The sequence below is a fragment of the Bacillus cereus group sp. N31 genome, assembly GCF_016483245.1.
GTDB lineage: Bacteria > Bacillota > Bacilli > Bacillales > Bacillaceae_G > Bacillus_A > Bacillus_A toyonensis.
In genome coordinates, this window is sequence record NZ_JAEHCH010000034.1 from 1 (window position 1) to 48,681 (window position 48,681).

Below are 48,681 nucleotides of genomic sequence, written 5' to 3' on the forward strand. Positions count from 1 at the left end.
CCCTCCAAGTAATAGTGTAACATCCATGTGTATACATGGTCTTTTTCACACTGTCTACCTAAAGGGGATAATATCACATTTTTGATGGGCTTTTTCGTCTATCTATAAAGTGTAAATTGAAATGGTAACTTTTTATTGCTGTGATGTAACACTTTCATCTTTCTTCATTTCAAAGATTTTCTTTCCATCTTCATCTACAATTTTAATAGTGTTTCTAAGTTTTGGTACACCAATATATAAAACGGGATTTTCATCTTGCCCTTTATCTTTTTCAATATGTAATACGATAACAGATGTGTCTTTTTCGTCTTGTACTTCTTTTACTGTAATTTTATCGTTTTTATACTTTTTTCCAAATGCTACATACACCATTCTTTTTCCTTCACTAATACTACCATTTGAGTAATGAATCATAGTTGGATCTTTTTGTGCTTTTTCATATAAATTTAATGGGCCATATCCGCCTTCATTATATCTGGATTTTTCTAATACCCAATACCCCTCATAATCATTGTTAATAGAAACACATGCATGTAAAGAAATGAGCCCAAATAGTAGAAAAGGAAATAGAATTTTTTTCATTTGTTCACCTTCTTTTATTAATTCAAATGAATATACCATAATTTAACTATTTTTTACGTAATAATACTACCATTTTTTTGTAGTATTGAATACAATCAAGTTAAAAATTAAGAAAAATATGATAATATATTTATATAAAAGTTTAAATTTTAATATACGTGGTTAGTGGGGGAACCGTTATGAAAATGAATGAAATAGTTGAGAGTACACAATTTCCGAATACAATTCAAACAATTACAAACGATTTAAAAGCACTAGGAGTCGAAAAAGGAATGACAATTATTGTTCATTCATCATTAAGTTCTATCGGCTGGATAGCTGGCGGAGTGGTTGCAGTAGTAGAAGCTTTAATGAAAGTCGTTACCGAAGAAGGAACAATTATAATGCCAACACAATCTTCGGATTTATCTGATCCGAAACATTGGTCAAGACCGCCTGTACCTGAAGAGTGGTGGCAAATTATACGTGATAGCGTCCCAGCATTTGATCCACGTATAACACCAACAAGAGGAATGGGGAAAATAGTTGAATGTTTTCGTACATACCCGAATGTAGTACGAAGTAATCATCCATTAGGAAGTTTTGCTGCATGGGGGAAACATGCAGAGGAAATAACAATGAATCATTCGCTATCGATGAGTTTGGGAGAGGAATCACCATTAAAAAAAATATACGATTTTGATGGGTACATATTATTAATTGGTGTTGGCTATGACTCGAATACGTCTGTTCATTTATCTGAAGTACGTTCTGGTGCATGTGAATTAATAAAAGTAGGAGCACCAATTATAGAAAACGGTGAAAGAGTATGGAAAGAATTTGTTGAAATGGATTACGAATCAGATACGTTTGTGGAAATTGGTGTAGAGTTTGAGCGAAAAGGAACTGTAACAATGGGGAAAATAGGTAATGCAACGAGCCGTCTTATGAAGCAACGTGATATAGTTGACTTTGGAACAGAATGGTTTCTTAAGAAAAATCAGTAAGGGATGGTTACAATGAAGGGGAAAAAGGTATTAATTACAAGCGGTGGTTGTTTAGAAAAATGGGATCAAGTACGCGGACATACGAATATGGCTAAAGGTACGATTGGAAGAATAATCGCAGAAGAACTTATAGCTAAAGGGGCACACGTTATATATTTACACGGTTATTTCGCTGAGAAACCGAACGATGTAAATAGAGGATTAGAATTACATCCATTTGAGGGAATTGTTGATTTGCAAGATAAAATGAAAAGTATCATTACGCATGAAAAAGTCGATGCGGTTATTATGGCAGCGGCTGGATCAGATTGGGTTGTGGAAAAGATTTGTGATCAAGATGGCAATGTTCTTAATATGAATGGGAAAATTTCAAGTGATATAGCACCAATTATACATTTTCAAAAAGCTCCAAAAGTTTTGAAGCAAATAAAACAATGGGATCCGGAAACAGTACTCGTTGGTTTTAAGCTTGAAAGTGATTTAAGTGAAGAAGAACTGTTTGAGAGAGCGAAAAATAGAATGAAAGAAGCAAAGGCGAATGTAATGATAGCAAATTCACCACATTCTTTATATTCGCGCGGGGCTGTACACTATGTAATTGGACAAGATGGTAAAGGAAAGTTATGTAAAGGGAAAGATGAAACAGCGAAAGAAATTGTCAAAAGCTTAGAGATATTATGTAATCGTATTACTGCTTTGTAAAATTAAGTTTTTAGATAAGAATGAATCCGCATAGTATATGGGTAAGCGAAACTTTAATTAGTGGGAATTTTACTTTTACACGAATGTGAAGCATAAACCAATCAAGAGCTATACGCAGAATAATTGGTGAGGAGTGGATTCTATGGAACATTTATTAAAGCAAGCTATTAAACTTAGAAATGAAAAGAAATATGCGCAGTCTAGAGAAATACTTATAGGATTAACAAACTTTACAAAAGATGCAGAAGTACTGTACCAATGTGCATGGATACACGATGTCATGGGATTAGAAACAGAAGCAGTTCCGTATTATGAGCAGGCGATCGCAAATGGACTTGATGGTGAATCCCTTTGCGGTGCCTATATCGGTTTAGGGAGTACATATCGTTGCATTGGAGAGTATGAAAAGGCAATTGTGGTACTAGAAGCTGGAGTAAAGAAATTCCCTGAGAACGATCCGATGAGAGTATTTTTATCATTAGCAAAGTATAATGTAAACGAACATGAATCCGCAATGAAATTATTACTTGAAACAGTCGTGAAAGTAGATGAAGTAAAAGAATTTGAACGTGCTATTTCATTTTATAAAGACCACTTAAACGAGGTGTTTAAATAAAGGAGTGAACGTATGAGTGTCACACTATCGCGAAGGCGAAAAGGCATTTGGATTGGACTCGTATCTTGCATTATGTTATCCAACTATTTATTGTATGCCCTTCCCATTGTACCAGCTGCTCCAAAAGAAGTAGTGCTTGGGTCATTATTAGATTGTATGTTTGTAATTCCAGTCATTACGTATTTCTTTATTATTCGAAAAAGATACTCGTTAACGTATATCTTTCCTGTCGTAATAGCTGGATATATATTTGCGAGATTTATAATTCCAAGCGACTATTTACAAGCTTTTTCATTCGTTTCTTATATAGTAGTGACGGGGGAAATTGCATTTGTAGCTTTACAATTGTTCCTTCTATATAAAATCGTGACAATGCTTCCTAAAATAATTAATAAATATAAAGCATATAAAAAAGAGTATTCTTCATTCTCTTATTCAATTGATGCAGCATTTGATGACACTATGAAAAGAAGTAAGGTTATAAATATCATGCTTACTGAGTGTAAGCTAATCTATTATGCGTTATTATCTTGGCGTGCAAAAGTACCAGATGACGAATTTACCTATTCTTACCATAAAAACACCGGTGCTATAGGTGTTTATATCATGATAATTCACGCAACAGCAATTGAAAGTATCGGTTTTCATTATTTACTTCATCAATGGAATCCAGTAATAGCTTGGATTTTACTTATTTTAAACGTATATGCGATGATTTATTTTATAGCTGAAATACAAGCGATACGTAAAAATCCAATTATCATAACAGAAAAACAAGTAATGATTCAAATCGGATTAGGAAAGAAAATCGTTTTGCCATTTACACAAATTGATAATATTACGTTCTACAAGGGGGAATCACTAACAGCAAAAGAAGAGAAAGAGGTATTGGATGCAACTGTTATGGAGTTCATAAAAGAACCTGCTACTTTTGAAATAACGTTAAAAGAGCCAGTAAAAGCGCAGGTGTTATATGGTTTTTCTAAAACAGTAAATCGTGTGCACTTAAATGTTGATGAGGAACGGAAATTTTATAATGCGATTTCTGAAAGGTTAAAACTTATAAGTCATGAATAGTGAAAAACTCCTTCTAAAATAAGAGGGAGTTTTATTGTGTAATTGTAGACAACAATATAAACAACTATATACTTCTTAATTGCTATATAAATGGATATAATTAAGGATAGAAATAGCATAAGGGGAACAAAATAATGAATCAATTACGTACATCAAAAATTGAAATTACAGAAAGAAAAATTCGGTATGATTCGACAATAGTGGATTACGATTGCTTATTGCTGAAAAAACAATCGGAAAGTATCGTGTTATTTCACGAGGTCCAGTATTCATTTACAATGACGGCACACGATACAAAGTTAACTATTCAAAAAGGAAGTTACACAATTGCATACTACTGGGAAGATCGTCCTTACAATTTATACGTATGGAGAGATAAGGAAGGGAATTATGTAGGTGCCTATTTTAATATCGTAAAAAATACACAAATAACAGAAGAAGTAGTTTCCTTCGAAGATTTAATTATCGATATTATGGTACTTCCAAATGGAGAATATTTCATATTAGATGAGGATGAATTACCGGAGCCGATAGAAAACTTTGAAGATGGATTTGTAAAAGAAGCTCTTCATACATTGACGGATACCATTCAAGAGTTGCTTCCTAAAATTATAATAGAAACTGCTACTATCTTTAAAAATAAATAATGTTCATTAAAACCTAGTTGACTTATCGGAAATATTTGTATAATATGTAGTTAATTCTATAACAAGTGGCTGATTGGAGAAACCAAAGGCATTTTATCTATTGATAAAATGCCTTTGGTTTTTTTATTAGTTACATAACAGCATAATCAATTAATCCAAATGATTCATAGTAGGGAGGGTGAACGTGTGACAGTTTCAATTAAAGGGGTATCTAAGAAATTTGCGAAAGCGGTAGGTAGTGTTCAAGTATTAGAGAATATTAATTTTCAATTAGAGAAAGGGGATTTTGTTACAATAATTGGTCCGAGTGGGTGCGGAAAAAGTACATTATTAAAAAGTGTTGCAGGTTTAGATAATGATTTTGAAGGGGAAGTTGCTATTGATGGCGAGCGCATCGTAAAACCAAGTAAGAAACAAGGTTTTATTTTTCAAGAACATAGGCTTTTTCCATGGTTAACAGTTGAAGAAAATATAGCGGCAGATTTGTCGTTAAAAGATAAGTATGTGAAAGATAAAGTGAGAGAATGGGTTGAAATCGTTCGGTTAGATGGCTTTGAAAAATCGTATCCGAAAGAAATTTCAGGTGGGATGTCACAACGTGTTGCGATAGCAAGAGCTTTGTTAAGAGATCCGAATGTATTATTACTTGATGAACCTTTTGGAGCGCTGGATGCGTTTACTCGAAGTCATTTACAAGAAGTATTGCTAAATATTTGGGAGCAGAAGAAAACAACAATGATATTCGTTACACATGATATAGATGAAGCGATATATCTTTCAAACCGAATCATCATTATGAGTGCAAAACCAGGGGAAATACATAAAGTGATTGAAAATAAGTTGCCTTATCCGCGAAATAAAACTTCACAATCGTTCCAACAACTTCGAACGAAAGTATTACAGCAGTTTGAATATGGGGGATTGATTCAAACAAGTATATAGGAAAAGGGTGATTTTATATGTATAAAAAATTTATAGTTCTTTCTTTTGCTTTAGCTATATCAGTATTTTTATTAGGATGCGAAAAAAGTACAGCAAGTAGTAAGAAAGAAGATGTAACAATACAAATTGGTATACAGCAAGGATTAAGTCCACTATTACTAGCAAAGAAAAAGGGGTGGTTTGAAGAGGAGTTTAAAAAAGAAGGAGTTAAAGTGAAATGGACAGAGTTCCAAAGTGGACCTCCTTATTTTGAAGCAATCGCATCAAACCGATTAGATTTTGGTGAAGTAGGGAATTCTCCAGTCATTTCAGCGCAAGCAGCAGGTATTGGATTTACCGAAATCGCCAATACAAGTTATGCGAGAAAAGGAACTGGAATTCTCGTTCAAAAAGATAGCAAGATTGCGAGTATAAAAGATTTAAAAGGTAAAAAAATTGCAGTAGCAAAAGGAAGTAGTGCCTTTAATTTATTATATCGAGCACTTGATAAAGAAGGTATTGATGCAAAAGATGTAAATGTCATTCAATTACAACCAGATGAAGCGCAGCCTGCATTCGAATCAGGATCAGTAGATGCATGGGCGATTTGGGATCCATTTATTTCGTTACATACGGTAAATAAGGGCGCGAAAGTGATTGCAGATGGTGAAACATTAGATGTCTCTTCACCAGAATTTTTAATTACGAGAACAAAATTTGCGAAAGAACATCCAGAATTAGTTGAGAAATTTCTCAAAGTTTATGAGAAAGCACGTGTATGGCAAGATGCTAACTTAGATGAAGCAATAAAAGTATACACTTCTGTAAAAAAGATAGATGCGGAAATCGTAAAAGAAGTTTTTAATCACGACAAACCAATTTTAGTTCCGGTAACGAAGGAAATAATAGCAGAGCAACAAAAGACAGCGAAATTTCAATATAAGCTCGGTTCTATAAAGAAAGAAATTAAGACGGAAAAAGTTGTAGATAATTCTTTCGTAGAAAAAGCGTTGAAAGCGAAGTGAAAAGAGGTTTTGTAAAGTGGAAAATACGAAAGCTGTTATGAAATCAGCGAGTATAATGATTGAGAAAAACAGCGTAAAGAAGGTGCGGAAGTTAAATATAAAAGTTTTAGTAAGGGCGATTACTATACCGGTTATTATATTAATAATTTGGCAGTTGGCTGGCGTATTCGGTCTTGTCACTAAAACAGTTTTACCAACACCATTAGATATTTTTCTAGCTTTCCAAGAGCTTATTAAAACAGGAGAGTTATTCGGCCATTTAAGTATTAGTGTATTCAGGGCCGCAGCTGGTTTCTTTATTGGCGGGGGCTTAGGGGTTATTTTAGGAACGATTGTTGGATTTTCAACGAGAAGTGAGCAATATTTAGATCCATCTGTGCAAATGTTAAGAACTGTACCTCATTTAGCTGTTGCGCCGCTTTTCGTATTATGGTTTGGTTTTGGCGAAACATCGAAAGTATTATTAATTGCGGACGGTGCATTTTTTCCTTTATACGTAAATGCGTTTTTAGGGATACGAGGTGTAGACTCAAAGTTATTTGATGTTGCGAGAGTATTAGAGTTTAATAAACGAAAATTAATTACGAAACTAATTTTACCAGCTGCATTGCCTAACCTTTTACTAGGAGCAAGGTTATCGTTAGGTGTTGCATGGGTGAGTTTAGTAGTAGCAGAACTTATGGGATCTACAGAAGGTATCGGTTATATGATTATGGATGCAAGGCAATTTTCAAATACAGATATCGTATTTGTCGGTATTATAATCTTTGCATTCGTCGGGAAGTTTTCTGATTCACTCGTCCGTTTACTAGAAGTGAAGTTTTTAAGGTGGCGAGATAGTTTTAAAGGTGAGACAGGGAATTAATATGTAAATTATTAGGGGTAATTTATATACAGATTTTTAGTTTGCGTTTCAAAATAAATAAGGGGTGTGCAAGAGTATGGAAATATTATGGTTTATTCCGGCTTATGGAGATGGTCGATATTTAGGAACGACAAAACGAGGAAGAGCAGCTGAGTATGGTTATTATAAACAAGTTGCTGAGGCGGCTGATTATTTAGGATATACGGGTGTTTTACTTCCAACTGGTCAAGGATGTGAAGACCCTTGGGTGTTAGCTTCAGCTCTTGCTGCTGAAACAGAAAAACTAAAATTTTTAGTAGCAGTGAGACCAGGATTAATGTCACCTACAGTTGCAGCGAGGATGGCATCTACATTTGATAGAATTTCAGATGGTCGATTACTTATTAATGTAGTAGCTGGAGGAGATCCCGTTGAACTACAAGGAGATGGATTGTATCTTGAACATGACGAAAGGTATGAAGCAGCGGATGAATTTTTAAAAGTTTGGAAATCGACCTTGCAAGGTGAAACGATCTCATTAGAAGGAAAACATATTAAAGTTACAGAAAGTAAAGTCGTGTTCCCGCCAGTCCAAACACCGTATCCTCCTATATATTTCGGAGGGTCATCAGCTGCTGGAAAAGAAGTTGCAGCTGAACATAGTGATGTATATTTAACGTGGGGAGAGCCACCTCAGCAAGTAAAAGAGAAAATAGAGGAAGTAAGAAAACTTGCAGAAGAGAAGGGGCGTACGGTACGATTCGGTATCAGGTTGCACGTAATTGTAAGAGAAACAGAAGAAGAAGCATGGGAAGAGGCAGAACGTTTAATTCAATATGTAGATAATCAAACGATTGAGCTTGCTCAAAAGACATTTGCAAGATATGATTCAGTTGGCCAAAAACGGATGACATATTTAAATAAAGGAACAAGGGAGTCGTTAGAGATAAGCCCAAACTTATGGGCTGGAATCGGACTTGTAAGAGGTGGTGCAGGCACTGCACTTGTAGGAGATCCGCAAACGGTAGCGGAAAGAATAAAAGAATATGAAGCGTTAGGAATTGATACATTTGTTTTATCGGGATATCCTCATTTAGAAGAGGCATATGAAGTGGCAGAACTGTTATTCCCTTTATTGAAAGATGAGAAGAAACAAGAAAATAAAATTGTTGGTGAAATGATAGCTGATGCATTTGCATTAAAAAAATAATGAGAAAAAACCCGCAAGCGATTCGCATGCGGGTTTTCATCGTAAACTATCAGAAAATATGGTAAAATTAAATAGTAACTTAAGGTACGGTTGGTTGTTCAATTATCACTTCTCCGAATAGGAGGGGGGTGATAATACATGAGTGAAATAGCGTTGCTACTGCAGGGTGGACTGTTTCTCGTTGCATTGTTAACGTTCGTCGTTGTTTTAATAGACAAGCTCAAAAAATAACAACCCACCTAAGCCAATAGAATGTGGGTTGTTTTGTTTGTAAGAAACAAATAGGATAAGTGAACAATCCAATCTGCTAAGTTACGTGGACTAGTGTGTAGCCGCACACTAGTCTTTTTTATTTATATACAATTTATAATTAGTTTATGTGATTGTATTGTTCTTTTCATACTCATTATAACACAGTGTCTTTTCATGAAGAAAGGAGACCGTATGTTCTGATTTTGATTAAATAGTAGATGATGTTTCTTTAAATAACCCATCCATATACTGTTTTAAAGTTTGGACATAAAATTCTTGCTTATTCACATTATTTACGCCGACAATTGGCGATGCAAGTTCATATCGCTTTTCTGATAAATGAACGACAACATCAAAGATGTCAAACAAACGAATGAAGCAGAATAGGCCGTCTTTATCGCTAAGTAAAATAAAGTAATGGTTTTCACTATTTGTATTTAATGTATTCCATAATGAACTTTTGCTTAAGTCACGAACAATACTCTTTTCTTTTAATTCCATGAAATCGGCATTTGATAGAATATTAGAAATATCAATTGCATCTGGATCTTCAAAGTAGCCATCAATTGTTTGTACAGCGAAAGCGTAAGCCATTTTTAATACGCTCATTTTGTATTTACGGTTATCTAAAAGTAATTCACGTTGAATAGAGCTAGCTACTTTCGTTACACGTTCTTCTTTCCAAATTTCATTATGTAGAGAAATATCGTGCTTTTTACATAGTTTCATAATTAATGCATTGGAATAAAGTATTTCATCACTTACTTCAACAACATCTGTTTCAGCCGCCGCAAGTTCCTCACCATGCTCATTTGTATAGAGAGGGGAGTCGATTTGTTTTTTCATTTGCTCAATCTTAAATTGACTTAATTTATGCCTAATTAAAGGGCGATCAATATTTGTTGTCATTTGTTCATGACAAGTATCACAAATTGAGTTTGTGAAATAATAGCCACATAATATTTCTGGGATGACATATTGTTCACTCAGTTCTTTCGTATCTTTTCTGCAAATGATGCATTGTGTCATTTTTATCACCTTTACCTGCAAATTTGTATGTATTCTCATTGTAGTGTATTTATTGGTATTTTGGAATATTGTAAAGGAAAATATTATGTGAAATTAAAGTTTAATTTGGTACAATAAAGAGAAGTGCTAGTTTAAAGGAGGACGTTTGTTTGAAATCGAAAGTGCACTTTTGGACATTAGAAGTGCTAATGGTTGTAGGAATCATATTTATTTGCACAAAAATATCGTTTCTATTTCAACCGATTGGTATCTTCATATCAACATTGTTTTTCCCAATCTTAATCGCGCTTTTTTTATACTTCATATTTAATCCTGTATTAGTCTTTTTGGAGAATAAAAAAGTACCTAGAAATTTAGCGATTCTACTGTTATATCTTTTTATCATCACATTAACTGCGGTTGGCGTTGGAGTAGTTGTTCCGACGATTTCACAACAGTTAATGGATTTAGTGAAAAATATGCCAGGGTATATAAAAGAGGGAAAAGTATACATACAAGATTTATCACATCACAGATTGTTTGAATGGTTATCTACACAAAATTACGTTTCCATTGAAACAATTGAAAAAAATGCAATTGAATACTTAAAGGATATACCAAATACAATTACGTCGAGTGCAACGGCTTTATTTGGTATCATCACGAACGTTGCGTTAGTTATCTTTACAGTACCGTTCATTTTATTTTACATGTTTAAAGATGGGCATGCCTTTCCAGGAAAAGCGGTTAGCTTATTACCAGAGTCTTACCGTGAAGAAGGACTTCGTATCATAAAGGAAACGAATGAAACGTTATCTGCATATATTCAAGGGCAAGCGCTCGTTTGTATATTTGTTGGTGCTTTTACTTTCATCGGTTATTTAATTATCGATTTACCGTACGCTTTTGTTTTAGGAATTATTGCAGCATTTACAAATATCATTCCTAACTTAGGTCCATTTATCGGTGCGGCACCAGCTGTTATTGTAGGTTTGTTCGTATCTCCGATGCAAGCATTGTACGTAATTATTATTGTTACAATAGTACAACAGTTTGAAAGTAATATTATTTCACCACGTATTATGAGTTCGAAATTAAATATTCACCCGTTAACAATTATTATCTTAATTTTAGGGGTAGGTAATTTCGCGGGAATTATCGGAATGATTTTAGCAGTACCAGTTTATGCAGTAACAAAAACAGTTGTTTCAAACTTAGTAAGATTGTTTAAAACGAAACGAAATAATCGAAAATAGTATATGTTGAGGAAGATACACCGCTTTTTAAGTGGTGTATCTTTCGTTTGTTAATCAATATAAAAAAATTAATGCGATTTTATTATATGTTTTTTATATATCAAATTTAACGGTAAACTTGTGGGATTTAAGGTCTATAAAACTATGTGGAATCCCTCTGAACTATCCAAATCATTTCTTTACACCGTACTATCAACATCATAATCGACTCCTTTCAAGTTAATTCATATAAACTATAGGTGAGTGTAATATTTACTTTTACAATCACGAATTTCATCAATAATTTGTTTATACTGTTGCTCTTGTTTTAATTCATTTTGAGAAATCGTTTCTTTTTGAATCGTAATAGTTAAAAAGAAAAGGTGAAACTTCATATGTGAATTCCTCCTTTCAAATGGGAATTACAAATGACTACAGTAATGACTCTGTCTTTCTTTTACATAATCCATAGCTTGATTAATTTGACGTTCGTGAAGCATTTCAGTTTCAGAAAAATTATGTTTTTGAATGGTAATGGTTAAATAGAATACTTTAAATTTCATTAGATTTTTACCCCTTTATAAGTTATTTAGAACAGACGATTGTAAAAAGAAGATTGAAGCTCTTTTACTTCGTCCATAGTAGTTTGAACGTGTTGATCGTGTAAAATCTCATTTTGTGAAAGCTTACGTTTTTGAATGGTAATGGTTAAAAAGAATGCTTTAAATTTCATGAAGATATTGCTCCTTTAAAATATATTTTTAATACATTTGTGTATAGTATGAAATTTTAATGTCAGTTATTTTATCAGTTGTTTGTTTTACTTGTTGTTTACGAATGATTTCATCTTCAGATAAAGTGTTTTTCTGAAGTGCAGTCGTAAAAAAGAAAACATGAAAAGTCATAAATGAATTCCTCCTTTCGAAAAGGAATTACAGGTGATCACAATAAAGCACTTGGCGCTCCTTAACATCATCCATAGCTTTTTCAATTCGCTCATTATGAAGCAGTTCCGTATTGGAACGTCTATTTCTTTGAATCGTAATACTTAAAAACAATACGCTAATAGTCATTGAATGTTGCTCCTTTCTTTAAAAAATAATGTAAGAGACTAAAAAACCGCACAAAAAAACCACAGGAAGATACAGTTCTCCTACGGCTGGGCGTGAAAAAGCCACAGGAAAGTATACGACCTCCTGTGGCGAATTTATGAATTAAAAGAAATAATATACGATCTTCAATTCTCCATTAGGGTGGTCGAATTCATATTCAATTGTCCGAAAAACAAAGGTGCAGCTAACGCAAAAGTTAATGCATGTAATTGTAATTTCATCATTTTCTTCGACCTCCTTTTAGAATTTTTTTCTTACGTTAGTAATTATATACAATTAATGGATAATTGTAAACCTAAAAATTGAAAATTTTTAATTTTGATTAAAATGCTTATATTTAAAAGGGATTTGAAAAGCAGTATAGTAAGTAACGAAATATCGATAAAAATGGGGGATGCTAAATGAAATATATGCATCGTAATGTGCTCGTTATGCTAACAATTTTTTTATTTATGACGGCTTGTTCTAACGGAGAAAGAATAAAAGATATATCTGATGTTAGGTCAGATGATTTTAAGAAATATACTGGAACGTACGTTGGTAATAATTCAGATGTGGTTGCAATTGTTAATAATTTACCCGGTGGTGGAACAGTTCAAAGTATAAGTTTAGAAAATGAAAGTATAAAAGTGAACTATGGCGTAAAAGAGAGTGGGACTCTTACAGAAGAAATGATTGAGACGTATTGGTTTGATGGGAAGGATACGATGAAGAAGAATTTTCTCTTTAATGCTATATATCTAGTGATTTTAGTACCAAATGCAAAAGCGTATGAGTTTCAAATAGAAAATAAAAACGTTAAGATAACGAGGGAAGAAATGTTATCAATTTTGCATAGGAAATTCGATGATTTTCCAAAAGAAAAAGATATATGGGATAAAAATAAAGTTATAAAGTTTTTTAAGGGCAATGAAGAAAAAATTAAAATGCTTGTGAATGATAAAGATTTTAGGCAATCTTTATTTGCTAAATATCCAGTGAAGCAGTTGGAATAATTGTTGAAACTACGAGTTTTTTTAGGGAATCATTCTTAAACGAATGATTCCTTTTTATGTATAAGAAATTTATGGAAAAAACATTTGTAACGTGCTATGGTTAATTATATAAGTAATGAACCTATGAACCTAAGGTGGTGAAATTGTGAAACCTACTCTAGAACAAAATAAGTTAATATACTTACAAATTGCGGAAACTATTGAATCTGATATTTTAAAAGATATATTGCTTGAAGAAGAACAAGTTCCATCGACAAATCAATTTGCAAAGATGTTACAAATAAATCCAGCTACTGCAGCTAAAGGGGTAAATGTATTAGTAGATGAGGGGATTCTATATAAAAAGAGAGGGATCGGGATGTTTGTTGCAAAGGGAGCAAAAGAAGTCGTACTAAAAAAAAGACAAAATATTTTTATGACAGAGTATTTACCTAAAGTGTGGGAAGAAGCAAAAGTACTAGAAATATCAAAAGGCGAATTGATGGATATGATACAAAAAATTACGAAGGAGGGGAAAGAGTAATGTTTGCACTTGAAACGAAAGATTTAACGAAAAAATATAATAAGAAAATAGCTGTAAATGAAGTAACTATTTCATTGGAAGAGCATAAAATATATGGTTTGCTTGGAAGGAACGGAGCAGGGAAAACGACACTATTAAATTTACTCGCAGGACAAATTATTTCAAGTAGTGGAAGTGTTTCAATATTAGGTGAAAATGTATTTGAAAATAGTAAAGCGATGCAAAATATTTGTTTCGTTAGAGTGAAAGAAGAAGCTCATTTAAGTTATAAAGTAAGAGAAATTTTTAAGATGTGTAGCATGTTTTATAAAAATTGGGATGGAAAGTACGCTGAAAAGCTTGCTGATAAATTTCAGCTTAATATGACAGAGAAATACCATAAACTATCACATGGCATGCAAACAGTCGTTGGAATAATACAAGGACTAGCAAGTAGAGCACCAATTACTATTTTTGATGAACCAACTACAGGTTTAGACGCAGCGCATCGTGAGTTGTTTTATAGTTTACTATTAGAAGATTATGGTGAGCATCCTCGAACAATTATATTATCAACACATTTAGTAGAAGAAGTAACTCATGTAATTGAAGAGGTAATCATCATAAAAGAAGGAAGATTAGTTGTTCAATCATCAGTGGAAGATTTATTACAACATGGACATATTATTTCGGGGAAAAAAGATAAAGTGGATGAGTTCTCAATTAATAAAAAAGTTTTAAATCGAGAAGTTTATGGGAACAAAGGCATTACTGTTATATGGGAAGAGCTTTCTAATGAAGATTATTATTCTGTTGAAAAAGAAGAATTAGTAGTTGATAGAATTACATTACAAAAACTATTTATTCATATAACTGGTGGTGAAGTGAAATGACGATGATAATGAAGCAGTTAAAGTTACATATAAAATTTCATTATAAAGCAATTTTAATATTTTGGATTACAGCTTTACTTATAAAAGGAATCACAAGTGTAATGGAGTTAAAAGAAATAAGAGAAGGATTTTTACAACATATATTAAATAATCTTTCGATTGTAATTACATTGTTTATAGTAGTAAGTACTTTTATTATACAGGATGATGTGTTTCGTTTAGCAGTTTCATTTGGAGTAACGAGATTACAGTTTTTCATTGGATCAGTTTGCTATATAATATTACAAGCTGCGGTTTTCTCATTCCTTCAAGTGATTATTTTACAAAATACATTGTATAGAACAGTAAATATTAGTTTAGGGGAACACTCAGTTAAACAGTTTATTGTACAACTATTATTGTATGTTACAATAGCAACTTTTTTTCAAGTAGCAGTAGTGATTAAGAAACGTTTTAAGTGGATTGGTCTTATGGTAGGTGGAACATTTTTTATATCATTGAATAGTGTACTTTATGCAGAAGTAGGAATACAGGATTTAAATTCTACAACTAATCTATATTTAATAGATATCCCATACTTTATTGTCATTTCAATTGTAATAACTATCGTCTATATCGTGACTAGCGGTATATTTATTCGAAAAGTATCATTTGAGCAAACAATTTAAAGTGTAATTAAGTATATATTTTGGGAGAGTAGGAAAAACAAATGGGAGACACTTCTTCACTAATAACCGTCTTTTTATGCATTGCACTACTAATATTTTGGCGTCGTTATCGTTCTATGCATAAGCCAATAAAAGGAACAGGAAAACGTATTTTATGGCCATTACTATTTTTAACACCAGGTATTTTGTGGTTTTTTGGTCCAGTACATCCAGCTATATTACAAATGGCTATAGCAGCGTCCATTGGGGTGATTTTCGCAATCCCACTTATATTTTTAACAAACTATGAGCGAAGAGAAGATGGAAACATTTATACGAAAAAAAGTGCTGCCTTTTTAATTACTTTTATCGGAATTGTTATTTTAAGATATAGTTCAAGACAATATATTGTTGGCTTAGATCCGCAAACAATAGGTTTATTATTTTACGTAGTTGCAGTATCTTATATCATTCCATGGAGAATTGCTTGTTATATAAAATTTAGGAAAGTTTGGCGAGAAAATAATAATCCTGCTATATGAAAACTTCTCATTTGAGAAGTTTTTTATTTTTAGATGTAAGCAAAATAATTTGTTGAAGTACAAGCTGCCATACAATATGATAAATATAAAAAATTGAGGGGAAGTAGGGGATATAAAAATGCGTACCATTTTACTTTTTCTAAACAACATGTCCATCCATGAAATAGAGGACATTAGACTAGAGCATGATCCTTTATTCGGATTAATCCCACCGCATGTTACAATTGTATTTCCGTTTGAAAGTCCTATTTCAAATGATGAGTTGAAATTACATATTTTGAATGTATCAAAAAAGATACATAATATAGAAATTGAATTTGCGAATCAAATAACGAGTGAAGGAGCATATTTGTTTTTACGAGTTGAAAAAGGGAAAGAACAAATAGAAGATCTACGTAATATCCTGTATACAGGACCTTTATTACAGTTTTTGAAAGAAGACATTCCGTACATCCCGCATGTAACAGTCGGGAGAAAAGAAAGTGTTGAGCTAGCTGCTGAAGTAGTTAAAAGTATTCCTAGTTTTCATGAGAAATTAAATTGTGTGATTAATAGAATTAGTGTGGAGCGAATTGGAGAGAACGAAGAGTCAATTATTGAATTTGAAGTACCATTGCAAAAAAGCTGACAAAAGTCAGCCTCTTTATTTTGTAGCATGAAGTAAAGCGCCAATCGCACCACTATAACCATCATCTTGTATAAAGATTGGTGTTTTATTTTGATATTTTGTGTAGCTACTAATAATATTTTGAAGGTGTACATTATTACATAGAGTCGAACCAATATAAATAATATGGTCAATGTTTTTTGCTTCGGCGAATTGAAGGCTTAATGCAGTAACGACTTCACCGACAAGTCCTTGTACAGTAGCAATTATATCTGAGCTACTATAATTTGAGTCTGTAATAGCGGCTTTACCAAAATTGCTTGCAGTTAAACTATTATCAATAGGAGAGAGAATACCACCATAAATATCTCCCACCGTAATATCTAGTTCTTTTCTAGAACCTATGTTTGTAAGAGGGATTACATCTTCAAAATGATCAATATTTGTTAATAATTTTGAAAGTCCCATAATAGTACCTCCGCCAACTCCAGTTCCTCCAGCTCGAATATAATGGTCATTATAAACGTAATGGATAGAAGTACCTGTACCGATATTTGTTAAAATAAAGTTGTTTATAGAATGTTTTTCTTCTTTTAATATGTATCGTACACCTGCAAGAGTAGCTTCAAATTCGTTTAGCTCTACTAGTGTATATGCATCTGAAAGTAGTTGTTGTAATAGTTTCGCTTTACCACCTGTAATACATATTTGTTTCATTCTATTATTGCTCTGAAGCCAATCTATAATTTTATCTTGTTCATGTGAATAAAACTTTTCAAAAGCTAATTCCTTTTTTTCATTAATATAAGCAATTTTCGTTAATGTTCCTCCAGCATCGATACCGATAGTTCTTTCCATTTTCCTACTCCTAACTACGTAATATATTTATCTTATAAGCCCAATTGGCGTGGGATAGATATCCCGGGCGGATCAAATAGTGATTAATCTGCTTGATATATTAATAGTTTTTTTATAGTTACAATAGGGTGGCTGTTAACTGTTGCCGTACCTGTACCGAGAACAAACCCTCGACGGTTACGTGTTAGCTCATAATGTAAATCAAGTTTATCACCAGGGTATGCTTTCTCATGGAACTCAACTCCATCTAATGAGGAGAGAAAGCCTAATCCTTCAGAGTCACTTGTATTTACAAATGCACTAAGCTGAGCAAGTGCTTCTACAATTAACATATGAGGCATATGTTTTTGCGTATCATTTATAAACCATTCGTTATTTGTAATGAGTTTGTATCCTGTCACGGATTCACCTTGTTTTATACTTGTTACTTTATCAATCATTAAAAATGGATAACGATGGGGTAGTGTATCTTTAATGTGCATATGAAAGTACCTCCAATAAATAATACCCCTGCTAAAGTTAAGCAGGGGAGTAGTAACTAATTTTTAACTAATTCCTCTATTTTTTCAAGAGAAAAAATGCCGCTATTTCTAATGTTTTCAACAACTTGTTGTAATACCGCTTTATCTTGAACAAGAGCAATACGTACAAAGCCTTCTCCGTGAGGTCCGAATGCATGACCTGGTGTTACAACGACATTTGCACGATCCATTAATGCATAAGCGAATTCTAGAGAAGTCCATCCTTTCGGTATTTCAGCCCATACGAACATACTGCCAGCTGGCTTATCGACATTCCAGCCAAACGTTCGGAACCCATTGACTAAAGTATCTCTACGTTCTTGATAAATGGTGCGGTTTTTCTCGCAAAACTCCGCACCATTTCTTAGTGCTGTAGATGCTGCTTTTTGAATAGGCAAAAATACACCGTAATCTGTATTAGACTTAAATTGCGTAAGCGCTCCGACAATTTCCTCATTTCCAATCATATAACCAATGCGGCTACCTGCTAAACTATAACTTTTTGATAAAGAGTTTATTTCTACGCCAACTTCTTTTGCACCAGGTACAGAGAGGAAGCTAATTGGTTTATTGCCATCGAAATAAAATTCAGCATAAGCAAAATCATGGACAACAATAATATTATGTTTTTTCGCGAATGCGATTACTTCTTTAAAGAAATCTTCATGTGCCATTGCTGGAACTGGATTCCCTGGGAAGTTCAAAATCATCATCTTTGCTTTATCGGCGATCTCTTCAGGGATAACTTGTAAGTTAGGTAAGAAATCATTCTCTTTCTTTAATGGCATGTAGTACGATGTTGCACCAGCCATTTGAATACCTGTTTCATAAGCTGTATATCCTGGATCAGGAACTAATATAATATCTCCTGGATTTGCATAAACCATCGGTAAATGAACGAGTCCATCCTGTGAACCCATTAATAATAAAATCTCTTTTTCAGCATTTAATATAACGTTATGAGTGTTATTGTAATATTCAGTTACAGCTTCGTGAAATTCTTGAATACCTGTTAATGTGTATCCATAGCTTTCTTTTTCACTTGCTGTATGTACCATTGCTTCTCTTACGAAATCAGCAGGAGGCATATCAGGATTTCCGATACTTAAATCAATCATTTTATGACCTGCTGCAATTTTCTCTTTTTTATAGGCCCCTAATTCACTAAATATAGAAGATTGGAATGCTTTCATTCTAGTTGCTAACGTGTAAGTCATCAAAACCCCTCCTAAAAACAGTGCTTTCTTTCTACGTATTTAATTATTCTGAAAACACATGTTTACATTTTATCACTTTTTTATGAAAATTAAAACGATTGACAAATTTAGAGGAAGGGTTAGTCTATTTTGAAAGAGGAAGCTGTATATAGGCTAGAATGGTTAATTGAAATGTCTATTATACCTTTCTACACGGATTAGGATGACGGGACAAATTGTTGATATAAGTAAGGAACTTAAACTTCTCATAATAAGCACCTCACAGTGAAATTATTTAGATTATTAAGCAATTATACATTCAAATTAAAAGATTAAAAAGAGGGAAATGTTTTTGAGAAAGCTTTCTAAAGTGAAATAACGCAGAAAATATTTCCTGCGTCTCATCTGAAATGTAATCATTTCTTTTTATATGTACATAATTTTTCAGCTGTCAAAAAATATACATTTAATGTATCATCGACAACCTTTAAAGTTTGATCTGATGTAAATGAGTTGCCATAATCAATGTGATATACATTAGAATTTTTGACAAATGAACCTTTATATAAATCTTCTTTTTTATTTGTAGTTTGCATTTCTACTAAATTTTGAACAATTTCCTCTTTATTTTCTTTTTTGACAACTGTTTCAAATTTATAATATACAGGACATTCACCGTTTTTATTGTTAACGACTTCCCAAGAACCGTATATATCATTCTTGTTGCAGCCACTAAGTAAAACGATCAGTATAGGAAATATAAGTAGATATTTTTTCATTTTGTGCTCCTTTCTTATTATGGCTAATAAACGTGCGAATACGATAGAAATATTGTAATAAATAAAGTTTAAATTTTTTTAAAGAATTACTTAATTTCACATAAAAATTGGGAAAAGCATAGCAAAAATAAAAGACATGAATTTAGCGTATTACTAGTTATTCATGCCTATCAGTATAATTTTGGCTATGCCTTTTTGAGGATAAATGAGGAGGAAAGTAGGATGACTATTCCATTTAAAATATATACACTTGCAATAATAAAGGCTAACGTACCTACGCTAAATCCACCTTTATCGAATATAGAAGCGAATGCTGTAGTAGTCAAAAAGACAATGGGAGTTAACAATAAGAAAACAAAACCTGCCACAATTCGCCTTTTAAAGCTATGTTGAGAAAGGGAAATGGTTAAAAAGTTTAGGATGCTAAATATAACTATTACAAAAATAAAGATAATAAATAACTGCATCATACATTTTCGCAACTCCTTTATTTATTATTTATATACTATATTCGAAAGCGAAAGGGGGACTCCTTTAAATCGTTTCACTTAACATATTAAATGGTTTTTTATAAAACAAAAAGGCATGGCCCAGTATAAAACTGAATCCATGCCCAATAATGTTTACGTTATAAATTCGCAGATTGCGAAGGTTGTTTTTCATAATGTTTCTGCTTAGAAAGGGAAATAGAAATAATCAACAACGAAACAACTCCGAAGATGAGAACCATATATTGCAACCCAATCGTATCTAAGAAGAAGCCAGTTCCAAGTAAGACAATTTGGAACATAACTCTCTCAAACATATTACGGAATGAGAAGAGGCGGCCGTGATAGCTTTTTTCTACTTTCGTTTGGAAAATTGTCGACATAATAGGGAAGAAACAGCCGACACTAAAGCCAAACAAACCAAATGATGTAAGAGCCATCCATTTTATATCGCTAAAGAACAATGAAAGGTGTGCAAAAGCGGTACAAACTGCGAAGAAATATAGTAATTTTTCAGGTTTAAAATGATCAGATAAACGTTTAATAACGAAGGCACCTAACATAAATGCAACACCTTCAATTGTATATATGAATCCTTTAATCGTTGGATCATGTTGCATTTCACTAATGTTAATAACCATTAAATTAAAACCAGCAATAAATAATAGTGGGATGATACTTAATATAAGTGCTGTGAAAGCAATAGGAATTCCTTTTAAAATACGAAATACTTCCATAAAACTATTATCTTTTGCAGCCTGTTTACTTGGCACTGTTGATTTTTTATCTTCAAATTGTAGAAAGAAAGTTGAAAGGAACAATAGAGCATATGCAGTCATTGAGAAGGCATACATATATTGTAAACTCATTACAACTAAAAGAATTCCACCTAGTGAAGTACCTGCAATACGAGCGATTGTACCAACATTCATATGTACACCGTTCATTTGTAATAACTCATGTTCACGTACGATGAGTGGAATTACAGATTGTAATGCAGGGAAATAAAATGCGGCTGAAATTTGAAGTGCAACCATAAAGGCGATCATAAAGGCTATACTTTCAAATTGAATAGCGAAAAACATGAAAATAACACTTAAAACCCGACCAAACCCAGCATAAAGAAGAACTTTTTTCTTATCATACTGATCGATGACCCGACCAGCCATTGGACCAACAAGAACACCTGCTAATAGTCCGATAAATAATATAACTGATTTCATAAAATCAGAAGGGACATATTTTTGCATAAATTCTAGGTTGCCAAGAATACCAAGCCATAAACCTAGACCAGCAATAAACTCCCCAATTAAAACGATCCAAACATTTTTATTACGCCACATAATGTAAAACCTCTCCGTCTTTTAAAGTGAAAAACTCGTATATAAAACCTCCTTATTTATGTAGTATTTTTTTACGAACTTTTTAGAGTCAGAGTCTATATTACGTGTTTCATTAGTGGATTTCAATCTTTTTGATTTGGCGAAAATTGGATTTTATCATTGAGGAAATAATTAAATTAAAATGTAAAAAACTTATGATTAAATACTAATTGAAAGTAAGGATAAATATAGAAGAAATAAAAAAGCGAGAACGTATATACTACGTCTCGCTTTTCTCATGCATACAATTAAACATTAGATTCATTTAGCAACATTTACGCTCTTGTCCAATAGCTAAAGCGCTAAAAGATAGAGGGCCAACAACTTCTGCGCTTGCACCGCTAGTAAGGTTTTCTACAGTTAATGAATATTCGTGTGTTCCACTGCTAACATCTTGATCTATAGCTTGAAATGTTTGAGTGTAGAATTGTTCAGAATCTGTAGATTCAATACCTACTTGTGCATTAAAAATTTCAAAGTTATCACGGAAAATTCGGAATAAAACTTGTGAAGTACCAGTTATACCTTCTACACCAATTGTAGCAATTAATTCTACTCGATTATTACGTGAATCTCTACTTGAAATTCTCAATTTCAAATTTGCTAGAATTGCTTTATTTGGAGAAGCTGGGATTGCAAAAGTTGTTTCACCAGTTTTACTTATAGGTTGAGTAGCTTGGTAATCAATGATATGAGTCAAATTTGTCACCTCCTCATGTACTAAAATATGAAGGAAGCGATGAATTAGATTGGACAAATACTAGTATATTTTAAGAGAATTGAACATTGGTGTAGAAAAGAGGATATCATATAAAAGCATCAAGAATATATCATGTAATTGTGATGTATTCTTGATGCTTTTTGTACATTAAGCAGAATATTCTTCTTTACGAACTTCGAAAAATTCATTACGTCGTAAGTAATTATAAATTTTTTCTGAAACCTCTTCTTCTTCAGACACTAAGTAACGATGATCAAACGCATAGAATGATTTTCCTTTAATTAATTTTACGTAATAGATTTTGCACGCCTCCTCTATCGAATGTATTACTTGCTTTATATTATGGTGGCCTATATACCTGTTAATCATACTTTGAGTTTCAAAAGGTAGAAGTAAAAATGTTAGCATGTTGAAATAGCTTACAAATCTGTAATGTTTTTGTCACCTTTTCCGATAGTTAAAAATAACCAATCTCTTCTATACTACAAATAAGTTACATAAAATAAGGAGGGAAAAAGATGGATGAAGTAATTGGAGAAGTTGTAGCAGGTATTTGTGAATTTGTGGTAGAAGTAACGGCAGATGCTATAGGAAATTTAGTTTCTGGAAATGATGAGGAAAAGGAAACATTGTAATAGGTTGTAAAAGTATAAAGGTAACTAAAATATAAAGGCTGATTCCTAAAGGGAAGTCAGCTTTTTTATTTTTTACATTTTATTAACTTTATTTAAATATTCATTTGTTATGATATTAGTGAAGCTAATTAAGGGGGTGAAAAAATGAATATGCCGAATTTGGGGACTGATGTATCTGATTTTCGTTTGATTGTGGCGAATGTAGATGAAAGGGAATATCATTTTATTGTTCGGGAACATCCGATTTTAGGGAAAATTATATCACTATTTGAAAATGGAAAAGAATATGGCTTAATAGACAAACAAATCGCTATTAAAGATACATTTATTAAATCGGAGCTTACTAAGTTAGATGGTTTTAATATCGATATACTTCATCATACACCTGGATGGATATGGATTGGCATGAATCAATTTGGTTTACATGCTCGAGAGGCTACTTATAATGAAATAGAAGTTATTATGAAGTTGAAAGAGGATTTATATTACATAGATATATATGAGGAAATAAAAATGTAATAGATATTTAGTTGGGTTAGGGGATTAGTTCCCATAACCTTTTTTGTTTTAAAGTAATATTCATATCATTTTGACGATGGTCTGTCTGTATTACAAGAGATGAGCTGAAAAGAGGATTTGAAAATACATAAAGAGAACTTTAATTATTATATGAATCATATATGTTAATAACAATAGAAGGAAGATGATAAAATGAGTAAGGAAGAGCTTATGAAACAACAGTTTGGTAATAATGCAGAAAAGTATGTAAAAAGTAAAATTCATGCTAAAGGACTGGATTTACAATATGTAGTTCAACAAGTTGAACCTCGTCATAATAATCGTCTTCTTGATATTGCTACTGGTGGTGGACATGTTGCAAATTTATTAGCACCATTGTTTAAAGAAGTAGTTGCATTAGATTTAACTGAAAAAATGTTAGAGAATGCTAAAAAATTCATTTTAGGTAATGGGCATGACAATGTATCTTTTATCGTTGGACATGCTGAGAAATTGCCATTTGCTGATAAAGCATTTGATACAATTACATGCAGGATTGCAGCACATCATTTTACAAATCCGACGCGATTTATTTATGAAGTAAATCGAACGTTAGAAGATGATGGATTATTTATTTTAATAGATAATGTTTCGCCAGAAAATAATGAATATGATACATTTTATAATTTTATAGAAAAAAAGCGTGATCCGAGTCATGAAAGAGCTTTGAAAAAGACAGAATGGATTACTTTATTAGAAAAAAATGGTTTGCAAATGCAGTCATGCTTCACTTTCGATAAAAAGTTTGATTTCGACTGGTGGTGTGACATGCTGGAAGTACCTATGCAAAAGCGTGAAAAATTAACAGAGTGTATGATGAAAACACCAAACGAAATGAAGGAATACTTTCATATTCTATTTGAAAATAATAAAGTAAAGTCATTCTATACTGAAATGGCTATGTTTATTTGTAAAAAAAGTACAACATTAAAAAGATAAATTTCTTGAAGTCTTTTCAAAGTGCGTTATACTTAGTACTGAGAAAATGAGAATTGAGGAATTGCAATAATGATTCGCGTACGTATTGAAGGAACTGAAGAAGAAATGCTTGAATTTATGGAGAAAATGCCGGACATTCCTGGATTTGAAAAAACGCATATGAGAGAACCGAGAAAAGGAAACAATCCAAAATACGATTCGAGTAAGAATGTATTAGCATATTTGTCTTATAAAAAGATTGAAGTCGCCAATAAATAGGCGGCTTTTTTAGTTTGCAGCGTTTCACCGCCTTGTCTTTTTCACATAATAATAATAGTAGATTATGCTGAAGAGAGGTGAGGATTGTTAATAAGAAAATTATCTTTTTTGGAGACTTTGGTATTGACGATGCAGTTGCGTTAATTTATGCAAATAAAACTTGTAAATTAGATATTATAGGAATTGTCGCAGAATATGGGAATGTATCGCGAGAAATCGTTACAGAGAATGTATATTTTTTAGAAAAATACTATGCTACAGAAGTGAAAATCATCGAAGGTGCAGCTAGACCAATGACAGCTGAAGAGCCTTTATTCTTCCCGGAAATTCATGGGGATCACGGTTTAGGGCCAATTATTCCACCTGAAATGAGGATTTGTAAATGGGAAAATTTTTGTGAATTAATTAAATTAATTGAGCCTTGTCCAGAAGATATAGTTATTGTGGCGACAGGAAGATTAACAACACTTGCAACGTTATTTTTATTATATCCAAATGTAATGAATCGTATTTGTTCTTATTATATTATGGGAGGCGCTTTCTTATTTCCAGGTAATGTTACACCCGTGTCTGAAGCGAATTTTTATGGCGATCCAATTGCGGCGAATATTGTTATGAAGTATGCGCAGAACGCTACTATATATCCGTTAAATGTAACACAGGCTGCGCTTATTACTCCTGAAATGCTTGATATTATTAATAAAGAAGGAACGGGACAGGCGAAACTCATTAAACCAATGATCGATTTTTATTATGAGAACTTTTATAAAAAGGAATACCCGGGTATTACTGGGAGTCCTATTCATGATTTACTGCCGTTTATTTCGTTTATAAATGATGATATTTTCGAATATAAAAAATCAGCAGTTTGGATTAGTACGACGAATGATGTAACGAGAGGACAAAGTGTTGCGGATTTTAGAAAAATAGCTGAGCCAACGACGTTTGATAATAGGCCTGTACAAAAAATTGCGGTTGGTTTTAATTATCCAGTTTTTAAAGAAGAATTTATGAGGACGATATTAAAGCCTGATTGTCCCTAATATGTAAAATGTGAAGTTGTAAAATCATTTGTCCAGTGAGCTTCGTTCTCAAATAATCTAATAGTTGAGCTGTATGAATAACTTATGAAAAATGAAACATAACTAATGGTAAGCAATTGTTTCTGATTATAGTTTGATTGGTGAATTATAAAGGAGGTTATCATATGATTTGGTCTTTAATTGTCGGTGGTATATTAGGTTGGTTTGCAAGCTTAATTACTGGAAGGGATGTACCTGGCGGTGTAATTGGTAATATTATTGCTGGTATTGTCGGTTCTTGGCTTGGTACAGCGTTACTTGGTAAATTTGGACCTATTATAGGTGGATATGCGATTGTTCCAGCCTTAATAGGTGCGATTATTTTGATTTTCATCGTAAGCTTTATATTCCGGGCAATGCGAAAATGAATACAGGGGGCTGTTTACATTTGTAAGCAGTCCCTTTGAATTATATGGCCTAATCTGTTATGCTACTGTTATACAATCAGGAGGTGTCAGCATTGAAATCATATACAGTAAATTTCCATCAAGAAGATAATGCAAAAGCGACAACAGTACATAAATTAAGTGAAGAGGACTTCAATAAGGCAACAGAAAAAGGTACTCGTCATCTATTTGATTTAGATACAAACGTTGGTTTCTTCGTATTCTTTGACGCAGAAGATGCAGAAGGAAATGATCAATACTTAATGTTACAATATGAAGGAGATCACGAAGAGCCAAGTGCTTGCTACGGATTTGATTTGAAATTATACTATCAATTTTTAGCATTATACTTAAATGATCTTGAATTCCAAGGTGAAACAAATGAAGAAGAGGAAGAATATGGTCCAATTCATCATTTAGCGCACTTACTTTATCATATTGTAGAAGATGGTAAGTCAATCGAAGTGTAATATACATATTTGAAGCTGTCCAATATTGGACAGCTTTTTAATTATATAATAAAGGTACATGTATGTTGTATGCTAAAAAGTTGAGGGGAAATGGAATTTTCCGAAGGGTTGTTTATTTCTTCCATGTTTCAATCGGAATACATCTGTTATAATGAGCATAATTAAATTCATGGGGGCTAATTTAATGCTTGTAGATGTAAAACATTTTATTAAAGCGGCAAGTTTAACATGTATAACGGCACTGAGTGGAGATAATACATTTGCTCATAATTTTGAAACTGTAAAAAGTACGATTTCTACATACGTAAAGAAAGTAAGACTTACCTCTTAGTTTTGCTTTTAAAGCTTATCTACATATGTTATTTTGGAAAGAATCTGTATTATTTCAGGTTCTTTTTAATTTATACTAAAGTATAGATAAGTTCATCTAATATTTGAAAATCTTTTTATATAAATGCATTATTATAAAGGTCATAAATTTTAGAAAAGAGGTGAATTTCGTGAAAAGTTTTGGCATGCTAGCAAGCTCTGCTTTGTTTTCTCTGTTTCTGTTATTATTTAATGTTCAATCGTTTTATAATAAATACACAGAAGAAAATACATATTATTGGATAAATGGTGTATTAGCAGTGATATTCCTTATATCGTTTATCATACATATAAAAGATATTATAAAGAAAAATTATACAACTTCATTAAAACAAGAGTAGAGAGAATCATATGTTTACTAATAAGAAATGATGTAATTAAATTTCAAACCTTAAAAATATGAGACCAGCAGGGAAATGTTACGTAGCTTCTGTTGGTTTTTTGCGTTTTTGTGACGTACTTTATTCAAGGTGACAGAAGAAGGATAAAGCATGTAAGAAGAGAAGGTGTATAGTAAGGAAAAACAACACATCTCAACCTGTTTGAAATCAATGTAAGATAAAAATCATGTTATAGAGTGTTTACGAATGGGAGGTAGTAAAATATGAAAGCGCATTTGAGAATATTGTTCACTTTAACATGTGTATTAACATTGATGGCTTGTACGAATAATGAGGAAAAGAAACAGACGAACCCAACATCTGAAAAAAATACGGAACAAAAGAATGAAGGAACTGCACCTCAAAAAGAGAACGAGTCAGCGAATAACCCCAAAAATCAAGATTCAACAAAACCTTCAACAGGGCCAGATTCAAAAAGTCCAGCTCTTAACCAAAAATCAATTAACTATGTTAAAGAATTATTTGAACTAGCGAAAGAAGGGAAAGTACCTAATGTTCCATTTGCTGCTCATACAGGAGATATCGAAGAAATAGAAAAAGCATGGGGGAAAGCAGATAAAACAGAACAAGCAGGGAGCGGAATGTACGCAACCTTTACAAATAAAAATGTTGTCTTCGGTTTTAATAAAGGATCACAAGTTTTTGATGTACGTTCGTATCAAACAGAACTAAAGTCAATTACATTAAAAGAAATTGAAAAGGCGTTAGGAAAACCAACTTCAGTTAAAGTAAATGGTGAAGATCAAATATATGTATATAAAGTAAACAATCAGTTCGAGTTAAAATTCATCATTCCAAAATCGATCGGTAAGGTATATCATATTTCGGTATTTTCGCCAGAGGATAGTATTAATAAAATGGCAGGATAAAAAATCAAATAATCTCCAGAACACCTCACTTATTTTAAAAGTGAGGTGTATTCAATTGTAAACAAGGTATGTTTCCGACCTTATGATATATACTTTCATATGGCGAAATAATTCAATTATATTTTTGAAAAAATACAAAGCAAGTAAAAAAACGCTATCTGCCTATAGATTTATAGGGAAGGATAACGTTTTTTATAATTCATCCAATAAGAGATATCGATCTATTAAAAAAGTAGCATCCTATAAAACTTGAGGGGTATGTTGCGAATTATCTTTTTGGACATTTCCCTTTATTTTTTTACGTTCTAAATTTTGAACAAAAAGTGCCTGAACAATACCTCCAACTATTAAGAAACATGCACAAATATAAAATAGCATATTACCGTTTAGTTTACTTAATAATACTGCACCAATAACAGGACCGCACGTTCGAGATATATCCCAGTGTATGCCATAAATCGAAAAATACAATCCACGTTTATCTGTAGGAGCGATCTCTGAAACGAATCGCAATAAATGGTTTAAAGCAATACTTTCTCCAATGACTAAAAAGAGTAATGTGAAAAATAGTGACGAGATTGTTGCTGAAAGCCCGTAGCCAATTGCGGCTATCGTATAGCAGGCGTAAGAAATAAGGATGATTTTCGTCATGGAAAATCGTTCAGACCATTTTACGAGGAAAATTTGTAGAATGATTTCCAAAATGGCTTTACAAGTTGAAATAAATGCGAGTATGAATACGAAATTCGGAAATACATGTTCTGCGAAAATACGATAATTTGTTTCCGTTTGTGCATAGAAAAAGCTAATAGGAAGTGTAGAAGCCATAAGTCCAAATATAGCGTAATGTTTGTGTACAAATTGTTTTGGAGATGATGCTACTTCAAGTGTTTGTTTTGGCGTTGTAATTGCTGGAGCAGTTTCTGGGAGCTGCGTCCAAACAACTATTGCATATATCATAAGTGTAATACTTTGCATCATAAATAAATATTCAGGGTGAGTAGTATAAAAGATAGCACCAATTAAAGGACCGATTACGGATCCAATTGCTCCCATCGTTTGCAGGAGAGCAAAAATTTCTGCTTGCTGCTTTTGTTTTGTTAAATCTGCAATTTGCGCACGTTGAGCTGGAATGTATAAAGAACGACCAATACCATTGATGACGTATAACAGTGCAAATATAAAAACGGATTGAGCAAAAATGAAACTACCGATTGCAATACCTTGCAGCAATAGGCCGAGTAACATAATTTTTTTTCTCCCATATTTATCAGTAACGCCTCCAGCAATAAGTGTAAAGACAATGTCTGAAAGTGGTTGTAGTCCGAAAATAAGCATAGTCATCATTATATTGCCGTTTAACATCTTATTAACGTATATAATCATAATGAGAGCTAACATTGATTCCGTTGTTCGGGTTAATAATTCACCACACAGTCTAATGATAATAGGTTTATTATAACGTAGTAAGAGATGGTTCAATTTGATTTCCTCCTTTCTATATTGAAATGATAAGATGAAAGGAGAAATGGAAAAAGGGTAGAAATAAAAGGGAGTATTTTTCACCTTTTAGGGGGATTATGATGTTTATTTTAGATCAATACATTGAATTATGGTTTGCCTATGGGAAAGGGAAACGAGAAGGAGAACAATTAGAGATAACAGTGCAAAATATATCTGAAACTTTATTTTGTACAGAGCGTAATAGTAAATTAATTATAAAAAAATTAGAAGAGTTACATTGGATCGCTTGGTTTCCAGGTCGCGGGAGAGGAAATCGTTCTAAATTAATATTTAAAAAGAATCCGGCACCATTGATTTTAGATAGAGGAAAAGAAATAACGAAAAAAGGGGATGTGAAAAGCGGGATCTCATTTGTGGAACGCTATAGCGCACATTTTCCATCAGTAAAGGGAGAATACCAGTCTTGGGTTGATTCTATATTTGGTCATAAAATTGAAATGACTTCTGAAGGGAGAAAAGATGTACTCCGTTTACAAGTACAAATGAATCTGGACATCGCTTTAGATCCAGTTTACGCTACAATGCGCTCGGAATGTCATATGGTTAAACATATTTTTGATACACTCGTATATATCAATGAAGAAAGAACTGCTATTGAGCCGAGACTTGCTTTTCACTGGGAATATAATGATGAAGAAAAAATATGGACATTTTATTTACGAAAAGGAGTTCACTTTCATAATGGAAAACGCCTTACTGCACATGATGTTATATATTCATTGAATCGATTCATGACAGCTGTAGACAACCCGCACGCATGGATGTTACAGCATGTGGCAAGTTTTCATGCAGTAGGTGAATATGTTTTAGAAATTAAATTACATACGGAAAATATGATATTTTTACATATGCTAAGTTTAGAACAGTGTTCTATCGTAAGTGAAGATGAAGCAGGAAAATTAATGGGGACAGGACCTTTTCAGTTATACAAAAGTAATGAAGATCTGTTTATACTGGAAGCGCATCATTTATATTTTCGTGAGAGACCTTTTCTAGATCGCGTTGAGTTATGGAATGTAGAACAAAGTGTAGATACATATGATGTTTTAGTAAAGGCGCAGTATAAAGATAAAGAGAAACATAATAAAGAACTGTCTCGACTTGAGTCGAACGTGACTTATGTAACATGCAATCTTACGAAAGAAGGACCAATGCAAGATAAGTTATTTCGGAAAGCGTTATATAAAATCATTCATGGCGATATAATCGTTCAAGAACTCGGTGGAGAACGTGGAGAAGTGGCAAAGGAACTAATATCAGTAAAGGCCAGCATAGTAGAGATAGAGGAAGATATAGAAAGTTTAATGAAAAGAAGTATTTATCATAATGAAGTGCTACAACTGTATACATTTAAAGGACGAGATCACGTTGAAGATGCACAATGGATACAAAAAGAGTGTGCGAAATATGGAATTTGTGTAGAGATTAATTTTCTTGAAATAGAAGAACTATTGCAAATAAGTACGATACAAAAAGCTGATATTATGCATGATAGCGCAACAATTAGTGAACGAATAGAAGATAGTTTGCTATATATGTTTCTGACAAAAAACAGTTTTATTCATGGGCATAGCAGCATGAACTTTCATGAAATGTTGTCCCCTTATTTTAAACAAGAACAAGTAGAGAAAAGAGTTACACTGTTACGCAATCTTGAGGACACATTGTTACGTCAAATTCATATTATTCCTTTATATCGTAACAAACAAGAGGTAAGTACACATGAAAAAGTACAAAATATAATGATTAATTCGCAAGGTTGGATTGATTTTTATGAAATATGGTTTAAGTCTTGATATATATAGGTTCTTACGCATTTTTCAGAAGATGTGTCAGAGCCTTTTTTCTATGTGAAAGAAGTTTGTTTTACACATTGTTACGCTACTTGTAGTATAATTCTATTTACAGCGTAACAGTGTTATGTTACATTGTTGTTAGGAAGGAGTGTTATACAGTTGAGTACAAATTTAATTTCAAAAAAAGATTTATTAGAGCTTACAGGTATTTCATACGGACAGTTATATAGGTGGAAGAGAAAAAATTTAATTCCGGAAGATTGGTTTGTACGAAAGTCAACATTCACTGGTCAAGAGACATTTTTTCCGAAAGAAAAGATTTTAGAGCGTATTGATAAAATCCAAACGATGAAAGAAGATTTATCACTAGATGAATTAGCAAATATGTTTTCACCGAGTGTGACAGAAATCCTTTTAACGAAAGAAGATCTCATCCGTAAAGGGATTACATCAGAACCTGTTTTACAATTTTTTATTGAGCAAACGAACAAAACGGTAGACTTTCGATTTGTAGATATTCTATATGTGTATATGTTAGAAGAGTTACTACAATCAGGAGAAGTTAGTTTAGAAGAAGGTAAAATGGTTCTGCAAGTTTTACGAGAAAATTATGAAGCAATCAAACATAAAAATTGTGATTTAGTTATGATTCGAAAAATAGGGATTTCTACATGTTTCTTAGTATCAAATATTGAGGATTTAATTTTTGAAAAGGGAACGAAGATTATTTTACGAGAAGCGATTATGAAGTATACCGAAGCATTAAAAACTAAACTGTTGTAGTGGAGGAGAAATAATGCGTACAGAAAATTTAATTATAAATGGTTACGGTTCATCCAATGGCGGTGAATTTCATAAAGTACAACTAAATGGAAAAGGCACTGTAAACGGAAATGTTGAATGTGATGAATTTCAATGTAATGGTTATGGTGCAGTAACTGGTGATTTGAACAGTAGCAACGCAAGAATTAGTGGATCAGGTAAAGTCGATGGTACAGTTAATACAGAAACGATGCGAATTGATGGGAAAGCAACAATTACACAAGATGTAAAGGCGAATAGTTTAAAAATTGCAGGAAAAGGTACGATAGGTGGAAACGTTAAGGGTGAAGAATTTAAAATCAACGGTCAAGCGACGATTGATGGGAATTGTGAAGTTGATATTTTTTCTTCAGAAGGACAATTTACAATCGGTGGTTTATTAAGCGCAGATGAGATTAATATAAATATTCACGGTACATGTAGAGCGAAAGAAATTGGCGGCCAAACGATTGAAGTAAGACATAGATTGAGTACATTTAGTAGACTATTTAAATCAGTATTTGGCTTGCAGTTAGAAGCTGAATTGTTAGAAGGTGACAATATCGATATTGATTATGCTCACATAAAAACAGTAAGAGGAAACAATGTAACAGTAGGACCGAACTGTGAGATTGAACTGATTGAATATAGCGGTGTTATTACTGTTGATAAAAGCGCAAATGTAAAAGAAATTAAGCAAGTTTAACGGAGGGGGGAAATCAGTATGGAACATCAACATAGTCTCACAGTAAATGGTTCTGGTAATTCAGCGGGCGGAGATTATAACAAAGTGAAGATTCGCGGTGAAGGGACAATTGCGAATGATATGAGTTGTAATGAGTTTAAAACATATGGCACAAGTGATGTGCGTGGCAATATGAAAGTTAAAAACTATGTCGTGTATGGAGATAGTGAAGTACAAGGAAATGTAGATGCAGCATATGTAAAAGTATATGGTAATACACAAATGCATGGTGATGCTCATATTGAAAAAACAAAAATTAGAGGTATGATTGATGTTACAGGGAAGTTTTCAGGTGATTTCGTAGATGTGAAAGGTGCTTTAAATGTGAAGGGAGATATTGAAGTAGAAGAATTATCACTAACTGGTGGTCTTGAAAGTGATGGTTTGCTTAATGCTGAACATATTGAAATCTCACTTCGTTATGAAGGAAGTAAAGTAAGAGAAATCGGTGGCAAAAAGATTACAGTGCGTAAGAAATCAAGATTTATTCCTTTTACTAGTCATGCTGGAAACCTCCAAACTTCAATTGTTGAAGGGGATGATATTTATTTAGAACATACAATTGCTGAAGTAGTAAGAGGAAACAACGTTACCATTGGTCCTGGATGTGAAATTAGTGTTGTAGAATATCATACTAGTTTTAATCAAAAAGGTAATGCAGTCGTAAAAGAACATAAACAAATATAAGTAATGCGAGGGAGAGCAAGAGATATGGTTGAGAAGAATAATAAGCTTGGCTTTATTGTGGCGGGCTTATTGCTAGGTATTTTAATGGCATCAATGGATAATACCATTGTCGTAACAGCGATGGGAACGATCGTTGGTGACTTAGGAGGTCTTGAAAACTTTGTATGGGTCGTTTCTGCCTATATGGTCGCAGAAATGGCAGGTATGCCGATTTTCGGTAAACTATCAGATATGTATGGAAGAAAGAGATTCTTTATTTTCGGTTTAATCGTCTTTATGATTGGTTCGGCACTTTGTGGGACTGCTGAAAATATTACACAATTAGGCATTTATCGTGCCATTCAAGGTATTGGTGGCGGGGCATTAGTGCCGATCGCGTTTACTATCGTGTTTGATATTTTCCCACCTGAAAAGCGCGGGAAAATGGGTGGATTATTCGGAGCAGTATTTGGATTATCAAGTATTTTCGGGCCATTACTTGGCGCATATATTACAGATTATATTAGTTGGCACTGGGTATTTTATATTAACTTACCGCTTGGCATTTTAGCACTTATTTTTATTACATTCTTTTATAAAGAATCACGAGTTCATAAAAAACAAAAAATTGATTGGTTCGGCGCAATTACTTTAGTTGGTGCAGTAGTTTCTTTAATGTTTGCACTTGAACTTGGCGGACAAAAATATGATTGGGATTCTAGCTTTATTTTAAGTTTATTTGCTGGATTCGCTATTTTAATAATCGCATTTATTTATATCGAACGAAAAGTAGAAGAGCCAATCATTTCATTTGAGATGTTTAAACAACGTCTGTTTGGAATGAGTACAATTATTGCATTATGTTACGGAGCTGCATTTATGTCAGCAACTGTGTACATTCCGTTATTTATTCAAGGTGTATATGGTGGGACTGCAACAAACTCAGGATTGTTACTTTTACCGATGATGTTAGGGTCAGTCGTAACAGCACAGTTAGGCGGATTTTTAACGACAAAGCTTAGCTACCGAAACATTATGATTATTTCCGCTGTTATTATGCTAATCGGATTATTCTTATTAAGCATGTTAACGCCTGAAACAAGTCGGGCATTATTAACGGTTTACATGATTATTATCGGATTCGGAGTTGGTTTCTCATTCTCGGTACTAAGCATGGCTTCAATTCACAACTTTGGTATGGAACAGCGCGGATCTGCGACTTCAACGAGTAACTTTATTCGTTCATTAGGTATGACACTTGGTATTACAATCTTCGGAATGATCCAAAGAACAGGTTTCCAAGAACAATTAGAAGAAGCATTTAAAGGGATGAGCGGGGGAATGATTTCAAACGCTTTAGGAGATTCAAGAGCCATTTTATCAGAATCGGCTAGAACTCAAATTCCGCCACAAATATTAGATAAAATTATTGACGCTCTTTCTAGTTCAATCGTGCAAACATTCATGTGGGCATTGGTACCAGCTGGTTTAGCATTCGTATTCATTTTCTTTATGGGAAATGAGCGCATGGTGTTGCAGAAAGAACAAAAGAATATAAAGAGTGAAACATCAAAATCTTAATGAAAAAGCTCCTTTTAAATTTGAAAGGAGCTTTTGTCGTATGTACGGTGTTAAATTAGCCTTCGATGATTTCGTATTCTTCGTCTGCTAATAATAAAATTTGTGTTTTCTTACCTTTGTTTTGAACTTCGATTACATCATATGTACCTAAGTCTCTTAGTTTGCTTTGAGAAGCATTAACCATAACTTCCATAGAATCAATTAAGATATCTTCTTCAATGTATGATTCAGGCAATGCCATATCTTCAGTTTCTAATACACATGCGTATAGATTTTGTAAGTTTTCAGCAGTTGGGTTTTGTTCCTCAACATCAATGATGTTTTTTACTGCGTCCATATTTTCTTCTTTTGCTTGATATACTTTAATTTTAGCCATTGTTTTAATCTCCTTTATAACGTAATCGTAGAGGCTACACCTTATTATAACGTTTTTTTCATGAAAGATGAAATTGTTATACGTATTTATAGTAAAAAATATGTGTTATTACTTATTATTGGTGTAATTCCCTTATTAATCTAATGAGTAGTTAACTATCTCCTTACGTTAATATTATATTGTCCAAGCTTTTCTTATCTTCCGCTCATATTATATGTATTAGATAAAAACATATAGGGAAGGGATTGAATATAAGTGGATTGCGAGCCGAAACGAAATTGTGGGTGTTGCCAAAATAGTATATGTGAATTTTTACAAAGTCTAGAACCTTTTACTCAAGTTGAAAGTATCGTAATAGCTGGAAACGAAATCGATGTATCTTATTTTCTTTCATTTAACAAGAGGAAGGGCATTGTAGCATTTGTACAACAAGACAATGAGGTAATATTTGTAGACTGTTCAAAGATTGATGCAATTCGAATAGGAAAAGTGTGTAGTTGTAAATCGAAAGTTAAATATATTGAAGAGGACTTTAGCTTGCTAGGAAATGTTTGCCCGCAATGTTTAACGGAGGGTAGTACAATCTTTTTTGATTTTAACAATCCTGAATTAAATGTGTCTTTCCAAGCAACCACAATTAATCCACCTAGATGTACTGAATTTACAGATGAACTCGGGAATGTAGTAAAGCAAATTACTATAGTAGGTGAGGCAATTGTTTCTAAAGATTTCGTTCAAGTGCCTGAACTGGTAGGTTTTCGACTGCTTTTATCGCATCCAGCTGGAGATCCTTTAAACTACGGATTGTTATTTATTAATTTTCCTGATACGATTTTTATTTTTATATTGGCATCAAGCGGATACCTTTCCATTTCGAACTGCTTAAAAATAGAGAGTGGAACTGGTAATGCTGAAATAGAAGAGCTGAAAAAAATGATAAAGGATGACGATAACACGTACAAATCAGTTGTTAAATTGACTAAAGTATATAAAAATGGTGAGACGGAATCCTTTATTTCTAAGAAGGAGTTATAACGTATCTATTGATTAACCCTCTTAAAATACAGGAGGGTTTTTACATATAATAGGAGTATTATAATGGCTGAAAAATCGCTTTTGTCGTATGTACGGTGTTAGAAGTAAATAGAGTGGTTTGTTTTACTATGAATTGTAATGGTTCATTAAAATGTAGTGATGAAGGGTCATGCAATATTGGTAAAGCAATTAAGAAAAGGGCTATTGAAACAGCCCTTTTCTTAATTATGTAAATAGCTGTTGCTATTTTTATTATGTTTACATAGTTATCCAAAATTGAGTAATTTATTTACTAAATTCCTTTTGAGCTCCCATATAGCTTCCTATAATATTTTGATAACTTGGAAGGTGTTTAGCAAGTAAAGCTCCAAAGCCTTCAACATCATTTCGCCAGTCACGCTGTAATTCTGCTGCAACGCTAAACCAGTTCATTAGTTGAACCCCGCCATGAGCCATACGCATAAGAGCGGCATCACTTTTTGAAAGACGAGAATAGAAATCAGTCATTTTATAATCCCCTTTAAAAAGCTTATTTATAAATCAATCTTACAGTGATTCGACTGGATTGGGTATATGTTAAAATTTTATCAACAAATATGTTTTATTTGGATAATAAGATATATATATTTTAAAATTGAAAAAGTGAATTTTTATTTTTTGATTTGATGTTATAATGATTTTGTATTTGTGAATAATTTATAATTATATGAAATTTAAGTCTAAGGGGTGTTTGCTTATATGCCGAATAAATGGATGTGTAAAAAGGGTATAAGTTACCTCATGAAAATGTAGAGTTATATTGATTTGTAGAAAGCAGGAATGTAAATGATATATGAAGCGAATATACATACTAGAAGAAAATTAGTTTCCATGTTCGAAGATTTTAATAATGTTATATTACTTTCTTATTTACAAGGACATATGGGAAGAGCCTGGGTAAACGATCTTGAAAATCCAACAGTAGCACAAGTTACAGTAGGGATTTTCACATTTTATACTGGAGATCCAAATGTGAAAGAAACAGAAGAGTTATTACGTAATATTCCTGAAAAAATGTTAGTAATCGTAAATAGTGAAGAATGGAAAAAGCGTTTAGAAACATTTTATGAAAGAAAAATAGATAAGTTTTTACGCTATAAATTCAAACGTAATTCGGAATTTTTTAATCGTTCAAAATTACAATCTTTTATATCAACACTTCCAAAAGGATACGAGTTAAGAAGAATAGATGAGCATATTGCAAATAATTCTACACTACATAAGCTTTCTGAAGACTTTACAAGTCAATTTCAATCGGTAGAAGATTATTTAAATCGAGGTATAGGTTATAGCATTTTGTATAATGGAGAAGTTATATGCGGTGCATCCTCGTATAGTATTTACGATAAGGGGATAGAAATTGAAGTTGCGACGGATCTGAACCATAGAAGAAAAGGTTTGGCGACCGTAGTGAGTGCAGCGTTAATATTGGATTGTTTAGAAAAGGGAAAATACCCAAACTGGGATGCAGCGAATACGACATCTGCCAAACTAGCAGAAAAGCTAGGATATGTTTTTGATAAGGCGTATGATACTTATTTTGTGGATAATAGATGAATGAGCAGAGATTGTAAGAGTTGTACAAAATAAAGAATTTAAAAAGGGAAAGACAAATGACTGGAATGTTTCGATAGCATTGTTAAAAACTCCTATGGAAATATTAGGGGATAAAATGATTATTTCAATAATAAGGAGATTTTATAATCTATTGAGTACAAAAACCGGCTTTTTTAGCCGGTTTTTATTTTTTATAAAGGGGACAATAGTCGTGATGTTCTGTTTTGTGGATAGTATTAAGTTGGCAGATGGTTCTTATTAAATGTATTCTTTGTTAGATAGAATAAAAGACTCTTGAAAAATTAATTTTGGAACACCTATTAGCTCTATCATAAAAAAGTCGAGAAATTTTATTTTATATAGGTAGATATCAGTATAGGCTCCATATATTAATTTATGTATTTTTAACTATCAAGAGGAATTGAAGCTTTTACTATGCAATTGATAAAAGTGACTATGATACAAACCCACGCATTAATAGAAAAAGTACATATACAGTAAAGAGAGTTAAAAAACTCTAAATTTTATTATAAAGGAGATTATAAAATATGAGTGAACAATGTCCAATTAATGTACCATGTCAGGTAGTAGGACAAACCCAAACACCATTAAGTGATGCACCTGCAACGCCAATTACTACTCCGGGAGCACCAATTGTAAAAATACCGGTTGTATTAGCAGAAAGAACAATTCAAATTGTTGTAGAATCTGATATTTCATTAGATCCTCCAGCGGTTGAAATTAAACGTATCTTAAAAAATGCATTTTTAACACAATGTAAGTTAGTTCCTGTAGCATTCGAACCAGTACCAGGTACACCTTACCGTCGAGTTACAAGAGCAAAGTTATTTGTACAAGGATATATTCGTAAAAATATTGAATATGCAAATGACGAGTGTAATGGAGTGCTATATGACCGCATTGCTAATGTTCCATTTTCTGGTTTTGCTGATTTAACAGCTGGTGATTTTCTATCACTAGCTATAGTGGCTGCTTCCTCAGATACTACTTCTCACTTTATTAATCCTAAAAATGGTGATCTACCACGTTTAGACAAATACTTCTTCGAAAATACAGTTTTTTATAATGAACAACCGTATTGCGAATTAGTCAGCGCTCAATTTTTTGAATTAGACTTTTCACCTTGTCCAACAGACCTAAACGAACCATTTGATACTCTTCGTGAAAAAATTGTACTAGATCTTACTTTAAAAGTTTTACAAGTACAACAAGTACAAGTATAAAACTAAAAAAGCATTGTCTTTGATAAAAAGACAATGTCTTTTTTATTATTATAAAACATATATAATGATGAAATGGTCGCGTACAAAAAACATATTTTTATGAATTTCATTAGACGGGGGGATGGTGATGAAAAATCCATGGGTTGGTCAGGAAATATGGAACAAAGTTTATAAAGGGAAAAAGCTGAATATTCAAGATGATGCACGCGAAATAAGAAAAAAGGAAAAAATTGAAGAAACAGAATCAGAGAAAGAAGATAAAGCAATTGAATTAAAGAAAGAAAGTAAAGAAACTGAGTCGGAAAAAGAAGAAGAAACAATTGAATTAGAGAAAGAAAGTAAAGAAACTGAGTCGGAAAAAGAAGAAGAAACAATTGAATCAGAGAAAGAAAGTAAAGAAACTGAGTCGAAAAAAGAAGAAGAAACAATTGAATCAGAGAAAGAAAGTAAAAAAACAAAGTCAAAAAAAGAAGAAGCAGTTAAATCCGAGAAAAAGAGTAAAGGAACAGAGTCACAGAAAAAACGTCAAGATTCAGAATCAAAAATAGAGACCTTAGTACGTTCAAAAGTAGTAAAAACCCCATTTTCTATTATTTCAGATGTGACTAGTTTTATAAAATTCCCTAATATGAATGTGAAAAATCAAGAAGTATTTGTATTTCGGAATCAAAAAGATGAAAGGGGTCGTGAATTGGATACTAAGTTATTAACTACAGTGCAACATTATCAAGGAGAAGTTAATTGTAATTTAGTTTCTTCAAACCTTTATGAAAAGAGAGTGCTTTTAGAACTTTCTAATCAAAAAATAAAAAGTAATATGGAAGAGAATTGGGTAGGAACATCTTCGTGGATTCCTATACACGGAATAATTTTAGATAAGGAAGATGAAGGAGGAGTAAATAATTATATACCTGCGAAATTACCAATAGAAATAGGGAAGTATAAAGGTGAAATTAATTTACGAGAAAAAGTGGTATTTAAAGAAAAAGTTATAGAAATAAAAGAGGTGTCACAGGAAATTATTTTAACAAAAAAAGAGTTTTTATTACCAAAAATAATAAGGAAAGGAAATAATCCATCTAAAATTGAAAAAGGGAGCTTACTCGTAGAAGGTTATATTTTTCAATGTATTGAATTTATATCGGAACGAAGTACACCGCATGATAACGCGTATCAGTTAATACAAAACCTTGTATTGGAATTAACTGTGCAATTGTTACAAGAACAGGTAGTTTGGGTGCGGATTAGATAATTAATCATCTCTACATCAATTAGTTAAAAATTTCTTCAGGAAAATGTATTAGAGAAACTTAAAAATAATGCTAGCAAGTTTGTAAATGAGCTTGCTAATAAGCGTTTGGGAAAGATATGAAATACAATTGATGGATCGCTTTAAAAAACTAATTCTTTTAATAGATGAAATGGATAAATCTTTGTTAAAACATGAGGTGTAACACAAAGTGTATCCACCCCCATTATAGAAAACTTACAATTTAAACAGTAATACATGTTTATCATAATGTTTTAAACACCAATTATATTTTTTTAGAATAATTGGATGGACAACTTCTTTCGTAGTATCGACCTCAGTATAGCCATATTTCTTATAAAAGTTTTCTAGTTCCTCAAAAGGAAGACAATACACATTTTGTACTTGTAATTTTTTCGCAGTTTCTACTAAAAATGAAACAAGTTCCCCAGCTAATTGTAGACCTCTAAATTTTGGGAGAATAAAAATCCCACCCATTTCTATAGTATTATCATCTATTTTGACTAGTCGTCCAACACCTGCGTACTCATTGTTGTATGTAATGATTGCAACTTTATCTCGCTTTAAATCGCTCCGTACAAATCCTATTGATTCGTATTGATTATTAATCCATTCTAGATCATTATATGTAGCCAGTTGAATACTCATATGCATCCTCCTTCAGAAAACTTTTACTATTTCCATTATACATAATATATTTTCAGGAAAAAGTGGTTAAAATGGCATGATTTTTATTAACAGTTCAAGTTTTGGAGAATAGTGCATACAATATAAAGTGTTTTCCTTTCTTCATTTAAGTTTTACGTATATAATTTAAAAGTACTATTTTTATTTTATTATTTTATATTTATAACAGAATAGAGGTTTAAAAATGGGTGTTAAAATCATTACGGATAGTGCGGCGGATTTACCGGTAGAATTGCTGCAAGCATATGATATTGATTTAATTCCACTCCGTGTATATGATGAAGCAGAAACAGAGTATTTAGATGGAGTTACATTAGAGTCAGTTACATTATTGCAAAAAATGAGAGAAGGCGCTGTTTATAGAACATCATTGCCTTCACTTGAAACTTTCCAAGAAAAATTTGTTTCTTATGCAAAAGAAGGTAACCCTTGTATATATTTAGCTTTTTCATCTGAACTGTCTGGTACATATCAATCTTCAATTGTCATTAAAGAGGAAGTAAAAGAAACATATGCAGATTTAGATTTGGAGATTATTGATACGAAATGTGCTTCGCTTGGTCAAGGGCTTGTCGTTTTAGAAGCTGCTAAAATGGCGAAAGACGGCGCATCAAAAGAAGATATTTTAAAACGTGTCGCTTTTTTAATGAACCATATGGAACATATCTTCACTGTGGCTGACTTACAGTACCTTGTTAGAGGTGGACGTTTAAGTAAAGTAGCAGGTTTTATCGGCGGTTTATTAAACATTAAGCCGATCTTAAATGTGGAAGAAGGAAAACTTGTACCACTTGAAAAGGTAAGAGGGAAAAAGAAAGTACTTGGCCGAATTGTAGATATTATGGAAGAGCGCGGGAAAGAACTTAAAGGTCAAACAATCGCAATGACTCATGGCGACGACTTAGAAACAGCTGAAGCGTTAAAAGCATTAATTACGGAAAGATTCGGCTGTGAAGTATTTATCGTAAATACAATTGGAGCAGCAATTGGAGCACATACAGGACCTGGCGTTATAACATTATTTTTCTTAAATGAAGTAGAGTAAAGGATTGATCTTTTGATCAATCCTTTTTTATTTTTAATCTGTGATAATTGGGCGATATGGTATTGGTGAAGTGATACTTATATCAATCATCGTGTAAAGAAATAATAAAGTCGGTTAAAAAATGCTAGTCATGCTATTCAACAATCGAGCTATATAACGGTACGATTTCTTGTCAAAATTAAAAAAATTTGAAATAATTGTTATTAAGTTAAAGGAGGGCGATTACAGAAAAAGGTGATACGACTTTCTCTTACTTAAGAATTGTGGAATATTTAAAAAATCCGATTAATTATATTCCGAAAGGGTGTGTGTAATATATTATCAACTAATGTTTTTACTTATAAATCTAAGGATGGAAAAACAGTAATAATTAGAGAAGCTAAAGAACAGGATGCAGAAAGAATGCTAAATGCTGCTTCAAAAGCTTTAATAAATGCTCCATACATGCTAAGTACGGTTGAGGGTGTAAAAAAGATGAGTGTTGATGCTATTCAAAAAACGTTAAAAGCTTATCATGAAAATCCAAATTATGTACAGTTTATTGCTGAAGTTGATGGTAAGTTAGTCGGTGCAATCGATTTTAAGAACGGAAACAAAGAAAAAATTAGTCATCAAGGGGCTTTTGCGATGACCATACTACCTGAATATCGAAATTATGGTATTGGAAGAGCTCTTCTAGAAACGTTAATCAATTGGGCTAAAAATAACAGTAAGATTGAAAAAGTTTGTCTTGAGGTAATGGAAGATAATCTAGGTGCAATCCAGTTATATAAGAATCTAGGATTTTTTGAAGAAGGTAGAAAAGCAAAGGGTGTAAAATTGGATGACGGCTATCAAAATTTAATATTAATGGCTTTATTCGTTTAAAATTGAACATTATTCAACAATAGGCGCTATTGTTGAATAAAAATTAGATTTTCAAACGATTTTATTGTTATATTTTTAAGTACAGTGAAGTATCTTATATCGAAAATTATACAACTATATTTTAACCCCGTCCTAAATTTAGAACGGGGTTATGCTTGTTTTAGGTTTAAAAGTAAATAACTTTATTGTCTTTTTTACACATCGTATCATTCATGTGTTTATGCTATTTGTGATTGAGTGGTGAAAGAAACGAATATAAATCTAGTCCTGCTCATCAAAAAACGAAATATTTAAAGATATTAAAAAATTGTAGTTTCATATATAATTGGGTAGGGAGAAATATCTGTAACTATTTGTAAAAATAGGAGGCGGCTATAAAAATGCATGAAATTGCTAGGTGGGATTTAGATCGATTATATTCGTGTGAAGATATTATATTTCCGATATTAGAGTTGAAAGAACAATATATAGTGACAAAGGATGTGGAAATCCTTTCAAAACTTATACAGGCTATTGAAAAGGCAGAATACTATTTGTATTGCCGATCGGCTGAAGAAAGTGTTTCATCTGACAATACTATATTGACTGTGAAAGTAAAGGAACTAAAAAGTGAAGTACAGCAAGTAATACAACAAAGTGAGGTGGCAATTTCTGATAATATTAATACTAGGTTCATAAAAGATGAACTTAATGCGTGGGAAAATATGTACATACAATTAAGAAATAAGATAGAAATAGAGCACAATAATAAACAATTATCATTTGGTCAAGCAAATCATATTGCAATGAATAGTGATAATGAAAAGGAAAGGTTAGAAGTATTCGAGTTACTTACAAGTGCTTTGCATAAGGAAAAAGAAATCTTTGCTACTGTATTAAATCAAATAGGGAGATTGCGTAATACAAAGAGTAATGAAAAAGAAGATAGAGAGATTTTAACACAATCTCTTCATGTGAATGGTATTTCTGAAACTGTATTATTACAAATGTGGAATGCGACAGAAGAAAATCTTGATAAATTAGTTAGTGCTTTAAACATGTATAAGATAGGGGAAGCTTCCATTACATGGCATGAACTTATGACAATAAAGGAAAATAATGAGGCTATTATTCCTTTTTCAGTAGCAGTACAAAACATATATGATGCATTAAAAGCTATTGATGAAGAATTAGCAGAATTTGCACGTAATGCGATAGAAAGTGGATGGGTAGATGCTGAACCGAGAGAGAATAAACCACCAGGTGGGTTTTGCGCTCCTTTTTTCAGTGAGAAAGAATCCCGTATTTCAATGCGTTATGACGGAAGTATCGATAGTGTAAGGGTAATTGCCCACGAACTAGGACATGCTTGGCATTTTTATAATATGAGTTTTGAACAAACTACTTCTTTCTTAGATGATTATTTGCCAATGAGCACGGCTGAATCCGCGTCTATTTTCTTTGAAACAGTACTCATAAACTATTTAATTGAAACAACAAAGTGTATAGATATGAAAAAGTCATTACTTAGCTGGAAAATAAGAAATACGTTTAATTATGTTATGGCCATTCGAGCATCATTTCAATTTGAGAAGAATTTTTATGAAAAATGTAAAGAGGGTCCTTTAAGTGTTGACGAAATTGAGACGTTATCTATAGCAGCGCAAGAAAAAGCATACGGACATGCTTTAAGTGAATATCAGCCGTTCGTGTGGATGAAATATATTCAATTTTATATTGCGGATGTTCCTTTTTACAATTATCCGTACACATTTGGATATTTAGCAAGTTTTAGTTTAGTAGAAATAGCGAAGCAAAACTCAAGTACATTCCATTTAAAGTATAAAGAATTTCTACGAGAAACAGGAAAGGCTCCAGTAGAAGAGCTCATGAAAAAACATTTTCAAATAGATATAACAAGCTATGAATTTTGGGATAAAGCTTTTATACAAATTTCTAAAGATATTGATGAATATTTGCAGCCTATGTAAGGAGAGGACGACATGTTTCAAGCACTAATTTTTGATATGGATGGAACGTTATTTCAAACAGATAAAATTTTAGAAGTATCGCTAGATGATACTTTTGATCATTTACGGTCACTACAATTATGGGATACAGTAACACCAATTGATAAGTATCGTGAAATTATGGGTGTGCCGTTACCGAAAGTTTGGGAGATGTTATTACCAGACCATTCTATTGAAGTAAGAGAACAAACAGACGCATATTTTTTGGAAAGATTAATTGAAAACATAAAGAACGGAAAAGGTGCTTTATATCCAAATGTAAAAGAAATATTTACGCACATAAAAGAAAATAATTGTTCAATATACATTGCTAGTAATGGCTTAAAAGAATACTTACAAGCAATCGTATCTTATTATGCTTTGGATCAGTGGGTTACTGAAACATGTAGTATTGAACAAATACAATCGCTAAATAAAAGTGACTTAGTCAAAACCATTTTGAACAAATATGATATAAAAGAAGCAGCCGTAGTTGGAGACCGACTATCTGATATAAATGCAGCGAAAGATAACGGTTTAATTGCGATTGGATGCAATTTTGATTTTGCACAAGAAGATGAACTGGCTCGTGCGGATATAGTAATTGATGATTTAATGGAGTTGAAGTGGATATTGTCTGAAGTGCAGAATACGCATGCTACGAATTGAATAAGGTAACAACCATAAAAATGCTCAGAATAAATGATTCTTGAGCATTTTTATATATTTTTATATTAAGGGAGGGAATTTACTTGAAAGATATACATATTCAACAAATAGAAAATTTAATGAAATATGAAATTAGTCATCTCGTTCAGGACAGTAAGGAAGGAGGTTTTAACTTCCTAATAAAATTAATAAATGAATATGAAAACAAAATAAATGTATTTAATAAAACTGGAGAATGTTTATATGGTATTTTTCAAGGGGAAAAGTTAATTGGAATAGGAGGGCTAAATGAGGATCCATATACAGAAAATAATAAGATTGGTAGGGTAAGAAGATTTTATATTGCAAAAGAATACCGAAGGAAAGGATTAGGGAGGTTACTGTTAGTGCGAATTTTAAGTGATGCTAAAAAATATTTTAATATCGTTGTCTTAAATACAGATACGGAACAGGGTGACAAATTTTATACTTCGGGTGGATTTGTGAAAGGGAAAAAATATGTAAGAGCGAGCCATTATTTGAACTTATATAAAAGGATGTAGTGAATTATTATTTATCCACTCTGACAGAACTTTTGTTCTATTTTTATGTGGATTGATGATATAATTTATTTGAATCTATTATTAGAATGGGGAATTGGATGATGGGAGAAAATAAAATTATTCATGATTTCAATGAATATTCAATTTGGTTAAATACATTGAAAGGTATGAAAGAAGAATTGTGGGTGGCACCAATATCAGAGGGGAAATGGACTATTGGTGAGATTGTATCTCATATTATGAATTGGGATGAATGTCTTTTAAGTAAGGTCTTACCATCAGTGAGAGAAGGACAGGGAGTGGAGTTCCCTGACTTTAATACATATAATAAAATAGCATCTAGTTATGCCAAATCGGGTATATCTAAGATGAAACTTATTGAAGAAGCAAAAGCCAAAAGAGAGTTACTCGTAAAAGAAATTAGATTATTACCTGCTAGAAACCTAAAGAAACCTGTAACTGCCAATGGAGTATCACATTGTCCTCATACTGGAACGCCGTATTCTCTTATATATATTATTAAAGAATTTGTAGATCATGATAACCATCATAAAAGACAGGTTATGCATTTTTTAAATGAAAATCAAGTTGTTAACCAATAAAGAAAGATCCCGTAAATGATATTTGTGGGATCTTTCTTAAATTATAATGTAACATTCATTTGTTTCAATAATCTATTTGGATCACCTTTCACATAATAAAAATGCGGATTATTCTCATCATCATATAGCATAATATAAGGTTTTTCATTTTGTGGGAGCAGTATAAGCACTTCGTCTATTGTAGTATGTAACCATTGATTGGCAATAGAAACAGGTTTAGTTAAAGGGATTTTTATCATATGTCCATCTTTCGGAACGACATTTAAGTTTTTAAATGGTCCAGTTATTGCTTTAGCGTATTGAACAGCTTCTTTTTCGATTGTTGGATCTAAAGATTGTTTTTGAATGACCATTTCTTTTTTGCAATCAAACACTTCAATTTGTTGATTTGTATTTGCGAGCGCATTTGTTGATAATAGGAAGAAAAGAAGAGAAATGACCCCGATTTTTTTTATCATAATACAACACCTCATCTTTACTATACCCTCAAAAGGTTTAAATATTTTTCTGTCACATACATGTAACAAAGAAGTTGTATGATACAATTGGTTTTTGTTTAAAAGCAATGGAGGATAAATTATGAAAGTATTGATTGCAGATGATGAACAAGATATGTTGAAAATTTTAAAAGCTTATTTTGAAAAAGAAGGCTTCGAAGTTTTACTAGCAAAAGATGGAGAGGAAGCACTTCGAATTTTTTATGATGAGAAAATAGATTTAGCTATTTTAGATTGGATGATGCCGAAACATAGTGGTATTACAGTCTGTCAGGAAATAAAAAAGAATTCAAGTGTAAGAGTGTTAATGCTTACGGCGAAAAGTGAAAGTGAAGATGAATTAGCAGCGCTTCAAAGCGGGGCAGATGAATATGTGAAAAAACCATTTCATCCAGGAGTGCTAATTACCCGAGCGAAAAAGCTTGTACAACAGGATGATGTAATTCAAGTGCAAGATGTAAAGATAAATTTCGCCAAAAATAAAGTATATAAAAATGATATAGAATTAGATATTACAAAAACAGAACTAGAATTAATAAAGTGCTTTTTAAATCATAAAGGAATGATTTTAACGCGTAAAAAATTGTTAGATATCGTATGGGGATTTGACTATTTTGGAGAAGAGAGAACGGTTGATACACATGTGAGGAGATTGCGTAAAAAAATCGGAGAGAATATTATAAAGACGCATCGTGGTTTAGGTTATAGTCTGGAGGAACAAAGTGAATAAACTTGGAAAAAAGCTATTTTTCAGCATTTCTTTAACGGTTATTCTTATTTTTATGATCTCTTTATTATTAATTAATTATCTTTTACCGAAATATAATATTTATAA

The 48,681-nt window shown here is 32.4% G+C and carries 61 protein-coding genes and 1 pseudogene; 42 read left to right on the top strand and 20 right to left on the bottom strand.

The genetic code is table 11. The features are described from left to right. Window positions 1-132 precede the first annotated feature (132 nt). Window positions 133-582 (bottom strand): hypothetical protein, encoded by a 450-nt coding sequence (locus JDS81_RS26845; protein WP_016108610.1) that lies wholly within the window; start codon window positions 580-582, stop codon window positions 133-135. A gap of 185 nt (window positions 583-767) precedes the next feature. Between JDS81_RS26845 and JDS81_RS26850 the strand changes: the two genes are divergently transcribed. The 10 genes from JDS81_RS26850 to JDS81_RS30620 all read left to right on the top strand — a co-directional run bounded on the left by JDS81_RS26850 (window position 768) and on the right by JDS81_RS30620 (window position 8,841). Continuing rightward, the gene (locus tag JDS81_RS26850) at window positions 768-1,568 is read left to right on the top strand and encodes an AAC(3) family N-acetyltransferase (protein WP_142316371.1); all 801 of its coding nucleotides are present in this window, start codon (window positions 768-770) and stop codon (window positions 1,566-1,568) included. Window positions 1,569-1,580: 12 nt separating this feature from the next. Then, window positions 1,581-2,270, top strand: coding sequence for a phosphopantothenoylcysteine decarboxylase domain-containing protein (locus JDS81_RS26855; RefSeq protein WP_000676697.1), 690 nt, complete (start codon window positions 1,581-1,583; stop codon window positions 2,268-2,270). Window positions 2,271-2,412: 142 nt separating this feature from the next. Further along, window positions 2,413-2,886 (top strand): tetratricopeptide repeat protein, encoded by a 474-nt coding sequence (locus tag JDS81_RS26860; protein ID WP_000400640.1) that lies wholly within the window; start codon window positions 2,413-2,415, stop codon window positions 2,884-2,886. A 12-nt stretch (window positions 2,887-2,898) separates the two neighbouring features. Beyond that, window positions 2,899-3,963, top strand: a complete 1,065-nt coding sequence (locus JDS81_RS26865; protein WP_097955320.1) for a hypothetical protein — start codon at window positions 2,899-2,901, stop codon at window positions 3,961-3,963. Between the two features lie 134 nt (window positions 3,964-4,097). Continuing rightward, window positions 4,098-4,610: a ribonuclease FAU-1 family protein gene (locus JDS81_RS26870; protein ID WP_001072802.1), complete on the top strand. Its 513-nt coding sequence runs from the start codon at window positions 4,098-4,100 to the stop codon at window positions 4,608-4,610. 186 nt (window positions 4,611-4,796) lie between these two features. Continuing rightward, a complete protein-coding gene (locus tag JDS81_RS26875) occupies window positions 4,797-5,552 on the top strand; it encodes an ABC transporter ATP-binding protein (protein WP_097955322.1) in 756 nt (251 codons plus the stop codon). Between the two features lie 17 nt (window positions 5,553-5,569). Beyond that, window positions 5,570-6,556 carry an aliphatic sulfonate ABC transporter substrate-binding protein gene (locus tag JDS81_RS26880; RefSeq protein WP_000276900.1) on the top strand — a complete coding sequence of 329 codons (987 nt, stop codon included), beginning with the start codon at window positions 5,570-5,572 and terminating at the stop codon, window positions 6,554-6,556. Window positions 6,557-6,572: 16 nt separating this feature from the next. Beyond that, window positions 6,573-7,421 (top strand): ABC transporter permease, encoded by an 849-nt coding sequence (locus JDS81_RS26885; protein ID WP_000432143.1) that lies wholly within the window; start codon window positions 6,573-6,575, stop codon window positions 7,419-7,421. 76 nt (window positions 7,422-7,497) lie between these two features. Continuing rightward, the gene (gene ssuD / locus JDS81_RS26890; RefSeq protein ID WP_000404867.1) at window positions 7,498-8,610 is read left to right on the top strand and encodes an FMNH2-dependent alkanesulfonate monooxygenase; all 1,113 of its coding nucleotides are present in this window, start codon (window positions 7,498-7,500) and stop codon (window positions 8,608-8,610) included. Between the two features lie 138 nt (window positions 8,611-8,748). Further along, window positions 8,749-8,841 (top strand): putative holin-like toxin, encoded by a 93-nt coding sequence (locus JDS81_RS30620; protein ID WP_001289320.1) that lies wholly within the window; start codon window positions 8,749-8,751, stop codon window positions 8,839-8,841. A 228-nt stretch (window positions 8,842-9,069) separates the two neighbouring features. On the opposite strand, the gene JDS81_RS26895 is transcribed toward JDS81_RS30620, so the two are convergent. Beyond that, window positions 9,070-9,891 (bottom strand): HNH endonuclease, encoded by an 822-nt coding sequence (locus JDS81_RS26895; RefSeq protein ID WP_000189690.1) that lies wholly within the window; start codon window positions 9,889-9,891, stop codon window positions 9,070-9,072. 149 nt (window positions 9,892-10,040) lie between these two features. Between JDS81_RS26895 and JDS81_RS26900 the strand changes: the two genes are divergently transcribed. Then, complete coding sequence (locus JDS81_RS26900) at window positions 10,041-11,126, top strand: AI-2E family transporter (RefSeq protein ID WP_000837897.1); 1,086 nt, start codon at window positions 10,041-10,043, stop codon at window positions 11,124-11,126. 233 nt (window positions 11,127-11,359) lie between these two features. On the opposite strand, the gene JDS81_RS26905 is transcribed toward JDS81_RS26900, so the two are convergent. From JDS81_RS26905 to JDS81_RS26925, 5 genes are read right to left on the bottom strand one after another with little or no spacing between them, the layout of a single operon-like run. Continuing rightward, a complete protein-coding gene (locus JDS81_RS26905) occupies window positions 11,360-11,500 on the bottom strand; it encodes a YrzI family small protein (protein ID WP_000668494.1) in 141 nt (46 codons plus the stop codon). 27 nt (window positions 11,501-11,527) lie between these two features. Next, window positions 11,528-11,668: a YrzI family small protein gene (locus JDS81_RS26910; RefSeq protein ID WP_000669820.1), complete on the bottom strand. Its 141-nt coding sequence runs from the start codon at window positions 11,666-11,668 to the stop codon at window positions 11,528-11,530. Window positions 11,669-11,694: 26 nt separating this feature from the next. Then, entirely contained in the window at window positions 11,695-11,838 is a 144-nt protein-coding gene (locus tag JDS81_RS26915) for a YrzI family small protein (protein ID WP_097952375.1), read from the bottom strand. 28 nt (window positions 11,839-11,866) lie between these two features. Then, window positions 11,867-12,010, bottom strand: a complete 144-nt coding sequence (locus JDS81_RS26920; protein ID WP_000142746.1) for a YrzI family small protein — start codon at window positions 12,008-12,010, stop codon at window positions 11,867-11,869. A gap of 27 nt (window positions 12,011-12,037) precedes the next feature. Beyond that, window positions 12,038-12,178, bottom strand: a complete 141-nt coding sequence (locus JDS81_RS26925; RefSeq protein ID WP_000156183.1) for a YrzI family small protein — start codon at window positions 12,176-12,178, stop codon at window positions 12,038-12,040. A gap of 440 nt (window positions 12,179-12,618) precedes the next feature. Between JDS81_RS26925 and JDS81_RS26930 the strand changes: the two genes are divergently transcribed. The 6 genes from JDS81_RS26930 (at window position 12,619) to JDS81_RS26955 (ending at window position 16,424) form a co-directional block, all read left to right on the top strand. Beyond that, entirely contained in the window at window positions 12,619-13,212 is a 594-nt protein-coding gene (locus JDS81_RS26930; protein ID WP_097952377.1) for a DUF4825 domain-containing protein, read from the top strand. A 145-nt stretch (window positions 13,213-13,357) separates the two neighbouring features. Further along, window positions 13,358-13,735, top strand: coding sequence for a GntR family transcriptional regulator (locus tag JDS81_RS26935; RefSeq protein ID WP_087969939.1), 378 nt, complete (start codon window positions 13,358-13,360; stop codon window positions 13,733-13,735). After that, window positions 13,735-14,607 carry an ABC transporter ATP-binding protein gene (locus JDS81_RS26940; RefSeq protein WP_097952379.1) on the top strand — a complete coding sequence of 291 codons (873 nt, stop codon included), beginning with the start codon at window positions 13,735-13,737 and terminating at the stop codon, window positions 14,605-14,607. The genes JDS81_RS26935 and JDS81_RS26940 overlap by 1 nt, the downstream gene beginning before the upstream one ends. After that, on the top strand, window positions 14,604-15,275 hold the full coding sequence (locus JDS81_RS26945) for a DUF4052 family protein (protein ID WP_097952381.1): 672 nt from the start codon (window positions 14,604-14,606) through the stop codon (window positions 15,273-15,275). Before JDS81_RS26940 ends, JDS81_RS26945 begins: the two co-directional genes overlap by 4 nt. 41 nt (window positions 15,276-15,316) lie before the next feature. Further along, window positions 15,317-15,796, top strand: a complete 480-nt coding sequence (locus tag JDS81_RS26950) for a CcdC family protein (RefSeq protein ID WP_097952383.1) — start codon at window positions 15,317-15,319, stop codon at window positions 15,794-15,796. A 118-nt stretch (window positions 15,797-15,914) separates the two neighbouring features. Then, window positions 15,915-16,424, top strand: a complete 510-nt coding sequence (locus JDS81_RS26955) for a 2'-5' RNA ligase family protein (protein ID WP_097952385.1) — start codon at window positions 15,915-15,917, stop codon at window positions 16,422-16,424. A 15-nt stretch (window positions 16,425-16,439) separates the two neighbouring features. Here the strand turns inward: JDS81_RS26955 and coaW are convergent, their stop codons facing one another. The 8 genes from coaW to JDS81_RS30625 all read right to left on the bottom strand — a co-directional run bounded on the left by coaW (window position 16,440) and on the right by JDS81_RS30625 (window position 22,648). Continuing rightward, window positions 16,440-17,261 (bottom strand): type II pantothenate kinase, encoded by an 822-nt coding sequence (coaW, locus tag JDS81_RS26960; RefSeq protein WP_097952387.1) that lies wholly within the window; start codon window positions 17,259-17,261, stop codon window positions 16,440-16,442. Window positions 17,262-17,344: 83 nt separating this feature from the next. Then, window positions 17,345-17,743, bottom strand: a complete 399-nt coding sequence (locus tag JDS81_RS26965) for a 3-hydroxyacyl-ACP dehydratase FabZ family protein (protein ID WP_000547668.1) — start codon at window positions 17,741-17,743, stop codon at window positions 17,345-17,347. A 56-nt stretch (window positions 17,744-17,799) separates the two neighbouring features. Beyond that, window positions 17,800-18,999, bottom strand: coding sequence for an LL-diaminopimelate aminotransferase (locus JDS81_RS26970; protein ID WP_142311442.1), 1,200 nt, complete (start codon window positions 18,997-18,999; stop codon window positions 17,800-17,802). A gap of 395 nt (window positions 19,000-19,394) precedes the next feature. After that, a complete protein-coding gene (locus JDS81_RS26975) occupies window positions 19,395-19,757 on the bottom strand; it encodes a hypothetical protein (protein WP_097952391.1) in 363 nt (120 codons plus the stop codon). Between the two features lie 185 nt (window positions 19,758-19,942). Then, window positions 19,943-20,224 (bottom strand): hypothetical protein, encoded by a 282-nt coding sequence (locus JDS81_RS26980; protein ID WP_097952841.1) that lies wholly within the window; start codon window positions 20,222-20,224, stop codon window positions 19,943-19,945. A 161-nt stretch (window positions 20,225-20,385) separates the two neighbouring features. Next, entirely contained in the window at window positions 20,386-21,588 is a 1,203-nt protein-coding gene (locus JDS81_RS26985; RefSeq protein WP_097952393.1) for an MFS transporter, read from the bottom strand. A gap of 304 nt (window positions 21,589-21,892) precedes the next feature. Further along, entirely contained in the window at window positions 21,893-22,327 is a 435-nt protein-coding gene (gene exsC, locus JDS81_RS26990; protein ID WP_141499474.1) for an exosporium protein ExsC, read from the bottom strand. Window positions 22,328-22,495: 168 nt separating this feature from the next. Beyond that, window positions 22,496-22,648 (bottom strand): YqbF domain-containing protein, encoded by a 153-nt coding sequence (locus JDS81_RS30625; RefSeq protein ID WP_079996667.1) that lies wholly within the window; start codon window positions 22,646-22,648, stop codon window positions 22,496-22,498. A gap of 485 nt (window positions 22,649-23,133) precedes the next feature. On the opposite strand from JDS81_RS30625, the gene JDS81_RS27000 reads away from it, so the two are divergent. The 9 genes from JDS81_RS27000 (at window position 23,134) to JDS81_RS27040 (ending at window position 28,315) form a co-directional block, all read left to right on the top strand. Beyond that, window positions 23,134-23,502, top strand: coding sequence for a hypothetical protein (locus tag JDS81_RS27000; protein WP_097952843.1), 369 nt, complete (start codon window positions 23,134-23,136; stop codon window positions 23,500-23,502). 192 nt (window positions 23,503-23,694) lie between these two features. Next, window positions 23,695-24,480 carry a class I SAM-dependent methyltransferase gene (locus tag JDS81_RS27005; protein WP_000031294.1) on the top strand — a complete coding sequence of 262 codons (786 nt, stop codon included), beginning with the start codon at window positions 23,695-23,697 and terminating at the stop codon, window positions 24,478-24,480. A gap of 69 nt (window positions 24,481-24,549) precedes the next feature. Next, the gene (locus JDS81_RS27010; RefSeq protein WP_000621879.1) at window positions 24,550-24,738 is read left to right on the top strand and encodes a DUF3970 family protein; all 189 of its coding nucleotides are present in this window, start codon (window positions 24,550-24,552) and stop codon (window positions 24,736-24,738) included. A 77-nt stretch (window positions 24,739-24,815) separates the two neighbouring features. Continuing rightward, complete coding sequence (locus JDS81_RS27015; RefSeq protein ID WP_097952397.1) at window positions 24,816-25,781, top strand: nucleoside hydrolase; 966 nt, start codon at window positions 24,816-24,818, stop codon at window positions 25,779-25,781. Between the two features lie 164 nt (window positions 25,782-25,945). Further along, on the top strand, window positions 25,946-26,188 hold the full coding sequence (locus tag JDS81_RS27020; RefSeq protein WP_000638302.1) for a GlsB/YeaQ/YmgE family stress response membrane protein: 243 nt from the start codon (window positions 25,946-25,948) through the stop codon (window positions 26,186-26,188). 92 nt (window positions 26,189-26,280) lie between these two features. Further along, window positions 26,281-26,676 (top strand): hypothetical protein, encoded by a 396-nt coding sequence (locus tag JDS81_RS27025; RefSeq protein ID WP_000844593.1) that lies wholly within the window; start codon window positions 26,281-26,283, stop codon window positions 26,674-26,676. 184 nt (window positions 26,677-26,860) lie between these two features. After that, a complete protein-coding gene (locus JDS81_RS27030; RefSeq protein ID WP_000959555.1) occupies window positions 26,861-27,007 on the top strand; it encodes a hypothetical protein in 147 nt (48 codons plus the stop codon). 169 nt (window positions 27,008-27,176) lie between these two features. Then, window positions 27,177-27,386, top strand: a complete 210-nt coding sequence (locus tag JDS81_RS27035) for a hypothetical protein (RefSeq protein WP_000834516.1) — start codon at window positions 27,177-27,179, stop codon at window positions 27,384-27,386. A 263-nt stretch (window positions 27,387-27,649) separates the two neighbouring features. Continuing rightward, window positions 27,650-28,315, top strand: coding sequence for a YjgB family protein (locus tag JDS81_RS27040; protein ID WP_097952399.1), 666 nt, complete (start codon window positions 27,650-27,652; stop codon window positions 28,313-28,315). 240 nt (window positions 28,316-28,555) lie between these two features. Here the strand turns inward: JDS81_RS27040 and JDS81_RS27045 are convergent, their stop codons facing one another. Further along, window positions 28,556-29,797, bottom strand: a complete 1,242-nt coding sequence (locus JDS81_RS27045; RefSeq protein ID WP_097952401.1) for an MDR family MFS transporter — start codon at window positions 29,795-29,797, stop codon at window positions 28,556-28,558. A 101-nt stretch (window positions 29,798-29,898) separates the two neighbouring features. On the opposite strand from JDS81_RS27045, the gene JDS81_RS27050 reads away from it, so the two are divergent. From JDS81_RS27050 to JDS81_RS27070, 5 genes are all read left to right on the top strand, one after another. Further along, window positions 29,899-31,635, top strand: coding sequence for an ABC transporter substrate-binding protein (locus JDS81_RS27050; RefSeq protein ID WP_097952403.1), 1,737 nt, complete (start codon window positions 29,899-29,901; stop codon window positions 31,633-31,635). A gap of 159 nt (window positions 31,636-31,794) precedes the next feature. Beyond that, window positions 31,795-32,418 carry a YhbD family protein gene (locus tag JDS81_RS27055; RefSeq protein WP_097952405.1) on the top strand — a complete coding sequence of 208 codons (624 nt, stop codon included), beginning with the start codon at window positions 31,795-31,797 and terminating at the stop codon, window positions 32,416-32,418. Window positions 32,419-32,431: 13 nt separating this feature from the next. Further along, window positions 32,432-33,142, top strand: coding sequence for a polymer-forming cytoskeletal protein (locus JDS81_RS27060; protein WP_097952407.1), 711 nt, complete (start codon window positions 32,432-32,434; stop codon window positions 33,140-33,142). Between the two features lie 18 nt (window positions 33,143-33,160). Beyond that, window positions 33,161-33,868 (top strand): hypothetical protein, encoded by a 708-nt coding sequence (locus JDS81_RS27065; protein ID WP_000401015.1) that lies wholly within the window; start codon window positions 33,161-33,163, stop codon window positions 33,866-33,868. A gap of 24 nt (window positions 33,869-33,892) precedes the next feature. After that, window positions 33,893-35,428: an MDR family MFS transporter gene (locus tag JDS81_RS27070; protein WP_097952409.1), complete on the top strand. Its 1,536-nt coding sequence runs from the start codon at window positions 33,893-33,895 to the stop codon at window positions 35,426-35,428. A gap of 55 nt (window positions 35,429-35,483) precedes the next feature. Here the strand turns inward: JDS81_RS27070 and JDS81_RS27075 are convergent, their stop codons facing one another. Then, complete coding sequence (locus JDS81_RS27075; protein ID WP_001062729.1) at window positions 35,484-35,804, bottom strand: hypothetical protein; 321 nt, start codon at window positions 35,802-35,804, stop codon at window positions 35,484-35,486. A 255-nt stretch (window positions 35,805-36,059) separates the two neighbouring features. Here JDS81_RS27075 and JDS81_RS27080 point away from each other — a divergent pair, with 255 nt between their 5' ends. Then, window positions 36,060-36,839 carry a BC_2878 family exosporium-associated protein gene (locus tag JDS81_RS27080; RefSeq protein WP_097952411.1) on the top strand — a complete coding sequence of 260 codons (780 nt, stop codon included), beginning with the start codon at window positions 36,060-36,062 and terminating at the stop codon, window positions 36,837-36,839. A gap of 285 nt (window positions 36,840-37,124) precedes the next feature. Here the strand turns inward: JDS81_RS27080 and JDS81_RS27085 are convergent. Beyond that, window positions 37,125-37,322: pseudogene (locus JDS81_RS27085) on the bottom strand (isochorismatase hydrolase); the annotation flags it as partial. Between the two features lie 342 nt (window positions 37,323-37,664). Between JDS81_RS27085 and JDS81_RS27090 the strand changes: the two are divergent. From JDS81_RS27090 to JDS81_RS27100, 3 genes are all read left to right on the top strand, one after another. Beyond that, window positions 37,665-38,435 (top strand): GNAT family N-acetyltransferase, encoded by a 771-nt coding sequence (locus tag JDS81_RS27090; protein ID WP_000638740.1) that lies wholly within the window; start codon window positions 37,665-37,667, stop codon window positions 38,433-38,435. Between the two features lie 548 nt (window positions 38,436-38,983). Continuing rightward, window positions 38,984-39,679 carry a CsxC family protein gene (locus JDS81_RS27095; protein ID WP_001294998.1) on the top strand — a complete coding sequence of 232 codons (696 nt, stop codon included), beginning with the start codon at window positions 38,984-38,986 and terminating at the stop codon, window positions 39,677-39,679. 127 nt (window positions 39,680-39,806) lie between these two features. After that, on the top strand, window positions 39,807-40,931 hold the full coding sequence (locus JDS81_RS27100; RefSeq protein ID WP_097952413.1) for a BC_2427 family protein: 1,125 nt from the start codon (window positions 39,807-39,809) through the stop codon (window positions 40,929-40,931). 234 nt (window positions 40,932-41,165) lie between these two features. Here JDS81_RS27100 and JDS81_RS27105 read toward each other — a convergent pair whose 3' ends face one another. Further along, window positions 41,166-41,597 (bottom strand): GNAT family N-acetyltransferase, encoded by a 432-nt coding sequence (locus JDS81_RS27105; RefSeq protein ID WP_000027173.1) that lies wholly within the window; start codon window positions 41,595-41,597, stop codon window positions 41,166-41,168. 223 nt (window positions 41,598-41,820) lie between these two features. Here JDS81_RS27105 and JDS81_RS27110 point away from each other — a divergent pair, with 223 nt between their 5' ends. From JDS81_RS27110 to JDS81_RS27135, 6 genes are all read left to right on the top strand, one after another. Continuing rightward, a complete protein-coding gene (locus JDS81_RS27110) occupies window positions 41,821-42,681 on the top strand; it encodes a DegV family protein (RefSeq protein ID WP_000538270.1) in 861 nt (286 codons plus the stop codon). A gap of 306 nt (window positions 42,682-42,987) precedes the next feature. After that, the gene (locus tag JDS81_RS27115; protein ID WP_015000610.1) at window positions 42,988-43,548 is read left to right on the top strand and encodes a GNAT family N-acetyltransferase; all 561 of its coding nucleotides are present in this window, start codon (window positions 42,988-42,990) and stop codon (window positions 43,546-43,548) included. Between the two features lie 380 nt (window positions 43,549-43,928). After that, window positions 43,929-45,518: a M3 family metallopeptidase gene (locus JDS81_RS27120; RefSeq protein ID WP_097952415.1), complete on the top strand. Its 1,590-nt coding sequence runs from the start codon at window positions 43,929-43,931 to the stop codon at window positions 45,516-45,518. Window positions 45,519-45,530: 12 nt separating this feature from the next. Beyond that, complete coding sequence (locus JDS81_RS27125) at window positions 45,531-46,205, top strand: HAD hydrolase-like protein (RefSeq protein WP_097952417.1); 675 nt, start codon at window positions 45,531-45,533, stop codon at window positions 46,203-46,205. Between the two features lie 83 nt (window positions 46,206-46,288). Further along, window positions 46,289-46,747, top strand: a complete 459-nt coding sequence (locus JDS81_RS27130; protein ID WP_097952419.1) for a GNAT family N-acetyltransferase — start codon at window positions 46,289-46,291, stop codon at window positions 46,745-46,747. Window positions 46,748-46,848: 101 nt separating this feature from the next. After that, window positions 46,849-47,349, top strand: a complete 501-nt coding sequence (locus tag JDS81_RS27135; protein WP_097952421.1) for a DinB family protein — start codon at window positions 46,849-46,851, stop codon at window positions 47,347-47,349. Window positions 47,350-47,390: 41 nt separating this feature from the next. Here the strand turns inward: JDS81_RS27135 and JDS81_RS27140 are convergent, their stop codons facing one another. Beyond that, window positions 47,391-47,807, bottom strand: coding sequence for a hypothetical protein (locus JDS81_RS27140; RefSeq protein WP_000591755.1), 417 nt, complete (start codon window positions 47,805-47,807; stop codon window positions 47,391-47,393). A 121-nt stretch (window positions 47,808-47,928) separates the two neighbouring features. Here JDS81_RS27140 and JDS81_RS27145 point away from each other — a divergent pair, with 121 nt between their 5' ends. Further along, window positions 47,929-48,576, top strand: coding sequence for a response regulator transcription factor (locus JDS81_RS27145; protein ID WP_000865960.1), 648 nt, complete (start codon window positions 47,929-47,931; stop codon window positions 48,574-48,576). Window positions 48,577-48,681: the final 105 nt, after the last annotated feature.

Bases quoted from the DNA above. Each gene is read 5' to 3' on its own strand.
- JDS81_RS26845 (WP_016108610.1), bottom strand. From the start codon at position 582: ATGAAAAAAATTCTATTTCCTTTTCTACTATTTGGGCTCATTTCTTTA.
- JDS81_RS26850 (WP_142316371.1), top strand. From the start codon at position 768: ATGAATGAAATAGTTGAGAGTACACAATTTCCGAATACAATTCAAACA.
- JDS81_RS26855 (WP_000676697.1), top strand. From the start codon at position 1,581: ATGAAGGGGAAAAAGGTATTAATTACAAGCGGTGGTTGTTTAGAAAAA.
- JDS81_RS26860 (WP_000400640.1), top strand. From the start codon at position 2,413: ATGGAACATTTATTAAAGCAAGCTATTAAACTTAGAAATGAAAAGAAA.
- JDS81_RS26865 (WP_097955320.1), top strand. From the start codon at position 2,899: ATGAGTGTCACACTATCGCGAAGGCGAAAAGGCATTTGGATTGGACTC.
- JDS81_RS26870 (WP_001072802.1), top strand. From the start codon at position 4,098: ATGAATCAATTACGTACATCAAAAATTGAAATTACAGAAAGAAAAATT.
- JDS81_RS26880 (WP_000276900.1), top strand. From the start codon at position 5,570: ATGTATAAAAAATTTATAGTTCTTTCTTTTGCTTTAGCTATATCAGTA.
- ssuD (WP_000404867.1), top strand. From the start codon at position 7,498: ATGGAAATATTATGGTTTATTCCGGCTTATGGAGATGGTCGATATTTA.
- JDS81_RS30620 (WP_001289320.1), top strand. From the start codon at position 8,749: ATGAGTGAAATAGCGTTGCTACTGCAGGGTGGACTGTTTCTCGTTGCA.
- JDS81_RS26895 (WP_000189690.1), bottom strand. From the start codon at position 9,891: ATGACACAATGCATCATTTGCAGAAAAGATACGAAAGAACTGAGTGAA.
- JDS81_RS26905 (WP_000668494.1), bottom strand. From the start codon at position 11,500: ATGAAGTTTCACCTTTTCTTTTTAACTATTACGATTCAAAAAGAAACG.
- JDS81_RS26910 (WP_000669820.1), bottom strand. From the start codon at position 11,668: ATGAAATTTAAAGTATTCTATTTAACCATTACCATTCAAAAACATAAT.
- JDS81_RS26915 (WP_097952375.1), bottom strand. From the start codon at position 11,838: ATGAAATTTAAAGCATTCTTTTTAACCATTACCATTCAAAAACGTAAG.
- JDS81_RS26920 (WP_000142746.1), bottom strand. From the start codon at position 12,010: ATGACTTTTCATGTTTTCTTTTTTACGACTGCACTTCAGAAAAACACT.
- JDS81_RS26925 (WP_000156183.1), bottom strand. From the start codon at position 12,178: ATGACTATTAGCGTATTGTTTTTAAGTATTACGATTCAAAGAAATAGA.
- JDS81_RS26930 (WP_097952377.1), top strand. From the start codon at position 12,619: ATGAAATATATGCATCGTAATGTGCTCGTTATGCTAACAATTTTTTTA.
- JDS81_RS26940 (WP_097952379.1), top strand. From the start codon at position 13,735: ATGTTTGCACTTGAAACGAAAGATTTAACGAAAAAATATAATAAGAAA.
- JDS81_RS26945 (WP_097952381.1), top strand. From the start codon at position 14,604: ATGACGATGATAATGAAGCAGTTAAAGTTACATATAAAATTTCATTAT.
- JDS81_RS26950 (WP_097952383.1), top strand. From the start codon at position 15,317: ATGGGAGACACTTCTTCACTAATAACCGTCTTTTTATGCATTGCACTA.
- JDS81_RS26955 (WP_097952385.1), top strand. From the start codon at position 15,915: ATGCGTACCATTTTACTTTTTCTAAACAACATGTCCATCCATGAAATA.
- coaW (WP_097952387.1), bottom strand. From the start codon at position 17,261: ATGGAAAGAACTATCGGTATCGATGCTGGAGGAACATTAACGAAAATT.
- JDS81_RS26965 (WP_000547668.1), bottom strand. From the start codon at position 17,743: ATGCACATTAAAGATACACTACCCCATCGTTATCCATTTTTAATGATT.
- JDS81_RS26970 (WP_142311442.1), bottom strand. From the start codon at position 18,999: ATGACTTACACGTTAGCAACTAGAATGAAAGCATTCCAATCTTCTATA.
- JDS81_RS26975 (WP_097952391.1), bottom strand. From the start codon at position 19,757: ATGAAAAAATATCTACTTATATTTCCTATACTGATCGTTTTACTTAGT.
- JDS81_RS26980 (WP_097952841.1), bottom strand. From the start codon at position 20,224: ATGCAGTTATTTATTATCTTTATTTTTGTAATAGTTATATTTAGCATC.
- JDS81_RS26985 (WP_097952393.1), bottom strand. From the start codon at position 21,588: ATGTGGCGTAATAAAAATGTTTGGATCGTTTTAATTGGGGAGTTTATT.
- JDS81_RS27000 (WP_097952843.1), top strand. From the start codon at position 23,134: ATGCCGAATTTGGGGACTGATGTATCTGATTTTCGTTTGATTGTGGCG.
- JDS81_RS27005 (WP_000031294.1), top strand. From the start codon at position 23,695: ATGAGTAAGGAAGAGCTTATGAAACAACAGTTTGGTAATAATGCAGAA.
- JDS81_RS27010 (WP_000621879.1), top strand. From the start codon at position 24,550: ATGATTCGCGTACGTATTGAAGGAACTGAAGAAGAAATGCTTGAATTT.
- JDS81_RS27020 (WP_000638302.1), top strand. From the start codon at position 25,946: ATGATTTGGTCTTTAATTGTCGGTGGTATATTAGGTTGGTTTGCAAGC.
- JDS81_RS27030 (WP_000959555.1), top strand. From the start codon at position 26,861: ATGCTTGTAGATGTAAAACATTTTATTAAAGCGGCAAGTTTAACATGT.
- JDS81_RS27040 (WP_097952399.1), top strand. From the start codon at position 27,650: ATGAAAGCGCATTTGAGAATATTGTTCACTTTAACATGTGTATTAACA.
- JDS81_RS27050 (WP_097952403.1), top strand. From the start codon at position 29,899: ATGTTTATTTTAGATCAATACATTGAATTATGGTTTGCCTATGGGAAA.
- JDS81_RS27060 (WP_097952407.1), top strand. From the start codon at position 32,432: ATGCGTACAGAAAATTTAATTATAAATGGTTACGGTTCATCCAATGGC.
- JDS81_RS27065 (WP_000401015.1), top strand. From the start codon at position 33,161: ATGGAACATCAACATAGTCTCACAGTAAATGGTTCTGGTAATTCAGCG.
- JDS81_RS27070 (WP_097952409.1), top strand. From the start codon at position 33,893: ATGGTTGAGAAGAATAATAAGCTTGGCTTTATTGTGGCGGGCTTATTG.
- JDS81_RS27075 (WP_001062729.1), bottom strand. From the start codon at position 35,804: ATGGCTAAAATTAAAGTATATCAAGCAAAAGAAGAAAATATGGACGCA.
- JDS81_RS27090 (WP_000638740.1), top strand. From the start codon at position 37,665: ATGATATATGAAGCGAATATACATACTAGAAGAAAATTAGTTTCCATG.
- JDS81_RS27095 (WP_001294998.1), top strand. From the start codon at position 38,984: ATGAGTGAACAATGTCCAATTAATGTACCATGTCAGGTAGTAGGACAA.
- JDS81_RS27100 (WP_097952413.1), top strand. From the start codon at position 39,807: ATGAAAAATCCATGGGTTGGTCAGGAAATATGGAACAAAGTTTATAAA.
- JDS81_RS27105 (WP_000027173.1), bottom strand. From the start codon at position 41,597: ATGAGTATTCAACTGGCTACATATAATGATCTAGAATGGATTAATAAT.
- JDS81_RS27110 (WP_000538270.1), top strand. From the start codon at position 41,821: ATGGGTGTTAAAATCATTACGGATAGTGCGGCGGATTTACCGGTAGAA.
- JDS81_RS27120 (WP_097952415.1), top strand. From the start codon at position 43,929: ATGCATGAAATTGCTAGGTGGGATTTAGATCGATTATATTCGTGTGAA.
- JDS81_RS27125 (WP_097952417.1), top strand. From the start codon at position 45,531: ATGTTTCAAGCACTAATTTTTGATATGGATGGAACGTTATTTCAAACA.
- JDS81_RS27135 (WP_097952421.1), top strand. From the start codon at position 46,849: ATGGGAGAAAATAAAATTATTCATGATTTCAATGAATATTCAATTTGG.
- JDS81_RS27140 (WP_000591755.1), bottom strand. From the start codon at position 47,807: ATGATAAAAAAAATCGGGGTCATTTCTCTTCTTTTCTTCCTATTATCA.
- JDS81_RS27145 (WP_000865960.1), top strand. From the start codon at position 47,929: ATGAAAGTATTGATTGCAGATGATGAACAAGATATGTTGAAAATTTTA.